The sequence below is a fragment of the Streptococcus sp. HMSC072D03 genome (assembly GCF_001812855.1).
Classification (GTDB): domain Bacteria; phylum Bacillota; class Bacilli; order Lactobacillales; family Streptococcaceae; genus Streptococcus; species Streptococcus salivarius_D.
Genome location: NZ_KV810649.1, coordinates 152,376 through 210,046 on the forward strand (window position 1 = coordinate 152,376; position 57,671 = coordinate 210,046).

Here is a 57,671-nt window from a genome sequence, read left to right on the forward strand (position 1 = left end):
AGGAATTCTATTTCTTTTATCAGCTATAGCTGATAAATAATTTTGAGAAATATTAGTAAAATCCATTTGTTTCGGTAATCCATTTCGTCTTAATAAGCCATTAGAATGTTCATTGAGACCTCGTTGACCAGGACATCCTGGATCCGCAAAGAAACTATCAATGTCATGTGCATTCGAAATAGATTTCCAATTAGAAAATTCTTTCCCACAATCAAAAGTTATCGACTTAAAGAGATGACTGGAAACTTGAGACAATCATTGATTGATGGAGGCCTCAATATCACTTGCTTTCCGTCCATTGGTTTTCAGTGTGATGATGGCTTTTGAGCAGCGTTCTACTAAGGTAATGACTGCACTTTTGTGTTTTTCTCCCACAATTGTATCCCCTTCTAGATGACCGAATTCCGTCTTAAAATTAGGATAACTGTCTGCTCTCTCACGTAAATCTCTGAGCAACACTTGTTTTCCTCGTTTTTCGCTATGACCATTTGGTTTTCTTTTGCCTTTCCAAGGGAGATCCTCTTTCTTTAGAATACCACGGTCTGCTAGTCGATAGAGAGTTCTCATAGAACAAGAAACTCTATCTGGATAAGTTCCTTTAATGACATCAAGGCTCCAATTTTGTACTAAATGAGTTTGGATAAAATCTTTTTCTGTTTGCGTAAGACTGGTTTTATTCCTGCCACAGCGTTTCTTATTGATTTTATATCGGTTATAGTAATCATAAGCAGAGTGCCCCTCTTTCAGATAGTTGATGACATTGTAGATTGTCTGTTTTGATCTGCCAAGTGAAGTCACAATATCTAAAACTTTTATGTTTTCTTGATAATAAGCCTCTATCATTACAAGATCGTTTGTGGTAAGATGAGCATAGGTCATTTATGTTAGTTTCTTTCAGATAAATGTGGTGTTTATCTGAGCCTAACATAGATGGCTTTTTCTGTCTAGCTTAATTTTACAAATTTGGTTATAATAAGATTAATTAAAAAGGGAAAGGAGTCATGCTATCAAAAACGAAGCTAAAATTGAACGTCTTTATGATAAGAGTCGTCGTGGCTTTCTTCGTGGAATCTTTAGTCGTGCTACGATTATCTTCTTAATCATCTTACTGCAGCTTGTTGTTGTGGCCATGTCTTACCTCTGGTTGCATCAATATAGGATACACCTGCAAGTTACAGAAGTAGTCCTTCGTATTCTGGCCATTATTTATCTCTTTCAAAGTGATATGGAGTCGACGGCTGTAAATACATGGCTCCTGATAGTCTTGCCTTTCCCTATTATCGGAACCTTGCTCTTGGCTTATACGAAACTTGATATAGGTTACACAGGGATGAAGCGTGCTATTCAGAGCAATATTGACCGCAGTTCTGGTATTCTGAAACAAGATAATCAGGCCCTCGAAGAGCTTAAACAGCGTCACACCAGCAACTATAACTTGGTCCAATATCTTGAAAATGTGAACGGTTCCTTTCCAGTTTATCGTCACACGAAGACGACCTATTTCCCAAGTGGTGAAGCCAAGTTTGAGGAAATGAAGAAACAGCTCCTTAAAGCAGAGAAGTACATTTTCTTGGAATATTTCATCATTGGTGAAGGTGAAATGTGGGGTGAAATCCTAGCAATCTTGAAACAAAAGGTTCAAGAAGGGGTGGAAGTTCGAGTCCTGTATGACGGTATGAATGAATTTTCAACTTTGAGTTTTGACTATAAGAAACGATTGGAAAAAATTGGCATTCAATCTCGAGTTTTTGCATCGGTAACCCCTTTCCTGTCAACCTATTACAATTACCGTGACCATAGGAAAATCTTGCTGATTGATGGTAAGGTTGCTTTCACAGGCGGGGTTAATTTAGCTGACGAGTATATCAACAAGATTGAGCGTTTCGGTCATTGGAAAGATACTGCCTTGATGCTGGAGGGCCCAGCGGTTGATACTTTTTTAGTTCTCTTTCTTCAGATGTGGACCTATTCTAACGAAACTTTAGATGTTACGCCGTATATGGTTGAACATAAGGCGTTTGATACCCCTGGCTTTGTTGTTCCTTATGGGGATATTCCATTGGACAAGGATAAAGTTGGTGAGAATGTCTATATTGACATCCTTAACCATGCGCGTGATTTTGTTCATATCATGACACCTTATCTTATTTTGGATGGTGAACTACTCCATGCTCTCAAGTTTGCGGCTGAGCGTGGGGTAGACGTTAGTATCATCATGCCTGGTATTCCTGATAAAAAATCAGCTTACTACCTAGCTAAGACCTACTACCCAACACTGCTAGCCTCTGGCGTTAAAATCTATGAGTACACACCTGGATTTATTCATGCCAAGATCTTTGTAAGTGATAATAGTCGGGCTGTTGTAGGAACGATTAATTTAGATTACCGAAGTCTATATCATCATTTTGAGTGTGCGACCTATCTCTATAGGACTTCTTCGGTTCTTGCTATTGAGGAAGATTTCCAAGCGACAAAAGACCAGTGTCACCGAGTCAGCACGACTGACGTTGAAAAACTTCCATTCCATCAAAAGGCCTTAGGCTTATTGACCAAACTAGTGGCGCCATTGATGTAATGTCAATTTTTGTAAGAAGAGGGTTGAGCCCTCTTTTTTTATAGTATAAAATAAAGATAATGAAGTCGAAGGAGAAAATGATGTTAACCATTCGTCCAGCCAACTTGGCTGATGCACAAGCTATTCAGGTCATCTATGCACCCTATGTTGAGAAGACGGCCATTACCTTTGAATATGAAGTTCCCAGTGTTCAAGAATTTGAGAATCGTATCAATAAAACCCTTGAAACTTACCCTTATCTGGTCGCTGAAGAGGATGGACAAGTTCTCGGATATGCCTATGCTTCAACCTACTATGCCCGGACAGCTTATAATTGGACAACTGAATTGTCCATCTATTTGCATGAAGATGCCCGTGGTCGAGGTCTGGGAAGTCAGCTCTATGATGCTCTTGAAGAGGAACTTGAACAACGGGGCTTTTTGCGATTCTTAGCCTGTATTGCTGTTCCGAACGAGGCTAGCATTGCTATGCATGAAAAACGTGGTTATGTCCAAGTTGCTCATTTTCCAAAAGTGGGCTACAAGTTTGAGCAATGGCATGATATTGTCTGGATGCAAAAGACCTTAGATGGTCCTGTCAGGAAAATACGGTAGGAGGCTAGAAATGTCTAGTCAAAGTCGACAAATTGATTGTGTCATTTGCCCACGCCAGAATGATACTAATAATTGAAAAATCGTAGAAAAAGCTCTGAACTGTGAGCTAATTTCTTTGTACTAAAGGAGCCTATATGTCCCAAGAAATAAGTGCCCGGCTATTGCCTCAGAAGCCGTCTAAATGGGCTAAAATTCTACTTAATCGTAAGGTACCTATTTTCCTGTTTTTCTTACTAGAATTGGCCTTTCTTGTCTTTTCATATATTAGCCTACAAGAGCATTTCCCATCCATTATCTTATGGGAACACTTATTGAGTGTTTTTACCTTTTTATATTTGCTCAATCGTTCCATGGACTCCCGTTCCAAACTTTCTTGGTTGATCATCATTGCCCTCTTTCCCATTTTTGGGACCGCCTTGCTCTATTTTTCGCTAGCTGATTTTGGTGTCAGACGTTTGAAAAAGCGTCTTGTGGAAGCTACTCAGCAAACTTCCGACTATTTGGCTACCGAGCCAGAGGTTGAGGACTATCTGCCTCATAGCGATAGGCAACTGCAAAGACTGGCTTATTTTCTGGAGCATAGTCCTGCTCATTTTCCAATTTATAGAGATACTAAAGTGACTTATTTCCAACTTGGAGATGATATGCTTCCGGCCTTGTTGGAGGATCTGAAAAAGGCAGAGCGTTATATCTTTATGGAGTATTTCATCATTGATGAAGGCATCATGTGGGGAGAGATATTAGCCATCTTGGAGGAGAAGGCTAAGGCAGGACTGGACGTTCGTGTTATGTTTGATGGGATGAATGAGATGACCACCTTATCCTACGATTATATCGAGAGGTTACACAAGGTTGGTATTAAAGCTCAGACCTTCTCGCCAATTAAGCCAGTTTTATCGACCTATTACAACTATCGAGACCACCGAAAAATAACAGTGATTGATGGTCAAGTTGCTTATACTGGTGGCGTTAATATCGCTGACGAGTATGTTAATAAACGAGAACGCTTTGGCCATTGGAAGGACACGGCCCTTCGCTTAGATGGTTCAGCAGTTCAAACGCTAAAAGCTCTCTTTTTGACCATGTGGACAGTGACTGGAATAGAAGATAAAACGGATATGGAGCACTATCTACAAGAAAAACCTCAACAAAGAAAGAGTCAGGGCTTTGTACTCCCTTATGGCAATTCACCGCTGACCTACCACAAGGTTGCCGAAAATGTTTATTTACATCTTCTGAATACATCAACTAATTATGTCTATATCATGACGCCTTATCTGATTTTGGATGATGAATTGGTCAGAGCCATGACCTTTGCGGCCAGACGAGGTGTAGATGTTCGTATCATTATGCCAGGGATTCCAGATAAACAGTATGCCTTTGATATTGCGACGACCTATTTTAAAGTCCTCTTGGATGCTGGCGTCCGTATTTTCCGTTATACCCCAGGCTTTGTCCATGCTAAAGTTTATGTTTCTGACGCCAAACAAGCTGTGGTAGGTACCATTAACACTGATTACCGGAGTCTCTATCAAAATTTTGAAGATGGGGTCTATCTCTATAAAAATCTGGAAGTGCTTAACATAGAACAAGATTTTGAGAAAACCCAGGCGCTCTCAGAGGAAGTCACTCTGGAAAGTTTGTCAAAAATGCCTATAGCACATCGTCTAGGTGGCTATCTCTTTTCTCTGATTGGACCATTGATGTAAAAAAGAAGAAATCATATGGATACAAACATTCTTTTGAAATTGTTAGAAGACCAAGCTGATTCAACGAAAGTCCCAGCAATGGAAGCTTATATGAAAAATAAATTCAGCTTTCTTGGCGTTCAAAAACCAATTCTCAAAAAGATTGAAAGAGAGTTTTTTAAGCCTTTCATAAAAAATCCAATTGATTGGACTTTTGTGGAAGAGTGTTGGCAGCAACCTTACCGTGAGTTTCAATATATTGCTATGGATTATCTGGATAAAAAGAAGAAGGAGCTTAGACCTGAAGATTTTTCAAAGCTAAAGGAATTGGCTCAAACCAAATCATGGTGGGACAGTATAGATCAGTTGGACCGTATCATCGGGGAGATTACTTTTCACTACCCAGAAACCAAGAATATCATGCGTCAATGGAGTCTGGATGAGGATTTTTGGTTGAGACGTATTGCCATCGACCACCAGCTTATGCGTAAAGAATTGACTGATACAAACCTCTTAGCTGAGGTTATCTGTAACAACTTTGGACAGACTGAGCTTTTCATTAACAAGGCTATCGGTTGGAGTTTGCGCAATTACTCAAAGGTAAATCCTGATTGGGTTCGAGCTTTTATTGATCAACATGCTAGTCAAATGGCATCTCTTAGCATTCGTGAGGGAAGTAAGTATTTATAGAAATCAAGAGCTTGACTCTTGCGTTCATTATGCTAGAATAGAAACATGCGATGAGTCGATTGGCTCTTTAGAGCCTTTTGCGCTGAGGAGGTCTACATTAAATTGTAACGCAGGAGCGGACCTTGAGTAGTTGTGTGAACCTGCTACTCTCATCGAAAGATGCCTCTTATCCCTTACCATTTGGTAGGGGATTTTCTTTATTCTTGGCGTTTTAACCCTTTTCAACTGGGCTTAAACGTAGTATAATAGATTCACTAAACTAAATTGATAGAAAATTCCGAAAGAGGTTTTACTATGGGATACACAGTTGCTGTTGTCGGTGCTACAGGTGCCGTTGGTGCTCAAATGATCAAAATGTTGGAAGAATCAACACTTCCAATCGATAAAATTCGCTACCTTGCGTCTGCACGTTCTGCAGGGAAAGTTTTGCAATTTAAAGGACAAGATGTGACCATCGAAGAAACGACTGAAGACGCATTTGAAGGTGTAGATATTGCACTTTTCTCAGCTGGTGGATCTACCTCTGCTAAATATGCACCATACGCCGTTAAAGCTGGTGCAGTAGTCGTTGATAATACATCATACTTCCGTCAAAACCCAGATGTACCATTGGTTGTACCTGAGGTCAATGCACATGCGCTTGATGCTCACAACGGTATTATCGCTTGCCCTAACTGTTCAACGATTCAAATGATGGTTGCTCTTGAGCCAGTTCGTCAAAAATGGGGCTTGGACCGTATCATCGTGTCAACTTACCAAGCCGTATCAGGTGCTGGTATGGGAGCAATCCTTGAAACACAACGTGAGTTGAAAGAAGTTTTGAATGACGGTGTTAACCCACGTGATGTTAAAGCTGAAATCTTGCCATGTGGTGGCGATAAGAAACACTTCCCAATCGCCTTCAACGCCTTGGCTCAAATTGACGTCTTCACTGAAAATGACTACACTTACGAAGAAATGAAGATGACAAACGAAACTAAGAAAATCATGGAAGACGATAGCATTGCTGTATCAGCAACATGTGTGCGTATTCCAGTCTTGTCAGCTCACTCAGAGTCAGTCTACATTGAAACAAAAGAAGTGGCACCAATTGACGAAGTGAAAGCTGCTATTGCAGAATTCCCAGGTGCAGTCCTTGAAGACGACGTTGCTAACCAAGTCTACCCACAAGCCGTTAATGCTGTAGGTTCACGTGATACATTTGTCGGACGTATCCGTAAAGACTTGGATGCTGAAAAAGGTATCCACATGTGGGTTGTTTCAGATAACCTCCTTAAAGGTGCCGCTTGGAACTCAGTCCAAATCGCAGAAACACTCCACGAACGTGGTTTGGTTCGCCCAACTTCAGAATTGAAATTTGAATTGAAATAGGGAGCAAAACAGAAATCAGTAACTCGAAGAGTTTGATTTCTCCTTCGCTTTTATAATTTAAGGCTCAGGCTATAAAAGTCCACCGGACTTTTATACTCCCCCCGCACAGTTGATTAGGAAGTACGAATGTTGCAAGCATGAGTAGTTCCAATCAACCACTGCGTTATGATTTAGGAATCAGTAAGGATTTAGTGTTGTATTTGAATACTAAAATCAAGTTGAATCCTATAAAGCAGAGAGACTTCTCTCTGTTTTTTTTGTGTTTTGACTATCATATTGAAACAGTCAGTCCTCCCGTTTTCAGAAAATTGTTAACTTATCTGTCTGTCTGGTCAAAATTATGGTAAAATGGAAAGGATTAGAAAACGGTTGAAGGAGAATATTATGTCAATTGATCAATTAAGAGATGTCAAACTGATCACAGCCCTTATTACACCTTTCCACGAAGATGGCTCTATCAATTACGATGCGCTTCCAGAATTGATTGAGCATCTTTTGGCTCACCATACAGAAGCTCTTCTTTTGGCGGGGACAACAGCTGAAAGTCCAACACTTACTCACGATGAGGAGTTGGAACTCTTTGCGGCTGTTCAGAAAATCGTTAATGGACGTGTGCCATTAATTGCTGGTGTCGGTACCAACGATACACGCGACTCTATCGAGTTTGCCAAAGAAGTTGCCAAATTTGGTGGTTTTGCAGCTGGTCTTGCTATCGTGCCTTACTACAACAAGCCATCACAAGAAGGTATGTACCAACACTTCAAAGCTATTGCGGATGCTTCTGATTTGCCAATTATCATTTACAACATCCCTGGTCGTGTGGTTGTTGAAATGGCTCCTGATACCATGCTTCGTTTGGCTGAACATCCAAATATTATCGGTGTTAAAGAATGTACCAGCCTTGCAAATATGGCCTACCTTATCGAACATAAACCTGAAGATTTCTTGGTTTATACAGGTGAAGATGGGGATGCCTTCCACGCAATGAATCTTGGAGCTAACGGTGTCATCTCAGTAGCCTCTCATACAAACGGTGATGAGATGCATGCCATGCTTGAAGCTATTGAAAATAGTGACCTCAAGACAGCAGCAGCTATCCAACGTAAATTCATTCCTAAAGTTAACGCTCTCTTCTCAGTACCAAGCCCTGCACCTGTTAAGGCTGTTCTTAACCATCTTGGTTTCGAAGTTGGACCACTTCGTTTGCCATTGGTTGCATGTACTTCAGAAGAAGCCAAACGTATCATCAAGGTTGTCCTTGAAGAAGATGTCGAAGCAACACGTGAGACAGTTACAGGTGTCGTTCGTCCAGATTATTAAGAAAATGAAGTTGAGCAGCTTGCTCAGCTTTTTTAGTTGAATAGGTTAAATCTCACAAATTCAGCGGATATAGGTTCTAAAAGCAGTTTTCTATCATGAAAATTGGCTTTTTTTGATATAATTATAGTTAGTGTGCTTAAAAAGAAAGGAAGTTTCATGAATCAACTTGAACAAAAACTTGAGCAGGATTTTGGTATTGTTTTTAGCCAAAAAGACCTCTTAGAAACAGCATTTACCCATACCTCATATGCCAATGAGCACCGCCTCCTAAACATTTCACATAATGAACGTTTGGAATTTTTAGGAGACGCGGCTCTGCAATTAGTCATTTCTGTTTATCTTTACAAACGCTACCCTAACAAGCCAGAGGGAGAAATGTCTAAGATGCGTAGTACTATCGTTCGTGAAGAGAGTTTGGCAGGTTTTACAAAGGCTTGCGGTTTCGAGCAGTATATCCGTCTTGGTAAAGGGGAAGAAAAATCTGGTGGACGTGAACGTGCCACTATCCTTGGTGACCTCTGGGAGGCCTTCCTCGGTGCCCTTTATTTGGATCAAGGGTTGCCTGCAGTTGAGAAATTCTTGAATCAGGTCATGATTCCTCAGGTTGAAAAGGGGAACTTTGACCGCGTAACAGACTATAAAACAGCTTTGCAAGAGCGTCTTCAGGTCAATGGTACGGTTGATATTACTTATACCGTTATCGACGAGTCTGGACCAGCTCATGCCAAAGAATTTACTATGCAGGTAGCTGTTGATGGTAAGGAGCTCAGCACAGGTCTTGGAAAATCTAAGAAATTAGCTGAACAGGCAGCGGCTAAGGCTGCCCTTGAACAACTAGGAAATTAAGCATGTATTTGAAATCAATTGAAATGCAGGGCTTTAAATCCTTTGCGGACAAGACGCAAGTCGTCTTTGACAAGGGAGTAACAGCCGTTGTAGGTCCAAATGGATCGGGAAAATCAAATATTACAGAAAGTCTACGCTGGGCACTGGGTGAATCATCTGCCAAGAGTTTGCGTGGAGGCAAGATGCCTGACGTTATTTTTGCAGGAACAGAGGTTCGTAAGGCTCTCAACTATGCGGAAGTGGCAGTTACTCTTGATAACAGTGATGGCTTTATCGCGGGTGCTGGTGAAACCATTCGTGTGGAGCGTCACATTTATCGAAACGGTGACAATGATTACTTGATTGATGGTCGCAAGGTTCGTCTGCGTGATATTCATGACCTCTTCATGGATACCGGTCTGGGGCGTGATTCTTTTTCCATTATTTCCCAAGGTCGTGTTGAGGCTATTTTTAATGCCAAACCTGAAGAGCGCCGAGCTATTTTCGAAGAAGCCGCAGGGGTTCTCAAATATAAGACACGTAAGAAAGAAACAGAAAGCAAGCTTAATCAAACCCAAGATAATCTTGATCGTTTGGAAGATATCATCTACGAGCTGGACGGTCAGGTTAAACCGCTTGAAAAGCAAGCAGCGACTGCTAAACGTTACTTGGAATTAGATGAAGAGCGTAGACAGACTCAGCTTAATCTTTTGGTCCACGATATTGAAGTTGGTAGGTCTGACTTGAGCCAGACCCAAGAGGATTTGGCAGCGGTCAAGGAAAAATTAACTAGCTATTATGAGGAACGCCATCGTCTAGAGACTGAGAACCAGGAGCTCAAGCAAAAACGCCATCAAATTTCAGAACAAATTTCTTCTGACCAACAAACCTTGGTGGATGTCACACGTCTTATTAGTGACTTTGAGCGTCAAATTGATCTTTATACCATGGAGAGTCAGCAACGTTCAGAGAAAAAAGAAGAAACTGAAGCTCGTCTCAGTGAGTTAGAGCATTTGAAAGCGGAAGCTCAGGCAGCACTCGATAAGATTAATCAAAGCCAAGTTGAATTGAATGCGGAGTTGGATAGCCTTGCCCAAGAGCTGATTGCTATTCAAAAAGAACTGGAGCAATTTTCTGATGATCCAGATACGCTTATCGAACGTTTACGTGAAGACTATGTTGGTCTGATGCAGGAGGAAGCTAAGGTTTCCAACAGTTTGACTCAGGTCACTCACGACATGGACAGTCAGACACAAGCGCTTGAGGCACAAGCTGAAGAATATAAACAAGCTCAAGCTGATTTGCTCTCCGCTCAGGAAGTGGCCAGCGAAACCCAAAAAGCTTATCAAGCAGCCAAAGAGAGTCTTCAAAGCCTCTTAGCTAGCTACAAAGAAAAGGCCCAGGCTTATCAGACTCTTGATAAGGACTATCAAGAGGCTCAAAAGCAGATGTTTGACCTCATGGATCACTTTAAGAGTAAAGATGCCCGTCGTCAAAGTCTTGAATCTATTCAAAAAAATCATAGTAATTTCTATGCAGGGGTTAAGGCTGTCCTTCAAAACGCCCAATCTATTCAAGGAATTATTGGCGCTGTCAGTGAACACTTGACCTTCGATACGCGCTATCAGACGGCTCTTGAAATCGCTATGGGGGCTAGTGGGCAAAATATTATTGTGGAGGACGAAGCGGCTGCTAAGCGTTCGATTGACTACTTGAAGCGCAATCGTCAGGGGCGTGCAACTTTCTTGCCGTTGACAACCATCAAACCACGTCAACTTAACGGACAATTTGCTCAAAGTCTAGCCAATGCACCGGGCTTTATTGGTATGGCTTCCGATTTGGTTACCTATGAGGACCGCTTATCTAATATTTTTCAAAACCTTCTAGGGGTAACGGCAATCTTTGATACCATTGACAATGCTAATAAGGCGGCTCGAGCGGTTCGTTTCCAAGTACGTATGGTTACTCTTGACGGGTCTGAGATCCGTCCCGGTGGTGCCTTTGCTGGTGGTACCAACAAACAAAATAATAATCTCTTTATCAAGCCTGAACTGGATGCATTGACTTCTGAAATTAACCAGATTAAGGCTCAATTAAGTGATAGTGAAGCCAAAGTTGAAGCCCTCAAGATCAAACGTAAGGCTCTACAGAAAGAACTAGAAGACCTTAAGGTAGATGGTGAAAATGCTCGTCTGCAAGAGCAAAAACTAGACCTAGAACACCAACAAGCCTTGTCAGAGGTGGAGAAAAATCAAACCCTAGTGGATAGTTTCAAACAGGATTCTCAGGGAACTGATGGAGCAAATCTTCAAGATAAGGCTGAACAACTTAAAGCAGAGTTAGCACAAATTGCATCCAAGCGTGAGGCCATTAACGACCGTATTGAAGCTATTAAGGAAGACAAAGATGCACTTGGCCAACAAAAACAGGTTCTCTTAGACAAGCAATCTGAACTTCAGTTGAAGGAACGTGATTTGCAAGCAGAATTGCGTTTTGCTAAGACAGAGAGTAATCGTATTCAAGCCGACTTGTCTGAGTTAATGAAGGAATCGGATAGTCTTAAAGCGCTCCTTAATAATCAGGTCAATGATGACCAAACTGACCGTCTTCCGCATTTGCAAGCACAGCATAAAGAAGCTGTTCAACGTAAGGACGATTTGGAACAAGCTCTTGTCCGTGCCAAGATTCAGGTGCAAGATTACGAAGGTCAGTTGGAAGACTTGGAGGAGCGTTTGGCTAAAGCTGGTAATCGTAACGAGGATTTGATTCGTCAGCAGACTCGCCTGGAAGAGCGTGAAAGTCAGATTAGTCAATCGCTTCGTAAGTTTGCGACTCAGTTGGCTGAAGATTACCAGATGACACTTGAAGTTGCCAAAAGTCAGGCTAGCCCTCTTGACAATGTCGAACAAACCCGCCAGAATTTGCAAGGTCTTGAGCGTTCGATTAAGGCATTGGGTCCAGTCAATGTGGATGCTATTGCCCAATTTGAAGAGGTTAAGCAACGTCTTGATTTCTTGAACGGACAAAAGGATGATTTGCTCGAAGCTAAGAGTCTCCTTCTGAATACCATAAATGACATGGATGATGAAGTGAAATCACGCTTTAAAGCAACCTTTGAGGCTATCCGAGAAAGCTTTAAACAGACCTTTACCCAGATGTTTGGTGGAGGTACAGCAGACTTGATTTTGACCTCAGACAATCTCCTAGAGGCTGGGGTAGAAATTTCTGTGCAGCCACCAGGTAAGAAAATTCAATCACTTAACCTTATGTCTGGTGGTGAGAAGGCCTTGTCAGCTCTTGCCCTTCTCTTTGCCATCATTCGTGTTAAAACCATTCCATTTGTTATCCTTGACGAAGTAGAAGCGGCTTTGGATGAAGCCAATGTTAAACGCTTCGGTGACTACCTTAATCGTTTTGACAAGTCCAGTCAATTTATTGTAGTTACCCACCGTAAGGGAACGATGTCTGCGGCAGACTCTATTTATGGGGTAACCATGCAGGAATCAGGTGTCTCGAAAATCGTTTCGGTCAAACTAAAAGACCTTGATTTAGACTAAAAATAGATTATATTTTCATGAAAGATAGTTGATAGCTTTATCACTATCTTTTTTCATAGTCTCAAAAAATTTGTAAGGACTTTCAGAAAAACATTAAGTTTGCGCTTTCAAAATTACGCAATCGATTGCGTAAAATGGCTTAACAAAGGCTATGATTAGGATTTTAGGGTTTATGAGAGAGAGGGTGACTTGTCATTTTGCACTGACATGTTACAATATTTAAGGAAATGTCATATGGGGATATGGTGTTTTTTGAAGTTAGTTATAGTGTATGTGTTAAGATACGATTTTCTGGACACATTTAGGCTTCGCGTATACAAGTCTAAGAAGTCTTCTTTCGAGCAAAAAATCCAGGCTGGGAAACCTGGATTTTTTCTTTGTCTTTTGAGTTTATTGATCATCTTTTTCAGCTTGAGATTTGGCTTGTTTGATACCAGCATTAACTAAGCCCTGCATGATAGCCCCAAAAAAGATAGCTTCAAAGATGCCTGATAGCATATTACGGATTGAGAATAATTCTGTCAAATAGTCTTTATTGTCAACTAAGAAGTGAACTAGGGGCATGCCTAAGAACATGCTAATCCCAAAGCATAAACCTGACTTAAGCCCCACGTGCTTAAGTTGTTTTTTCTCTTTCTCAGTCAGTTCTTCCTCGTCAAAAGCATTAACAGCACTTATCTTTAACTTATAAGTAAGGATGCTGCTAACTAACAGAATGATAATCAAGAGGAGGATAGGATAAATACGAGCTACAAGTTCGGGATACTTAAAGCCTATAAGAAAGGCAATACAATTACCACAAAGTAAGGTAAAGAAAAGAACTACGAAAGCTATGTTACCCATTCGATCAACCTGTTGGCGCTTTTGTTCATCTAAAGGACCTGTGATACCATAAAAACGTTTAATGAGTTTGTCAGTGAAAGTTTCTTTAATCATGATTTACCTCTTTCTATCTTATATCTCTATTCGGAATTTCCATCCCAAAAGAGACTGTTAAGATCCGTATCTAGAGCTTTAGCTAGATTAAGACAGAGCTCTAGTGTTGGGTTATACTTGTTATTTTCGATCATGTTAATGGTCTGTCGGGAAACGCCAATAGACTTTGCAAGTTCTAATTGCGAAAGCCCCATATTCTTTCTAAATTCCCTGACATGATTCATAATGGGCCTCCTTCTGAAAGATAAGCTAACGAGTTACTGTAAGTAGCAATTAAATATGTCAACTTTATCTGACATAATTGTAGCAAGTTTATATAGATGTGTCAATTATCTTAGACATATTTTCCATTTTGGCATTAACTAAAGGTTTCTTTGTCAGCTCTTGAAAGCTTTTTGTTTTTTTGGTAAAATTGATAGTAATTGAATAGAAGTCGTAGAGACTAGTAACCTTATGGAAATTGACAGGGATTGGGGGTCATGGACTGGAAGCCTCCTCAAGGGAAGTTTGGCGAATTCACTCATGAAGACGACTGACGAATCAAGGTCTGGGTAACCAGATAAAAAACGGATGGTACCGCGTGTCAACGCTCCGGGTTGGAGTTTTGGCATGTGGTTTTTTTGTTTGTGATTCGAAATTGTTACATAAGAAAGGAATCTCATGGATTTACAAACACAATTGCAAGAGTTGAAAACATCAACGCAGGCTAAATTGGCTGAAATGCGTGGTGAACACTCTAAAGAATTACAAGAATTGCGTGTTGCAGTTTTGGGTAAAAAAGGCTCTTTGACAGATCTTTTGAAGGGGCTCAAAGACCTTCCTAATGAAGAACGCCCTAAAGTTGGTAAAATGGTCAACGAAGTTCGTGACGTTTTGACTGAAGCTTTTGATGAAGCCGCTAAAATTGTTGAAGCCGCTAAAATTCAAGCACAACTTGACTCTGAAAGTCTTGACGTAACCCTTCCAGGACGCCAAGTCAAACTTGGTAACCGTCATATTCTTAGCCAAACAGCTGAGGAAATCGAAGACATTTTCTTGGGGATGGGCTTCCAAATCGTTGATGGTTTTGAAGTTGAGACTGATTACTATAACTTTGAACGTATGAACTTGCCTAAAGACCACCCAGCCCGTGATATGCAAGATACCTTCTACATTACTGAAGAAATTTTGCTTCGTACTCACACAAGTCCTGTTCAAGCTCGTACACTTGATAAACACGATTTTTCTAAAGGTCCACTTAAGATGATCTCACCAGGACGTGTTTTCCGTCGTGATACAGATGATGCGACTCACAGTCACCAGTTCCACCAAATCGAAGGTTTGGTCGTTGGTAAAAACATTTCAATGGGTGATCTTAAGGGAACGCTTGAAATGATTATCCAAAAAATGTTTGGTGCAGAACGTCAAATCCGTTTGCGTCCTTCTTACTTCCCATTCACTGAGCCTTCAGTTGAAGTTGACGTGTCATGCTTTAAGTGTGGTGGTAAAGGATGTAACGTATGTAAGAAGACAGGTTGGATCGAGATCCTCGGTGCTGGTATGGTTCACCCACAAGTGCTTGAGATGTCAGGAGTTGATTCTGAAGAATACTCAGGTTTCGCCTTCGGTCTTGGTCAAGAACGTATTGCCATGCTTCGTTATGGTATCAACGACATTCGTGGTTTCTACCAAGGGGATGTTCGCTTCTCAGAACAGTTTAAATAAGGTTTAGGAGGTTGTCATGTCAGTCGTTATTCGTAAGGTTCTTCCGGAAGAAGTAGCAGAATTAAAAGTTATCTCCGAAGATACCTTTAGAGAGACTTTTGCTCATGATAATACCGAAGCCCAGTTGCAAGGTTACTTTGACACTGCACTTTCTGAGGAAGTCCTCTTAGATGAAATCACTCAGGAAGAATCGCGTTACTTTTTCATTCTCGTTGATGGTGAAAAGGCAGGTTTTCTAAAGACTAATGTAGGTTCTGCTCAAACAGAGCAGCACTTGGATAATGCCTTTCAAATTCAACGTATTTATATCAGTCAGGCCTTCCAAGGCATGGGCTTGGGTAAGCAACTCTTTGAGTTTGCCTTACAAGAAGCTCGTGATTTAGGTTGTGATTGGGCCTGGTTGGGTGTTTGGGAAAGGAATTTCAAAGCACAGATATTTTACGATAAATATGGCTTCGAAAAATTCGCAGAACACGATTTTCCAGTTGGTGATGGTAAAGTAGACCGCGACTGGTTGCTTAAATTAAAACTATAAACCGATTATTATGTTGATTGAGAGGATTTTATAAGGCGATTAAACGTGTTAGTTCGTCTTCCTCTTATATCAGATATACATATTCCTAAATTACAGAAAGGATTTGAACCCGCCCTAAGCTCTGGGCAAAAAAGATAAAGTCACCTAGGTGCTGATGCACCAACGTTGCCTTTCCTATTTTTGCTGAGAGCTATTAACGGGCTTGGTATCATAATTATGCTAGTTAGTTATAAATGGTTAAAAGAGTTGGTTGATGTGGATGTTACCACTGCTGAACTCGCTGAAAAAATGTCGACGACAGGTATTGAAGTGGAAGGTGTTGAGACACCTGCCGAAGGCTTGTCAAAATTGGTTGTTGGTCATGTCTTGTCATGTGAAGATGTGCCTGACACACACTTGCACTTGTGTCAAGTAGATACAGGAGATGCTGAAGGTCCACGTCAAATTGTTTGTGGTGCTCCAAATGTCACTGCTGGTATCAAGGTAATTGTTGCTATTCCTGGTGCCCGCATTGCGGATAACTACAAGATCAAAAAAGGTAAGATTCGCGGGATGGAATCTCTCGGTATGATCTGTTCTTTGGCAGAGCTTGGACTTCCAGATAGCATTATTCCTAAGGAATTTGCGGATGGTATCCAAATTTTGCCAGAAGATGCCGTACCTGGAGATAGCATCTTCCCATATCTTGACCTTGATGATGAAATCATCGAATTGTCAATCACACCTAACCGTGCGGATGCTCTTTCTATGCGTGGTGTGGCACATGAAGTTGCTGCAATCTATGGAAAATCTGTTCACTTCCCAGAAAAAACGGTTACTGAAGACAGCAAACCAGCTTCTGATAAGATTTCAGTAGCCATCGAAAGTGATAAAGTGGCTACTTATGCTAGTCGTGTGGTTGAGAATGTTACTGTTCAACCAAGTCCACAATGGTTGCAAAACCTTCTTATGAATGCTGGTATCCGTCCAATCAACAACGTGGTTGACGTGACAAACTATGTTCTTCTTTATTTTGGACAACCAATGCATGCCTTCGATTTGGATAAATTTGAAGACTCACGTATCGTTGCTCGTGATGCCCGTGATGGGGAAAAATTAGTCACTCTCGATGGTGAAGAACGTGAATTGACTGCTGAAGATATTGTTATTACAGTTGCTGACAAACCAGTTGCCCTCGCAGGTGTTATGGGTGGCGCTTCAACTGAAATTGACAACAATTCTAAAAATGTCGTTCTCGAAGCTGCTGTTTTTGATGGAAAATCAGTTCGTAAGACAAGTAGCCGTCTCAACCTTCGTTCAGAATCATCATCACGTTTTGAAAAAGGTATCAATAACGACACTGTCCTTGAAGCCCTTGATTTTGCTGCAGCTATGTTGCAAGAATTGGCAAATGGAACGGTTCTTGCAGGCCGTGTTCAAGCGGGATCTGTTGATACAGAGCCAGTTCAAGTTTCTACAAGCCTTGACTACGTAAATGTTCGCCTTGGTACAGAATTGACTTTTGCAGATATTGAAGATGTGTTTGCAAAACTTGGTTTTGGATTGACTGGTGATGCTGATAAATTCACAGTATCTGTACCACGTCGTCGTTGGGATATCAGTATCCAAGCAGACTTAGTTGAAGAAATTGCACGTATTTACGGCTATGAAAAATTGCCTACGACTCTTCCAGAAGCAGCAGGAACAGCTGGTGAGTTGACTGAGACACAAGCGCTTCGTCGCAAGGTTCGTACCATTGCTGAAGGTGCTGGATTGACGGAAATCATCTCATATGCTTTGACAACACCTGAAAAAGCTGTTGAATTTGCTGTGACACCTACTAACTTGACTGAGTTGATGTGGCCAATGACTGTTGACCGTTCAGCCCTCCGTCAGAACATGGTCTCTGGTATGCTTGATACTGTTGCTTACAATGTTAACCGTAAGAATAGTAACGTTGCTATTTACGAAATCGGTAAGGTCTTTGAACAAAACGGTAATCCAAAAGAGGAATTGCCAAATGAAATCAATACCTTTGCCTTCGCTATTTCTGGTCTAGTAGCTGAAAAAGATTTCCAAACTAAAGCAACACCAGTTGATTTCTTCTACGCCAAAGGTATCGTTGAAGCTCTCTTTGATAAACTTGAAGTTTCAGTTGACTATGTACCGACAAAAGATCTAGCAAGTATGCACCCAGGTCGTACAGCTGCTATTGTCCTTGATGGTCAAACGATTGGATTCCTTGGTCAGGTTCACCCACAAACTGCTAAAAACTACGGTATTCCAGAAACTTATGTCGCTGAAATTAACCTTAGTGCTGTAGAAGCAGCCTTGCAACCGGCTCAACCATTTGTTGAAATCACAAAATTCCCTGCAGTATCACGTGATATTGCCCTTCTTCTCAAGGCAGAAATTACTCATCAAGAAGTTCTTGATGCTATCTACTCTGCAGGAGTGAAACGCTTGGTTGCCGTTAAACTCTTCGACGTTTACGCAGGTGAAAAACTTGGTGCTGGAATGAAATCAATGGCTTATAGCCTTACCTTCCAAAATCCAAATGACAACCTCACAGACGAAGAAGTTGCTAAATACATGGAAAAAATCACCAAAGCTCTTACTGAGAAAGTCGAAGCAGAGGTTCGTTAATAGTTAAAAAATCCATCTGAGAAGATGGATTTTTAAGTGACTAGACTATATTACAAAAAGGAGTTAATTTGTTTTTAGAGTTCTTTGACGGTGTATGGGGACACTACACTTTTGAATCTGATAAAGTCAATGTTCTGATTGGTGGTTTACCCAGTCTTGCTTATCCCTTGGGGCAAGTAATATTTGTATTATTAGTCTACAGGTTACTCGTTCATCAATATTTTAAAAAATTTTTAACCATGTCACCTCAGGATATTTGGGCTTGGCATAAAGAAACGTTCCGCAAAAGTAAATTATCTTTCATTGTCATCCCAATAGTTTATCTGTTCGTTTTCGGAATGACCTATGTCTTAGTTGAAGATGTTTTGGCTACCGTCACTATTTACAAAGACTATAGAGGCCCTATAGCTAAAACCATTGATGGTCAAGTGGAAAAAATAGATATTAGTCATGTTGGGACAAAAACGAGTAGTGCTAGGATTAATGCTCACTTTGTAAGCTCTGACGGGCAGACTTATGACATTCACCTGATAAACGGTGACAAGAGAATCGCTAATTATATGCGCCATCATAAGTCAGAGTCCTACACAGCAACCCTTTCCTTTGATAAACATGGCAAACCAGTTTACATTTCTAAATTCTGGGAATAAGCAGTCTGGATAGCTCTTTCAGGGATTTGCACTTGACAAATATGTAAATTCTCTGCATAATAAAAGAAAAAGCCATGAAAAGAGGGTAGCCATGCAAATTATTAAACGTAATGGTCAAGTTGCTGAATTTGATTCTGATAAAATTTACCAAGCCATCTTAAAAGCAGCACAGACTGTGTATGTTCTTGATGATACTTGGCGCCAAAACCTTGCTCAAGTTACGAAAAAAGTAGTGCTTGATCTTCAAGATGCTCAGGTGGAACGCCCAACCATTAACATGATTCAGTCATTGGTTGAAAATCGTCTCATGGAAGCAGGCTTTATCAATATTGCTGAGCATTATATTTCATACCGTTTGCAACGAGATTTGGAGCGTAACGGTTATGGTGACAAGGTCATTGTGCACCTACGCTTTGAGCAGACTAAATAAGAAAAGCCATCAAGCGATGGCTTTTTTTGTGTCTAATTGTCACTTTGTCTTTTTTAAAAGTTTTATAAAGGATTCCAGTTCCTGTCCATGACCTACTTGCAGATAAGTTTCAGAGGTTGGTCTAATAAAGGAGGATTCTAAAAAGCGAATCTGCTTGTGGGCTTTGAATTTTTCGAGTGAAAACTCCTTAGGAAGTTGCCAAGTCACATGCCTAGGGGAAATCTGATAAGGAATGCTAACCTTAGATTTGTCAATGATGGCTTGGCTTTTAGCCATGTTTTGTTGAAAGAGGTCACCAAGTTTTTTAATGTTTTTTTGGAACATGCCATTTTCGAGATAAACGGAAAGTGCTTTTTGTATGATGAGATTGGTATCATAGTCAATAAGTCCCTTGTGGCTCAAAAAGGTAGACTTAAGATTAGGAGGTAAGACAAGGCTACCTAGACGCAAACCTGGAAAAAGAGCCATGGAAAAGGATTTGATGTAGATGGTCTGATTTTGGGTGTCATAGTAGTGAATCGGGAGATTTTTACTATCGCTAAAGTCTCCCATATAGTCATCCTCGACGATATAAACGTTATACTGATTGGCAAGTTGGGCCAGCTTTTCTTTTTCACTGGCAGAATAGCTTAATCCAAGAGGGTTGGAGTAACGACTGATGGTATAGAAGAACTTAATCTGTCCAGATTTAAAGTACTCTTCCAAGCGGTCAAAATCTAAACCAGCAAAACCACGGTTAATCGTCTCATAAGCTAGATTCTGACGGTTGACCAGCTGGTTCATGCGATGATAGGTAGGTTGTTCTAAGAGAATTTTATAGCCACTATTAGCAAAATCCATCTGTGAAAGGATGTAGAGGGCCTGTTGGCTTCCCGAGGTTATGACAATCTGATCCGAATTGACATAAATATCGTCAGCAATTAATCGACTCTTTAAGGCTTCAAGCAAATCTTTGAGTCCGGCTTGTTCATGATAATAGTTGAAGAGGTAGTCCTGGTGACCCGCCAAACTTTCATCCAAACAAAGTTTAAAATCCTCGTAGGCCAATTGATTGTAATCGTTAAGGTTAAGAAGCACCTTATTATCAACTTCATTACGACCTTCAAGGACGTAATAGCCACTTTTGGGTACGGCGTAAATATAGTTTTGATACTTGAGTTCCAAGAGTGCTCTTTGGGCTGTATCCTTACTACAGGCATAAGTCTGGCTTAGTTGACGAATAGAGGGGAGCTTACTCCCTTTTTTCAAAGTACCATTTTGGATATCTTTGATGATGGTCTCGACAATATCGTGATAAATACTCATAACTGACCCCTTACAGATTTTCCCTTATTTTACCCTACTTGCCTTCTAAGGGCAAGAGGCCTAGAGATATTTGACAAGATTATTAGATTTTGACATAATAAAAAGGTTGTAAGGTAAAACTAAATTCCCCTTTCAAACAAGTTTAAGGAGATTATAAGAATGACTTTTAAGAAAATCTTAGGACTTCTGACTCTTGCATGCTTAACTGTTATTGGTTTGTCAGCTTGCACACCAGAGAAAGAGCCTACTTGGACCTACGATAAAAACAAAATGCTATTTACAGGACAAGATGCTAGTGTACAAGTTCTTTCTGCAACTAAAATCGAATCACCAGAAGGTCAAAAAGCTGTACGCGTTCACTATAAACTTAGCAACTCAAGTAAAGAAACTATGAATGCCTATACTCTTTTGATGAAAGTTGTCCTTGATGTGAAACAAGAAAAGGAAGAAGTAAAGGTTGCTACAATGGTCTTTTCTCAGGATGATGACCGAGATAAGATGGCTAATAAGACCAAGATTGCACCTAAGGAAGTCAAAGAAGTCGTTGTTGACTATGCCGTTGAAGATTTTGATCATGATTTAGTTATTGATTTCTCAGACTACGGTACAGAAGCGAATGCGACTGCTAAACTTTCACTCCAAAATCTTGAGAAGGCACCTGTCAAATATTTTGATAAGAAAGCTCAATAAGATTTATCACCACATACTTGTGTGGTGTTTTTTGTTGTCTTAAATCTGTACCCGGTCAGTAGAGAAAATACTATCTTGTTTAATCGTCAGAATTTTCATAAACTTAGACTATATTTATTTATCAAGGAGTTTTAGGTATGTCAGCAAAGCGTTTAACCCTCTCTGCTTTTTTCATGGCACTTGTGATTATTTTGAGTTCTAGTCTCTTATCGATTCCTGTACCGGGAGGTCATTTCTATTTTAATGGGATTGTTATTTTCCTAGTTGGCTTAATTTTCCCACCTACAGAAGCAGTTATTATTGCAGGAGTAGGTTCCTTTATTGGAGATTTTCTCTTTTACCCTCTTCCTATGTGGGTAACTCTAGTGACCCATAGCCTTCAAGTTCTTGCTATTGCACTTTTCGTTGGTGGTCGTTTAGGTAAATTGAGCAAATCTAGGGCTGCTCTTGGACTCTTGCTTGGTGCTATTATTGACCTAGTTGGTTATGGTTTGGGAAGAGCCTTTATCTATGGAACACCAGCAGTTGCTATTATGAAAATTCCTTTTGATGTGATTGCTGCGATAATTGGTTTGGGCTTGGCCTATTATATTTATTTCCATACCGGATTTGTTAAACAGTTTAAAAAAGTTTGGGACGAAAAATAGATGGCTACAGTGATTGTTGCTAATGACCTTGTTGGGTTAGGTAAGGTTGCTTTGACCAGTAGTCTACCTATTATGTCAGCCTGTCAAACTGAAGTCCTTCCTTTACCAACAGTTCTTTTATCTTCGCATACAGGGGAGTTTGAGAATATCTATATGCGGGATCTTACGGATGACCTGAAGGGATTCTATAAGCAGTGGGAGTACTTGGATTTTTCAGTAGATGGCTTAGTAAGTGGTTATTTTAAGTCAAGAGAAGAACTAGAACTTGTAGGTCAACTGGCTCGAGATAGACAGCTACCGTTATTTATTGACCCCATTATGGGAGATAATGGCCATCTTTATCAAGGTTTTGATAGGGAATATGTAGAAGCTATGAAAGATTTTTGTCAGCAGGCAGATGTTATCATTCCCAATCTGACTGAAGCTTCTTTGTTAACGGATTCTTCCTATCTAGAAGCAGGTTCCTATGATGACGCCACTATTAAAAAGCTTCTGAGAGAGTTGAGCAAGCTTGGACCTCGAAAAGTTATTTTGACAGGTATCTCATTTGAGAATGACAAAATTGGGTTGGCTTATTTTGATAAAGAGACTAATCGAACGATTTATCGCATGCAAAAACGTTATGGTAATCATTTTTATGGAAGTGGTGATTTACTAACGGCAATCTTATCAGCTGGTTACTTTTATGACCTTGATTTACTAAAGGTTTGTGATTTGGCCTTGGATGTTATGGATAGGGTTCTTTCGTCAACACTGTCCGATGGTCGTCCTTTAAAGTATGGTCTTTGCTATGAGCCCCATATTGGTTATTTATTCAGTGGTTTTAATGCCCTATTGGAGGAGAAAAATGAAAAGTGATAAAACACGTGAATTAGTTGAATTGAGTTTGTATGCAGCTTTAATTATTGTGAGTGTACAGTTTATTCGTATTCCTTTTGGACCTCAATTTGTCCATCTGGGAAATGCCCTAGTTGTGATTGCTGTTTTGATTTTCGGTGCCAGAAAAGGTGCGCTAGTCGCAACAGTAGGGTTAGGGCTATTTGATATTTTCAATGGCTATGCCGCTGAGGTCTGGATTACTATTTTAGAATCTTTGATTGTTTGTTATGTTCTCTATCTTGTTTTTGAAAAGCTTCTAAAATCAAATGACAAAATGACTAACATCATAATCATTGGAGTCATAGCCGCAGTGACCAAAATTATTTTGAATTTTATTAAGTATACGATTATTAATAGTGTTGTTGCAGCTTTACCACTCAATGCAGCCATGGTATTGGCACTTACTAAAATTGGTGGAACCTTTGGAACATCGGTAGTGACTATTATTGCGGTGCCTCTCCTCTATCCTGTCTTCAAACGTATTTTACAGAGAAACTAAAGATTTAGCAGGTTAGTCCTGCTTTTTCTTTTTAATTTTCCAGAAGCAGAGGTCCAAATTTTCACTAAAAAATGGTAAAATAGTAAAGTTAATGTCAAGAAAGGAAAGGGCTGAAGGCAGGTTCAGCCCAGATATGCTATGTCTATTTTAGAAGTCAAAAATCTTAGTCACGGATTTGGTGACCGTGCTATTTTTGAAAATGTCTCATTCCGTTTGCTCAAAGGTGAGCATATCGGTCTTGTCGGTGCTAACGGTGAAGGAAAGTCAACCTTCATGTCTATCGTTACTGGAAAATTGCAGCCAGATGAAGGTAAGGTAGAGTGGTCTAAGTACGTTACAGCGGGTTACTTGGATCAGCATGCTGTTCTTGAAAAGGGAATGACCGTTCGTGATGTCCTTCGTACGGCTTTTGATGAACTCTTTAAGACTGAAGAACGTATCAATGAGATTTACATGTCTATGGCTGACGAAGGAGCTGACGTTGATGCTCTGATGGAAGAAGTGGGTGAGCTTCAGGATCGCTTGGAAACGCGTGATTTCTATACACTAGATGCTAAGATTGATGAGGTTGCCCGTGCACTAGGTGTCATGGATTTTGGCATGGATACAGATGTAACGGACCTTTCAGGTGGTCAACGTACCAAGATTCTCTTGGCTAAGTTATTGCTTGAAAAACCAGATATCTTACTTCTCGATGAGCCAACCAACTATTTGGATGCTGAACACATTGCTTGGCTTAAACGCTATCTTCAAGAGTATGAAAATGCCTTTGTCCTCATTTCTCACGATATTCCATTCCTAAACGATGTGATTAACATTGTCTATCATGTTGAAAATCAAGACTTGGTTCGCTATGCAGGTGATTATGACAATTTCCAATCTGTCTATGCTATGAAGAAAGCTCAATTAGAAGCTGCCTATGAACGTCAGCAAAAGGAAATTGCAGACCTTCAAGATTTTGTTAACCGTAACAAGGCACGTGTTGCTACTCGAAATATGGCCATGTCTCGTCAGAAGAAATTGGATAAGATGGAAATTATCGAATTGCAGGCTGAGAAGCCAAAACCTGAATTTCATTTCAAGGAAAGTCGTACGCCTGGACGCTTTATTTTCCAAACCAAAGACCTCGTTATTGGTTACGACCGCCCTTTGACCAAGGCTCCTTTGAATCTTACCTTCGAACGTAATCAAAAAGTAGCTATCGTGGGTGCCAATGGTATCGGTAAGACTACTTTGCTTAAGAGCTTGCTTGGTATTATTCAACCACTCGAAGGAGAAGTTGAGACAGGTGATTTTATTGATCTAGGTTACTTCGAGCAAGAAGCAGAAGGGTCACGTCAGACGCCTCTTGAAGCGGTTTGGGATGCCTTCCCAGCCTTAAATCAAGCTGAGGTCCGTGCGGCTCTAGCCAAATGCGGATTAACCTCTAAGCATATTGAAAGCCAAATTCAAGTGCTTTCTGGTGGGGAACAGGCTAAAGTTCGCTTCTGTCTCCTTATGAATCGTGAAAATAATGTTCTTGTTCTGGATGAACCTACCAACCACTTGGATGTTGACGCCAAGGATGAATTGAAGCGTGCCCTTCAGGCCTTCAAGGGCAGTATCCTTATGGTATGTCACGAACCAGAATTTTATGAAGGTTGGACAGACGTTTGGGATTTTAATGAGTTAGTATAGAGATAAAAGAGTGTTGACATTCTCTAAAGAGAAAGTTACTCACTCTTTTTTTATATTTTAAAGCAAAGTAACTTTCTAGGATTTGGTAAGACAGTGATGGTGTTAAGAAAGGTAACCGTCATCATAAAGTGTTTTTCTGCATATTTTGCCGTGACCTATTTGGGTTTTGAGCATAGAAACTTAATTTGTTCAAAAAGTAACAAAGTCTGAGCATAAAAGGTGTAACCGTTTTCCGATTATGGTAGAATGAAATAGTAAACTATTATCAAAAGAAAGTTGGATAAACTTATGTCAAAAATCGTAGTTGTTGGTGCTAACCACGCTGGTACTTTTAGTATTAATACTATTCTCGATAATTACGGAGACCAAAATGAAGTAGTTGTTTTCGACCAAAACTCTAACATTTCATTCTTGGGTTGTGGTATGGCTCTTTGGATCGGTAATCAAATCTCAGGTTCTGATGGTCTTTTCTATGCCAACAAAGAAGGACTTGAAAGCAAGGGTGCTAAAGTTTATATGAACTCACCAGTTGAGTCTATTGACTTTGATGGTAAAACTGTTACAGCCCTTGTAGATGGTAAAGAGCACGTTGAATCATATGACAAATTGATTTTGGCTACTGGGTCTCAACCAATCTTGCCTCCAATCGAAGGTGCTGAAATTAAAGAAGGTAGCCGTACTTTCGAAGCTACACTTGAAAACCTTCAATTCGTTAAACTTTTCCAAAACGCCCAAGAAGTTATCGATAAGTTGAACGACAAATCTCAAGATATCAAACGTGTAGCGGTTGTAGGTGCTGGTTACATTGGTGTTGAATTGGCTGAAGCTTTCCAACGTCATGGTAAAGAAGTTATCCTTATCGACGTTGTTGATACATGTTTGGCTGGTTATTATGACCATGACTTGACTGAACTTATGGCTAAAAATATGGAAAGCCACGGTATTAAATTGGCATTTGGTGAAACTGTTAAGGCAGTTGAAGGTGATACTAAAGTTGAACGTATCGTCACTGATAAAAATGCTTACGATGTCGACATGGTTGTCCTTGCAGTAGGTTTCCGTCCTAACACAGCTCTTGGTGCTGGTAAATTGGAAACATTCCGTAATGGGGCTTACCTTGTTAATAAGAAACAAGAAACATCAATCAAAGATGTTTATGCAGTTGGTGATTGTGCTACCGTTTATGACAATGCCCTTGAAGATGTGAACTACATTGCCTTGGCTTCAAACGCTGTTCGTTCAGGTATTGTCGGTGGTCATAATGCCGGTGGTGGCGATGTTGAATCAAACGGTGTTCAAGGATCAAATGGTATCTCAATCTATGGTTTGAACATGGTATCTACTGGTTTGACAGAAGAAAAAGCAAAACGCTTTGGTTTCAATCCAGCAGTAGTAGAATCAACAGATCTTCAAAAAGCTGCCTTCATGGAAGATGAAAATGAAGACGTTACAATCAAGATCGTTTATGACAAAGATACACGCAAAGTTCTTGGTGCTCAAATGGTATCACGTATGGACATCTCTATGGGAATCCACATGTTCTCATTGGCTATCCAAGAAGGTGTAACGATCGACCGTCTTCAATTGCTTGATTTGTTCTTCTTGCCACACTTTAACCAACCGCTTAGCTATATTGCTAAAGCAGCTATCTCAGCTAAATAATCTGAAACAGCTAATTCAGTTGAATTAGCTGTTTTTTTCTTTTTTGAAATACGAAAAAAGCCTCCTACTGGAGACTTTTATTTAACTAATGTCAAATTAGTTTTTTGAAGCTTCTTGGAACTCAGGGTTTTTCCATGCTTCATCAATGATAGCTTGCAATTCATCAGCAGAAGCTTTCATTTTTTGTTGTTCAGCATCGTTCAATGGGATGTTCACTGGACGTACGATACCGTGTGCACCTACGATAGCAGGTTGACCGATAAAGACGTTGCTTACACCATATTGACCTTCTTGGAATACAGACAATGGAAGTACTGCATTTTCATCGTCAAGAATAGCTTTAGTGATACGAGCAAGAGCTACGGCGATACCATAGTATGTAGCACCTTTTTTGTTGATGATTGTGTAAGCGGCATCACGAACACCTTCGAACAATTCAACCAATTCAGCTTCTTGAACGTTTTGAGTATCTTTAAGGAATTCTTCAAGGTTTACACCGGCGATGTTAGCGTGTGACCAAACGGCAAATTCTGAGTCACCGTGTTCACCCATGATGTAGGCGTGAACTGAACGAGCGTCAACATCAAGTTTTTCAGCAAGTGCTTGACGGAAACGAGCTGAGTCAAGTGAAGTACCTGAACCGATAACGCGTTCTTTAGGGAATCCTGAGAATTTCCATGTTGAGTAAGTCAATACGTCAACTGGGTTAGCTGCTACAAGGAAGATTCCTTTGAAGCCTGATTCAACAACTTGAGTAACGATAGATTTGTTGATAGCAAGGTTTTTACCAACAAGATCAAGACGAGTTTCACCTGGTTTTTGTGGAGCACCAGCAGTGATAACTACAAGGTCAGCATCCGCACAGTCTTCGTATTTAGCTGCGTAGATTTTTTTAGGTGAAGTGAAAGCAAGCGCGTGGCTAAGGTCAAGCGCATCACCAACAGCTTTTTCGAACAATTGTGGAATTTCGATGATACCAAGTTCTTGAGCGATACCTTGGTTTACAAGTGCGAAAGCGTAAGATGAACCTACGGCACCGTCACCAACGAGGATGACTTTTTTGTGTTGTTTAGTTGCAGTCATGGGTCTAAACATCTCCTTTTTTTTAATTGGGTTACCCCATACACTGCTTATTCTACCACTTTAAGTGATGGATGTCACGAAATATTAAGTAAATAATGGATGAAAGCGTTTTACACAACTGAAAAATAAAGCGTTTTATGGTATAATATTATAGAAATCTTCTATACTCTTTTATTAGAGTTTGGAATGATTTGAATGAAAGAAAAGAGGCATTTTTAGAGTGCAAGATAATAATTTAATTGACGTTAATTTGACGTCTGAGATGAAGACGAGCTTTATCGATTATGCCATGAGTGTTATCGTGTCTCGTGCTCTTCCAGATGTTCGTGACGGTTTAAAACCTGTACAACGTCGTATTCTTTATGGAATGAATGAGCTTGGGGTGACACCTGATAAGCCGCATAAAAAATCTGCCCGTATCACCGGGGATGTCATGGGTAAATATCACCCACACGGGGATTCATCTATCTATGAAGCCATGGTCCGTATGGCACAATGGTGGAGCTACCGTTACATGTTGGTTGATGGTCACGGGAACTTTGGTTCTATGGACGGAGATGGGGCTGCCGCTCAGCGTTATACTGAGGCGCGTATGTCTAAAATCGCCTTGGAAATGCTACGTGATCTTAACAAGAATACCGTAGATTTTCAAGATAACTATGATGGATCAGAACGTGAACCAATTGTTCTTCCGTCACGTATTCCCAACCTTCTTGTCAATGGTGCGACAGGGATTGCCGTTGGTATGGCAACTAACATTCCACCACACAATTTGGCTGAAACGATTGATGCTGTCAAATTGATGATGGATAATCCTGAAGTCACAACACGTGAACTGATGGAAGTCCTTCCTGGACCCGACTTCCCAACTGGAGGTTTGGTCATGGGGAAATCTGGTATTCACCGTGCTTATGAGACTGGTAAGGGTTCTATTGTCCTTCGTTCGCGTACCGAAATTGAAACAACTAAATCAGGTCGTGAGCGTATTGTTGTCACTGAGTTTCCTTACATGGTCAATAAGACCAAGGTTCATGAACATATCGTGCGTTTAGCCCAAGAAAAACGTATTGAGGGGATTACAGCAGTCCGTGACGAGTCATCTCGTGAAGGGGTACGCTTTGTCATCGAAGTGCGTCGTGATGCTTCGGCCAATGTTATCTTGAATAATTTGTTCAAATTAACGCAACTTCAGACTAACTTTAGCTTCAACATGTTGGCCATTGAAAAGGGTGTTCCTAAAATCCTTTCCTTGCGTCAAATCTTGGCTGACTATATTGCGCACCAACAAGAAGTTGTGGTTCGTCGTACACAGTTTGACAAGGATAAGGCTGAAGCACGTGCCCACATTTTAGAAGGTTTGCTGATTGCTCTTGATTATTTGGATGAAGTGATTACGATTATCCGTAACAGTCAAACTGATGCAGAGGCTCAAGCTGACTTGATGGCTCGCTTCGAACTTACGGAACGTCAAAGTCAAGCCATTCTTGATATGCGTTTGCGTCGTTTGACAGGTTTGGAACGTGATAAGATTCAAAATGAGTACAATGATCTCCTTGCCTTGATTGCTGATTTAGCTGATATTTTGGAAAAACCAGAACGTGTCATTGCTATCATCAAGGAAGAATTGGACGAAAGCAAGCGTAAATTCGCAGATGCTCGTCGTACAGAGCTTATGGTCGGAGAAGTCGTTTCTCTTGAAGATGAAGATCTCATCGAAGAAGAAGATGTTGTTATCACTCTTTCAAACAAGGGGTATATTAAACGTTTAGCCCAAGACGAGTTCCGTTCACAAAAACGTGGAGGACGTGGTGTTCAAGGTACTGGTGTTAACGATGATGACTTTGTTCGAGATATTGTCTCAACAAGCACTCATGATCACCTTTACTTCATGACCAATAAGGGGCGTGTATACCGTCTCAAGGGGTATGAAATCCCTGAGTATGGCCGTACAGCCAAAGGCTTACCTATTGTCAATCTCTTGAAGTTGGACGAAGGTGAGACCATTCAAACGGTCATTAACGCTAAGAGTGATGAAGCTTCTGAAAATAATCACCTTGTCTTTGTAACTCGCCAAGGTCTGGTTAAACGTACCAAAGAAGCAGAATTTAAGAACATCCGTCAAAATGGCTTGATTGCCTTGAAACTTAGAGAAGGTGACGAGCTAATCAATGTCTTCTTGACTACAGGTAATGAAGAAATTGTCATTGGTACCAAATTTGGTTACAGTGTACGCTTCAAAGAAGACACTATTCGAAGCATGAGCCGTATGGCTGCCGGTGTTAAAGGGGTAACTCTTCGTGATGGTGACCAAGTTGTTGGTGCAGCTGCCATTACAGAAGACCAAGAAGTCTTGATTATCACTGAAAAAGGTTACGGTAAGCGTACCTCAGCTACTGAATACCCAACGAAGGGACGTGGTGGTAAAGGTATCAAGACTGCTAATATCACAGAGAAGAATGGTAACCTAGCAGGTATTGTCACAGTGTCTGGTGATGAGGATATCATGGTCATCACAGATACAGGTGTTATCATCCGTACTGCCGTTGCTAATATCTCTCAAACTGGTCGTGCAACTCAAGGGGTTAAGGTCATGCGTTTGGATGACTCTGCTCGTATTGTAACCTTTGCTTTAGTTGAACCAGAAGAAGTAGAACAAGCTTCCGAAGACCAAGAAAGTGGTGACAACTAATGAGCAAAGATAAGAAAAATAAAGCAACAAAGAAACGCCCTAAGTGGCTGGATATTCTTCGCTGGGTGTTGATTGTTGTTCTCTTGGTTGTTGGTTTAGCCTTGATTTTCAATAAGTCTATTCGAAACACAGTAATTGCTTGGAATACAAATAAGTATCAAGTGAGCAAGGTTTCTAAAAAGACTATTGAGAAAAACAAGGAAGCTAAGACGAGTTTTGACTTTGATACCGTTAAATCAATTAGCACAGAGTCTGTCTTGCAAGCACAGATGGATGCTCAGGAACTTCCTGTCATTGGTGGTATTGCCATTCCAGAGGTAGGTATCAATCTTCCTATTTTCAAAGGACTTGGTAATACTGAGTTGACCTACGGTGCTGGAACTATGAAAGAAGACCAAGTCATGGGTGGTGAAAATAACTATTCACTAGCTAGTCACCACGTCTTTGGTATTGCTGGTGCATCTGACATGCTATTTTCACCGCTAGATAAGGCTAAGGAAGGCATGAAAATCTATCTTACGGATAAAAATAAGGTCTATACTTATGTCATTAGTGAGGTCAAGGTTGTTCAACCAACCGAAGTAGCAGTGGTTGATGATACACCAGGCAAGTCTGAAGTTACTTTGGTAACATGTACGGATGCTGAAGCAACTCAGCGTACAATCGTCAAAGGTGAATTGAAATCGCAGGTAGATTTTGACAAGGCAAGTTCAGACATTATTGAGGCCTTTAATAAGTCATACAATCAATTTCAAAGTTAAGAAAGGGGCCTTCGGGCCTTTTTCTATGGAGGAAAATATGTTTTTAAATACAGTGCACCATGTTGCTATTATTGTTTCTGATTATGAGTTGTCTCGAGATTTTTATGTCGATAAACTTGGTTTTGAGATTATTCGGGAAAATCACCGTCCAGAACGTCACGATTATAAGTTAGACCTACGTTGTGGGGATATAGAACTTGAAATCTTTGGCAATAAGACCAGTGATCCGAACTATGTGGAGCCACCTAAACGTCCGTCTTATCCTGAGGCCTGTGGCTTACGTCATTTAGCTTTCAGAGTGACTAATATTGAAGAGGTTATCAAGAGTTTAGAAGAAAAGGGTATTTCCTGCCAACCTATTCGCAAGGATACTTTTACCGGTGAAAAGATGACTTTCTTTGCTGATCCGGATGGTCTTCCTTTGGAGTTGCACGAGTAGTTTTTTTGACCTTAATTTTTTAAGTCATGGTATAATAAATTCACGATTGGACTTATACCAGTCGTCCTTTAGGAGATTATGGAATAATATTCTATTTTCGAAAGGAAACACACATGAAATTGAAAAAACTTCTTGTTACTGGGATGGCTTTATTGGCTTCAGTAACAGCCTTCACCTCGGCTGCTCAAGCAGCAACATCATCACAAGTCCAAAAGGTTATTGATGAATCTTATGTTCAACCAGACTATGTGATGGGTTATTCATTGTCGGAAGAGCAGCGTAATGAAACCTTGAATTTGTTAGGGTATGACAGTAATAAGGATACTAATGTCAAGACCTTGACGACATCTGCATATGCGAATATTATGAACGTTGCAGATGATTCTAGTCTTCAGCTATATTCTTCGGTTAAGATTGCTAAGCTTGGTGCTAAGGAAACCTTGAGTGTAGAGATTGTGACACCGCAAAATATCACTAAAATCACTCCAGATATGTACCGTAATGCTGCCACGACACTTGGTATCGAACACGCCAAGATTACGGTAGCAGCACCGATTGCAGTTACTGGAGAAAGTGCCTTGGCTGGTATTTACTATTCCCTTGAGCAAAATGGGGCTAAGGTTTCAGATGAAAGCAAAGAGCTTGCGCAGGAGGAACTTAAAACCCTTTCTCAAATTAATGAGGAAAATTCAGGCAAGAGTGACTATGATGCGGACAAGCTTAATGTAGCTATGACTGATATTAAGTCAGCAGTTGCTGATAAAGGGGATAAGTTGACTGAAGACCAAGCTAAAACGATTGTTCAGCAGACTATCAATAATTACAACTTGGATCTTTCTGATACGCAAATTAACCTTCTGGTGAATTTTGCTATGAATTTATCTAAGTCTTCAATCATTGATAGTGCTAGCTTTAAGTCAACCTTGAGTTCACTTAAAGATTCTATCGTTTCGAAAGCTGGTAATACCTTCTCTGGAATCAACCTAAACTTTAATGCCAACAAAGCGGTTGAGAACAGCAAAAATATCTTTGCACAAATTTGGCAAGCTATCGTAGATTTCTTTACAGGACTTTCTAAATAGTAAAAGAGCTATCCGTTTGGATGGCTTTTTTCTATTTTTCAGAAAATATGTGAAATGCTATTGAAATTATTCCAACAATTGTGTACAATGGTAAACATCAATTCAGATTATTCTGAAAATTTGTTTTAGGAGATTCTCTTATGTCACAAACAAGTGTATCTAGTCAGTCTACCTGGCGTAGTAAAATAAAAGCAATGGGACCTGGTATCCTAATGGCTTCAGCGGCCGTAGGTGGTTCCCACATCGTTTCATCAACCCAAGCGGGTGGTTCTTATGGATGGGCCTTGTTAGGCTTGGTTATTCTTGCCAACCTCTTTAAATACCCATTCTTCCGTTTTGGTGCCGAGTATACCGCAGATACGGGTAAAACCCTCGTTGAAGGTTATGCTGAGAAAGGTAATTTCTATCTTTGGGTATTCTTCATTTTGAATGTCTTCTCAGCTTTGGTTAATACTGCGGGAGTTTCTATTCTTTGTTCAGCCATCATTGCTAGTGCCTTTCCAATGCTTGGTTTGAGTATTACCACATGGTCAATCATTTTGGTTGCAATCATTTGGGGTATGTTACTCTTTGGTGGTTACAAACTTCTTGATGGTATGGCTAAATGGATCATGTCAGCTTTGACTATTGCAACAGTAGCAGCAGTTATTATTGCGGCAATCAAACACCCAGAGTACAGTGCTGACTTCGTTGAAAAAACACCATGGCAGCTCGCAGCCCTTCCATTTATCGTTTCACTTCTTGGATGGATGCCAGCACCAATTGAAATTTCAGCCATTAACTCACTTTGGTCAGCTGAGAAAAAGAAAACTGTTGATTTCAACACTGATGATGCCCTCTTTGACTTTAACGTTGGTTACATCGGAACAGCTATTCTTGCGGTATTCTTTGTAGCACTCGGTGCTCTTATCCAGTACCCAACTGGTAAACCAGTAGAAGCAGCATCAGCTAAGTATATTGCACAGTTTGTTGGTATGTACGCATCAGTGCTTGGTGAGTGGTCACGCTATTTGATTACCTTTATCGCTTTCTTGTGTATCTTTGGTACTGTGATTACTGTTATCGATGGTTACTCACGTGTTAACGAAATTTCTCTTCGTCTTTTGTTTAACCAAAAAGAAAAAAATCAAACACCATTGAATGTTTGGATGACCTTGACATCTATTCTTGGTCTCATCATTATTTTCTTCTTCCAAGGTCAAGTAGCAACCATGCTTCGCTTCGCTATGATTGGTTCATTCCTTACAACACCTTTCTTTGCGCTTTTGAATTACGTACTTGTTACAAAAGAGAAGAAAGACCTTCCAACTTGGTTGAAAGGACTTGCCATTGCAGGCTTGATCTTCTTGTTTGGATTTGCTCTCTTCTTTATCTGGGCTTTGGCTATTGGTAAAGCAGGCTAATAGGATTAAACGGTTTCCATATGGAAGCTGTTTTTTTATTTTATAAATATGGGAGTAGGAGAGCTTATACCCAAGAGCATACAAAAAAACCATTCCAATCGGAATGGCTTAACAACAAGATGTTGCTTATTTGAGACCGTATTTTTTGTTGAAACGATCCACGCGTCCGTCTGCTTGAGTGAATTTTTGACGGCCAGTGTAGAATGGGTGTGAATCTGATGAAATTTCTACACGGATAAGTGGGTAAGTTTCACCTTCGAATTCAACTGTTTCGTTTGAGTGTTTAGTTGAACCACTAAGGAATTGGTAACCAGTAGTTGTGTCCATGAATACTACTTGACGGTAATCTGGATGGATATCTTTTTTCATGTTAAAATATTTCCTTTCTGCCATGGTACTTTCCGCACCATAGTTTTTTTAACTATTTTAGTTTATCAAAAGGTGGTCTACTTGACAAGTCTTTTTTACTATTTTTTAGGAAATTCGCATTTTGTAAATGCCACCTGTCTGAAAGCAGTGATTATCTTTATCAACGATGATTGCTTCAAGCTCAGCTTGTGAACTAACTTCCTGGAAAATATGTTCGAGACTAGAGCCAAATAAGCGGGTTGTCCAAATTTCACCATCCACTGAGAGGGATGAAATAATGGTAAGGCTGGCTAGGTCACTGGAGACTGGATAACCAGTCTGGCTATCAAAAATATGGTGGTAGGTTTTGCCATCTATCTCAAAAGTGCGTTCATAGATTCCCGAAGTGACAACAGACTGATCTTTTATAGCAAGCACCATAAGATTTGTATTTCTAGTCTCCTTAGGATTTTGAATACCAATGCGCCATTTTTGGTCAGGATTATGGAGAGCTGGTCCAAAGGTTAGGACATTACCTCCGAGATTGATTAGGGCGCTGGTTACTTTTTTAGCTTTAAGAAAATCTGCAATACGATCTGCAATATATCCCTTTGCCAGAGCACCAAGATCAATTTTCATCCCTTTTTCTTTGAGAAAAACACTTTGATTTTCCTCGGATAGAAGAATGGCGTTGGGATTGATGATATCTAGGAGCGGACGAATTTCTTCAGGAAGAGGCAGCTTAGCATCAGAAAAACCAATGCGCCAAGTCTGAATGAGAGGCCCGATAGCAATATTAAGGTGACTTCCAGGTTGGCAGCTATGCCATTTTCCAAGAGAAATAAGTTCAAAAAGCTCTGGGTGAACTGTCACTGGATGTAAGCCTGCTGCCTTGTTAATTTTCATGAGTTCGGAACTGTCGTCATTGGCTGAGAAGCGCTTATTGTAGGTATGTAGAAGTGCTTCAACTTGGTCGAGCAGGGGTTCTGGTTCTTTATGATAGATAGAGACGTCAATCACAGTTCCCATGAGACGTACACGACGATTAGTGAGTTGCATGGGCAACTGTATCCTTGATTTCTTGATAGATTTGTTCGTTTTCTTCTAAGCTGTAGGAATTGGCCCCACTAGCTAGTGGGTGGCCGCCACCATCATGGCGTTTGGCAATCTCGTTGATGACAATGCTTTTACTACGTAGACGGACACGGTAATGTCCTTCAGGCTGCTCTAAGAAAATAGCCCAAGATTCGACACAATCAATACGGCCTGGAGTTCCAACAATGGCAGAACTTTCAGCATCAGTGACATTGAATTCATCCAAAATCTTTCGTGTCAAGACAACTCGAGCTGCACCATTTTCATCGACTTCTAGATTATCGAAAACATAACCTTGTAGTTTAGCAATTTTGAAAGGAAAACTGTCCATACGACGAGCCATTGCTGCAAAATCAAAGTCGTATTCACGAAGTTTAGCCGCGATTTGAAGTGTTTTAGGAGTAGTAGATGGAAAGAGGAAGCGACCTGTATCGCCAACAATACCATTGTAGAGAACACGAGCAGCAGCATCTGACAAGGAAAGACCAAGGCTGAGGGCCCAGTCTGTCACAATTTCGCTAGCACTTGAAGCAGTCGTATCAACAAGTAGAAGATCACCGTAGGCATCATCGTTAGGATGATGGTCAATTTTGATAAGGAAGTCACCTTTATCATAACGATCGTCATCGATACGAGGGGTATTGGCTGTATCAGTAACAATAACAAGCGCCCCTTCATAATCTTGGTCAGCTACCTCGTCCATCTCAGCAATCCAAGACAAGGTAGGTTCATTAACACCTGTCGCAAGAACCTTTTTATCTGGAAAGTTTGTTTTTAAAATTTCTTTCAGTCCTACCTGACTACCAATGGCATCAGGGTCAGGTCTTTGGTGGCGGTGAATAATAATAGTGTCGTAGGCTTTGATTTTTTCTAAAATAGCTTGAAATACAGTCATGAATGTCTCCTTGTGATTTTGCTTCTATTATATCATGAAACAATAGAAAAACGGTTAGCCTAGGCAAACCGTTATAAAAATTAGATATCTTTATAGTCGACTTCAAGTCCACGTTTAACCGCTGGACGGTCGGCAATTTTTTCAGTCCAAGCTTGAAGGTGCTTGTATTCTTTAACGTCAAGGAAGATACCAGCCTTGTCCCAAATCTTATCTTGAGCAAGGCGGCCATACCAAGACCAGATGGCGATATCAGCGATAGTGTATTCATCACCGGCAATATAAGGTTTGGTTGCTAATTCTTTATCAAGCAAGTCAAGTTGGCGTTTGGCTTCCATGGCAAAACGGTTGATGGCATATTCGATTTTTTCAGGTGCATAGTGGAAGAAGTGCCCAAAGCCACCACCTAGAAAAGGAGCAGCACCTGTTTGCCAAAATAGCCAGTTGAGAACTTCTGTACGTTTTGCGTGATCAGTTGGAATGAGTTTGCCAAATTTTTCAGCCAAGTAAAGGAGGATGTTAGCTGATTCGAAGACACGAACTGGTTGGTCTTCAGAGTAATCCATCATGGCTGGAATCTTTGAGTTTGGATTGATTGAAACAAAGTCTGAGCCGAATTGGTCACCATCACCAATCTTAATACGATAAGCATCATAACCTGCTTGAGTCACACCAAGTTCTTTCAATTCTTCCAGCATGATAGTTGCCTTGATACCATTTGGTGTCGGAAGAGTATAGAGTTGGAAAGGTTGGTCACCTTTAGGTAAAGTTTGTTCAAAACGTGCACCAGCTGTAGGTTGATTGAGGCCACCCCAGGCACCTCCCATAGAGGTTGGGTTTTTCCAAACTTCTGATAAAATATAGTCAGACATAAAGTTTCTCCTTGTATTCTTGATAGTTACATCCTAACAAAATGCTAATGACATTTCAAGAATCTACTACGTCCTATTAGGCGCGACACCTTGACTTTTTCCATAAGAATGATAAGATAGTAAAAATTAATTTTTATCTGATAAAAAAACATATTGTTTAGAGAGGAAGAAAAGAATGACTGTTATTGATTTTCATAAGTTGGCTAAAACAGAACTACACTGCCATTTGGATGGTTCACTATCGTTGAAAACCATTCGTCACCTAGCTGACTTGGCACAGATTGAGTTACCTGAGGACGATGCGGAGCTCAAACACCATGTGACAGCACCGGCTACCTGTGAGAGTCTCCTAGATTATCTTGAGGCTTTTGATTATATTCGTCCTTTGCTTCAAACAAAGGAAGCCTTGACCATTGCGGCTTATGATGTTGCTAAACAGGCTGCTCTTGAAAATGTCATCTATATTGAAGTGCGTTTTGCTCCAGAGTTGTCAATGGATAAGGGATTGACTGTCGCTGAAACCATCGATGCTGTTTGTCAAGGCTTACGTCAAGCTCAAGAAGAATTTGGTATTGTAGCCAAGGCCCTAGTTTGTGGCATGCGCCAATCAGATCAAGAATTAACGGCCCGTATTCTTGATGAAGCAAATGAAGTTGAAAATAGTGACTTTGTTGGTTTTGATTTTGCCGGAGATGAGCATCATTATGGACCTAAAGCGATTAAACCTCTAATTGAACAAGTTCAAAGTTACAACCGTCCGATGACTTTTCATGCTGGTGAGTGTGGTTGCCCTGCCTTTTTGGCTGAGTCGATTGCCATGGGAATTAAGCGTAATGGCCATGCAACGATTTTGGCTCAAGAGCCCGAGCTTTTGGAAGAGTTTGTCAAAAATGGTGTCACAGGAGAATTATGTTTAACAAGTAATCTCCAGACCAAGGCAGCTGTTACAGTTACTGATTTTCCTTATCTAAAAATGAAAGCGGCAGGGGCTAATATTACTATTAATACGGACAATCGGACTGTTTCTGATACAAACCTGACCAAAGAGTACGAACTCTATCACAAGCATTTTGATAGCTCAGTTCAAGACTTCTATGCTCATAATAAGACAGCAATCGAAGCTTCATTTGCTAGTGATGAGGAGAAAGAAGAACTCCTTGAAAAATTGGCTAAAGCCTATTCATAAGAAGTAAATAGACTGGTAAAACTTTATAAAGGTGATAAAATTGAGCCATTTGGAACATCAGTCAAACCTATCATAAAAATAGGGGAGAGAGGCGAACTTTTTTCAAAAATTGTTCAGTCTCCCTCCCTTTTACGCTTGGAATTATGATAAAATAAGTACAATACATATTTTAGAGGAGACTGGTTTGGCACAACTTTATTTTCGCTACGGCACCATGAATTCTGGGAAATCCATTGAGATTCTTAAGGTTGCCTATAATTACGAAGAACAAGGAAAACCAGTAGTATTGTTGACCAGTCGTTTGGATAATCGAGATGGGGTCGGCTATATCTCGAGTCGTATTGGCATGAAGCGGAAGGCCTATCCTATTGGTGATGATACGGATATTTTTGGTTACATTGCTCATATGAATCCACGACCTTACTGTGTTTTAGTTGATGAGGCACAGTTTTTGAGCCGTGCGAATGTCTATGATTTGGCACGAATTGTTGATGAGTTAGATATCCCAGTGATGGCTTTTGGTCTCAAAAATGATTTTCAGAACAATCTATTTGAAGGGTCTAAGTATCTCTTGCTTTTGTCTGATAAGATTGATGAAATCAAGACCATTTGTCATTATTGCTCGAGAAAGGCAACCATGGTTCTTCGTATGGAAGATGGTAAGCCAGTTTATGAGGGAGCACAAGTTCAAATTGGAGGACACGAGAGTTATATCTCCGTTTGCCGAAAGCACTGGTTTAATCCACCTAAAGAAAACATAATCCCTTTGAACAAGGACTAAAAACGACTATTAGTTATATAAGGAGTAAAGATAACAAATGAATATTTATGATCAGTTACAAGCGGTTGAAGACCGTTATGAGGAATTGGGTGAATTGCTTAGTGACCCTGAAGTCGTTTCAGACACTAAACGCTTCATGGAGTTGTCACGTGAAGAGGCAAATACTCGTGAAACTGTGACAGCATACCGTGAGTACAAGCAAGTCATCCAAAGTATCTCAGACGCTGAAGAGATGATTAAGGAAGCAAGTGGTGATCCTGACTTGGAAGAAATGGCTAAGGAAGAACTCAAAGAATCCAAAGCCGCTAAAGAAGAGTACGAAGAACGCTTGAAAATTCTTCTCTTGCCAAAAGACCCTAATGATGACAAGAATATTATCCTCGAAATCCGTGGGGCTGCAGGTGGTGATGAAGCTGCCTTGTTTGCAGGTGACCTTTTAGCTATGTACCAAAAATACGCAGAAACACAAGGTTGGCGCTTTGAGGTCATGGAAGCCTCTTATAATGGTGTCGGTGGTATCAAAGAAGTGGTTGCCATGGTTTCAGGACAATCAGTCTACTCAAAACTCAAATATGAATCAGGAGCACACCGTGTACAACGTGTGCCTGTGACTGAGAGCCAAGGTCGTGTTCATACCTCGACAGCAACTGTTTTGGTTATGCCAGAAGTTGAAGAAGTAGAGTACGAAATTGATCCTAAGGACCTTCGTGTCGATATCTATCACGCATCTGGTGCTGGTGGTCAGAACGTCAATAAGGTTGCGACTGCGGTTCGTATGGTTCACATTCCTACTGGAATCAAAGTAGAGATGCAAGAAGAACGTACACAACAGAAGAACCGTGATAAAGCCATGAAGATTATCCGTGCACGTGTTGCGGACCACTTTGCACAAATCGCTCAAGATGAACAAGATGCTGAGCGTAAATCTACTGTTGGTACAGGGGACCGTTCAGAGCGTATCCGTACTTACAACTTCCCACAAAACCGTGTAACGGATCACCGTATTGGTTTGACCCTTCAAAAACTAGATACAATTTTGGCTGGGAAAATGGATGAAGTCATTGATGCTCTTGTTCTTTACGACCAAACTCAAAAATTGGAAGAGCTTAACAAATGATTCTAGCGGATGTTCTAGCTGACTATGAAAAGCAGCTTGAGGCTGTTGGAGAAGAGCCAGAGGCCCTTTCCTTTGTTTATCGTGGCTTGACGCAGTGGGACTTGACTCATTTTGTTCTTCAATTGCGTCAGGAAGTTTCAGAGGAAGATGCTGAGCTATTAGCTCATACATTTAGCCAACTAAAGAATCACAAGCCTGCTCAGTATATCTTAGGTTATGAAGACTTTCATGGTTTACGTTTTCGGGTTGATGAGCGTGTCTTGATTCCACGTCCTGAAACTGAGGAATTAGTGGACTTGATTTTAGCGGAAAACCCAAGCACAGAGCTTAAGGTTCTTGATATTGGAACTGGGAGTGGTGCTATTTCGGTATCCCTGAAAAAGAGTCGCCTCCTTTGGCAAGTAACAGCTAGTGACTTGTCAGTGGATGCGCTAGAGCTTGCCAAGGAGAATGCTAAGCTAAATCAGGTAGACATTAGCTTTGTTCAATCGGATGTTTTCGAAAATATTTCTGGCAGTTTTGATATCATTGTGTCAAATCCTCCCTATATTTCTGAAAATGATAAGAACGAAGTTGAGGTCAATGTCTTGGCTAGCGAGCCAAAGATGGCCTTGTTTGCTGATGAAGAGGGACTTGCCATTTATAGACAGATTATTGAGGAGGCAGATAGGTATTTGACTCCTAGTGGAAAGCTCTACTTTGAAATTGGCTATAAGCAGGGAATGGATTTGAAAAAGCTCTTGTCTCTACATTTTCCAGATAAGCGAGTGCGTGTCCTTAAGGACCAATTTGGACAAGATAGAATGGTCGTGATTGATGATGAAAAATAAGAAAGTGTTAAGAGAAATCTTGTCTGACGGTGGCGCAGTCGTTCTTCCTACAGAGACTGTCTATGGTCTATTTGCTAAGGCTTTGGATGAGAGTGCTGTGAACCATGTCTATGAGCTGAAAAATCGTCCTAGAGATAAAGCCATGAATTTGAATGTCGCTTCTTATGAAGATATCCTGTCTTATTCGAAAGAGCAGCCCAAATATTTGAAACAATTGTATGATGCTTTTTTGCCTGGACCTTTGACTATCATTTTAAAAGCTAATAATAAAGTCCCTAAGTGGATTAATTCGGGTTTGGCGACGGTTGGCTTCCGTTTACCAGACCATCCTGTTACTAGAGAACTGATTCAAGCGGAAGGTCCTTTAATTGGTCCCTCAGCCAATAAGTCTGGGAAGGCTAGTGGTCGTTATTTTGACCAAATAAGAGACCAATTTGATTTTCAGGTGACTGGCTATCAAGATGATGATGCCTTGTTAGGTGTAGATTCGACGATTTTGGATTTGTCTGTTTCACCGGCTAAAATTCTCAGACAAGGGAAGATTACAAAAGAAGACCTATTGGCGGCTCTACCCGAGTTGACCATAGAATAAATGACTAACAGAGACCTATGGAAGTGTGAGATAATTTCCGACTGTATGTGGGTGAGTTGATTGAACCCCATTAGACCTCAAAGGAGACCTCTATGATTTTTGATAAAGAAGATTACAAAGCATTTGACCCTGAACTTTGGAATGCCATTGATGCTGAGGCTGAACGCCAACAAAACAATATTGAGTTGATTGCCTCTGAGAACGTGGTATCTAAAGCTGTAATGGCTGCTCAAGGAACACTATTGACTAACAAGTACGCAGAAGGCTATCCAGGTAAACGTTACTATGGTGGTACAGACGTGATTGATGTGGTTGAGTCTCTTGCTATTGAGCGTGCCAAAGAACTTTTTGGAGCAAAATTTGCCAACGTGCAACCTCACTCAGGTAGCCAAGCCAATGCAGCAGTTTACATGTCGTTGATTCAACCAGGTGATACGGTTATGGGAATGGATTTGTCAGCGGGTGGTCACTTGACACACGGTGCACCAGTTAGCTTCTCTGGTAAGACCTATAACTTTGTGGCTTACAACGTTGATAAAGAAACTGAACTCCTTGATTACGATGCTATTCTCGCTCAAGCTAAAGAAGTACAACCAAAACTCATCGTTGCTGGGGCTTCAGCTTACTCACGTATCATTGATTTTGCTAAATTCCGTGAAATTGCTGATGCTGTAGGAGCTTACCTTATGGTAGATATGGCGCACATTGCCGGTCTTGTAGCCTCTGGTCATCATCCAAGTCCAGTTCCTCATGCACATGTGACCACTACAACAACTCATAAGACGCTTCGTGGCCCACGTGGTGGTTTGATTTTGACTGATGATGAAGAAATCGCTAAAAAATTGAATTCTGCGGTCTTCCCTGGTTTGCAAGGCGGTCCTTTGGAACATGTTATTGCTGCCAAGGCTGTTGCTCTTAAAGAAGCACTTGACCCTGCCTTTAAGGAATATGGGGAAAATGTTATCAAGAATGCTGCTGCCATGGCTGACGTTTTCAATCAACATCCAGATTTCCGTGTTATCTCAGGTGGCACTAATAATCACCTATTCTTGGTTGATGTGACTAAAGTTGTTGAAAATGGTAAAGTTGCACAAAACGTTCTTGAAGAAGTTAATATTACTTTGAACAAGAATGGTATTCCTTACGAGCAATTGTCTCCATTCAAGACATCAGGTATCCGTGTTGGTAGTCCAGCCATTACAAGTCGTGGTATGGGTGAAGCTGAGAGCCGTAAAATTGCTGAATTAATGGTTGAAGCTTTGGAAAATCACGATAAACCTGAAGTTTTGGAACGCATTCGTGGAGAAGTTAAAGCTCTTACAGATGCCTTCCCACTCTATTAAAAACTATGTTAGATTTATATATTAAACGCATTATCATTCACCAGTTTTCGCCAAATGATACGGAGCTGGTTTTAGCAGAAGGGCCTCTTGAAATAACGCCACGCTTAGATGAGTATTTTCGAAAGAAACTCTCTAAAGTTTTCTCTGATGAGGCTAAACGTGGCTATTTCGATGCAGAGAATGTTTTCATCAGTCATTTAGGAGATGATTTGATGGAAAGCTCAGTCAAGATTGCCCAACTTTGGAAGGAAGAATTTGTCATTTCTGAAGATCAAAAGACCAATGATTTGGTCTTTATTCAGTTTGACAAAGAAGGGCAAGAATATTTTGCTTTCTTGCGTATTGCTCTCAAGGACAGTTTGATTCATTCTTTGGGAGATAGCCAACATCCTATTCAATTGTCACAAAATAATTTGCCTTCTGCAGCCCAGACACCTGATGAAGCTTTGGTAATCAATCGTAGTAGTAAGCAGTATTATTTGATTGAAAAGCGAATCAAGCATAATGGAAGCTTTGCCAATTATTTCTCTGAAAATCTGTTGCAGGTCCAGCCTGAACAATCTGTCAAAAAATCGATTAAGATGGTTGAAGATACTGCCCAGAAGATTGCTGAGAATTTTAATCAGGATGACTTTAACTTCCAAGGAAAAATGAAATCTGCTATTTTCAATAATTTGGAAGAAGACCAAGAGTTATCACCTGAAAAATTGGCAGACCAGCTCTTTGATAATAATTTGACAGCACGTTTGACCTTTGTTGATGAGCTCAAAGAGGCCATACCTGAGCCTATCTCGGTATCGGATATTGACCATTCGCGTCAAATTAAGAAATTGGAGAATCAAAAATTATCGTTATCGAACGGAATTGAGTTAATTGTGCCTAATAATGTGTATCAGGATGCTGATAGTGTTGAGTTTATTCAAAATCCTGATGGCACCTACTCTATTCTCATCAAAAATATCGAGGATATCATCAATAAATAATATGTTTAAATGGATAAGACGTCTGGCGGTTTTTGTCGTAGTCCTCATCATAGGTATCCAATGCTATCGAATCCATGCCAATATTCAACATGTCTTAACCTATGAATCCATGGTTAAGGAGGTTTTGGCAGAGGACGACATTGATAATACAACCAATGTCGATTTGGTTCTGGCTATGATCTACACAGAAACCAAGGGGAAGACAGATGACGTGATGCAGTCCAGTGAAAGTTCTACAGGGGTGACCAACTCCATAACAGATCGAAAAGAAAGTATTCGTCAAGGGGTGACGGTGCTGTCGGAAAATCTGGAAGAAGCTGCCCACCATAAGGTGGATCCTTGGACAGCAGTACAAGCCTATAATTTTGGTAAGGCCTATATCGATTATGTGGCTGATAATGGTGGAGTTAACACCGTCGAACTCGCAAAGGCTTACTCTAAAAATGTCGTTGCTCCGAGTCTAGGAAACACCAGCGGGAAAACATACACCTATTACCAACCAGTTGCCATGTACTATGGTGGCGGAAAACTTTATACAAATGGCGGAAATATTTACTACGCTAAGGAAGTACAGTTTAATCTCTTTTTGATGCGTATGTTCTCACGCCTCTAAAGAGTAAGGACGTTAAACTTAGGAAAGACAAATGAAAGCATTATTAGTGTATTTTAGAGGATACGTCAAAGACAGTATCCTGGGACCCGTTTTTAAATTAATCGAAGCCAGTTTCGAACTCTTGGTCCCTCTAGTAATTGCTGGAATTGTCGACACAACTATTCCAAATAAAGACCAAAATCATCTGTTTATGATGATTTTTCTCTTGTTCGGACTTGCCGTTATTGGGGTTGTTGTTGCTATTTCAGCACAGTATTTTTCATCCAGAGCAGCAGTTGGCTATGCCCGAGGTTTAACCAATGATTTGTATGCGAAAATCATGCGTTTATCAAAGGAAAAGCGGGATGAGATTGGAACGTCAAGTTTGGTGACACGTTTGACTGGTGATACCTTTCAAATCCAAACGGGTATCAATCAATTTTTGAGGCTCTTTTTGAGGGCGCCAATTATCGTGACAGGAGCCATTATTATGGCATTCCGAATCAGTCCACGCTTGACCCTATGGTTTCTTGTCATGGTCTTGGTATTGACCCTTATAATTGTACTAGCTAGTCGCATCGTCAATCCTTTATACGCCAAGATTCGAGTAATTAATGAATCAATTGTTACCAATACGCGTCAACAACTTGAAGGTATGAGGGTTATTCGGGCTTTTGATCAAAGTGAGCGTGAATTAGATAACTTTACTGGTGTCAATAAAGACTTGAAGAAGTGGCAGCTCAAAACAGGAGTGATAGCAAGTCTCATTAGTCCTTTGACTTTCTTGGTTGTTAATATGACCTTGATTGCTATCCTTTGGCAGGGAAATCTGCAAATTCAAGGTGGCCTTTTGTCTCAAGGGATGCTGATTGCTCTAGTCAATTATCTCTTGCAAATTTTGACGGAGCTCCTTAAATTGGCCATGATGTTGACTAATCTGAATCAAAGTTTTATTTCAGCGAAACGGGTACAAGCTATTTTTGAACTCCAAGATGAGGATATTGAGGCACCTTTAGAAGTCCGCACTTCTAGTCAGGCTTCTACAGTGCTAGCTATTGATCAGATGACCTTTACCTATCCTACAGCTAGTTCGCCATCACTCCAAGAGATTCATGTCAGTCTTACTCAAGGTCAGTCACTAGGTATTATTGGTGGTACAGGTTCAGGTAAATCGACATTGGTGAACTTAATCATGAACTTATATCAGCCTCAGATTGGTTCGCTAGCTATTTTCAAAGATCAAAAATCACCAAAAAACCTTAAAGAGTGGCGTTCTTGGGTTGCCTATGTCCCGCAAAAAGCTGAGTTATTTAGAGGAACCATTCGTTCAAACTTGTCCTTAGGACTTGACCACGAACCGAGTGAGCAAGAACTGTGGCATGCGCTTGACATGGCTCAGGCTGCTGATTTTGTAAAAGACAAGGATCTTGGTTTGGATGAGCCAGTTGAGTCATTTGGCCGTAATTTTTCGGGGGGTCAACGTCAACGTTTGACTATTGCGCGTGCGTTGATGAGACCAGCACCATTCTTGATTTTGGATGACTCCACCTCAGCCCTAGATTACTTGACTGAAAGTCGCCTACTAGCAGCTATCAGAGACAATCTTAAATCAACGAGTTTGATTATTATTTCGCAAAGAACAAATAGTCTAAAAGCTGTTGATCAAATTTTGGTGCTTGATAAGGGACATCAAGTTGGCTTGGGTAATCATGAAGAATTGCTTGCCACAAATAAACTCTATCAAGACATTCATTATTCTCAACATCAAAAGGAGGTCGCTGATGAAGGCTAGAAATAATAAATCAACGCTTAAACGTTTAAGTAGAGATATCTTAAGTCAGCGCTACCTCTTTGCCTTAGCAACTGTTGGGACCATTATTCAAGTTGCCTTAACGGTTTACTTACCTATCTTAATTGGTGATGCAGTGGACGCTGTTCTTAAGATGAACGCCGTTTTATTGATGTCACGTTTAATTTGGCAGATGCTTGTAGTTATCTTAGCTAATAGTGCAATCCAGTGGCTTAACCCTTTGATTTATAATCGATTAATTTATTCATATAGCGAAAGTTTACGTGAACGAGTCATGATGAAAATTCATGCTATGCCTCTCAGTTACCTTGATCGTCAAGGAACTGGAGACATGGTTAGCCGTGTGACTACAGATAGTGATCAATTAAACAACGGACTTCTCATGGTCTTTAACCAATTTTTCGTTGGGCTTTTGACTATCTTTGTCATAATCATTACCATGGCTCGCTTAGACTGGTTCATGATGCTATTAGTTCTAGTGATGACGCCTTTGTCAATGCTTGTGGCACGTTTTATCGCAAAGAAGAGCTACCAACTCTATCGCAATCAAACTAAATGGAGAGGCATGCAGACTCAGTTGATTGAAGAAAGTTTGACTCAAGAAGCTTTAGTACAGAGTTTAAATGCTCAAGACCAGATGGTTAGGAGTTTTAAAGACGTTAATGGTAAGTATGCCGATTATTCACAGGGCGCTATCTTTTATTCGTCAGCAGTTAACCCAGCTACACGTTTTGTCAATAGTCTGATCTATGCTCTCATTGCTGGTGTTGGTGCCTATCGGATCATGTCGGGTGGCGCTTTTACAGTGGGACAATTGACTACCTTCCTAAACTATGTGACTCAGTATACGAAACCTTTTAATGATATCTCATCTGTTCTATCTGAACTTCAAAGTGCTTTGGCCTGTGCTGATCGCCTTTATATGATATTGGATGAAGAGGAAATAACAGAAACAGGTAAGGTGGTCTTGGAAGAAGCAGATGTGCAGGGACGTTTTCAATTTGACCATGTCCAATTTGGCTATTTGCCTAATAAACCTCTTATCAAGGATTTGAGCATTGATATCCCTGCCGCAAGTACTGTTGCCATTGTTGGTCCAACAGGAGCGGGGAAATCTACCTTGATTAACCTACTTATGCGTTTCTATGATTTGGATAAGGGGAACATTCTACTGGACGGTAGACCTATTACAGATTATACTCGTGAGAGTCTTCGGAAACAGATTGGGATGGTTTTGCAGGAAACTTGGCTTGAGGTCGGCACTATTCATGATAATATTGCCTATGGAAATCCAGAAGCCAGTCGTGAAGAAGTCATAGCAGCGGCCAAGGCTGCCAATGCTGATTTCTTTATTCAGCAGTTGCCTCAAGGCTACGACACCTACTTGAATGATGCGGGGCAATCCCTTTCTCAGGGACAACGTCAGCTTTTGACCATTGCTCGCATATTTGTCAATGTGCCTAAAATCTTAATTTTGGATGAAGCCACTTCTAGTATCGATACTCGTACAGAGCTTCTCATTCAAGAGGCCTTCGCTAAATTAATGAAATGTCGAACAAGTTTCATCATTGCCCATCGATTATCTACCATAGAGAATGCGGACCTTATTTTGGTCATGAATAATGGAGATATCGTTGAACACGGAACCCATGAACAACTGATGCAAGCTAAGGGAATGTACTATCGTATGCAGACGGCCCAAAAGACACAAAATAGTTAAATCCGACAGAGCTTTTAAGCTCTGTTTTTTATGATTTTAGCCAATCATTTATCACGGAAGCTTATTAATGAAAAAGAAATGAAATTTAGTTATTTTTTCTTTTTTATTGGAAAAAATACTGATAAGATGGTAAACTAAAGAGGATATTATATAAAAAAAGGTATCGAAAATTAGAATGTTAAAACATAAAAACGTCCTAGTGTTTTTAGGACAAACCTTGCTTTATTTCGCCATTTTTATGGCCCTAATTTATCTCTACAATTACCTAGGACAAGGTCAAGGTAATTTTATCTATAACGAATTTTAGGAAGAATAATGACGAATACAAAAATTAAAGATATGATCGAAACGATTGAGCAGTTTGCTCAATCACAACCTGACTTTCCTGTTTACAATATTTTAGGGGAAGTTCACACTTACGGTGACTTAAAAGCTGACTCGGATAGCCTAGCTGCCAAGATTGATAGTCTTGATATTCCAGAAAAATCACCTGTTGTGGTTTATGGCGGTCAAGAGTATGAAATGTTGGCAACTTTTGTCGCTTTGACTAAATCTGGTCACGCTTATATTCCAATTGATAGTCACTCAGCTCTTGAGCGCGTGACGGCTATCGTTGAAGTAGCAGAGCCTAGTCTGATTATTGCTATCAATGACTTCCCACTTGAGGAAGTCCAAGCTCCAATTCTAACATTGGATCAAGTGACAACAGCTTTTGAAAGCAAGACTAGCTACGAAGTGACTCATCCTGTTAAGGGGGATGATACTTATTACATCATCTTCACATCAGGAACTACAGGTAAGCCTAAAGGGGTTCAAATTTCACACAATAATCTCCTTAGTTTCACCAACTGGATGATTACGGATAAGGAATTTGCGACTCCAAAACGTCCACAAATGCTGGCTCAACCGCCTTATTCATTTGACCTATCGGTAATGTACTGGGCACCTACATTGGCACTTGGAGGAACACTTTATGCTCTTCCTTCAGCTATTACACAGGACTTCAAGAAGCTCTTTGAAACGATCTTCTCACTTCCAATTGCCATTTGGACATCAACACCATCTTTTGCAGATATGGCAATGTTGTCTGAAGACTTCAATTCAGAGAAGATGCCAGAAATTACGCATTTCTATTTTGACGGAGAAGAGTTGACTGTCAAGACTGCTCAAAAGCTTCGCCAACGTTTCCCAGAAGCACGTATTATCAATGCTTACGGACCAACTGAAGCAACTGTCGCCTTATCAGCAGTAGCAGTAACTGATGAGATGCTGGCTAACCTTAAGCGTTTGCCGATTGGTTATACCAAGGAAGATTCACCGACTTATATTATCGATGAGGATGGCAATATCCTTCCAAATGGTCAACAGGGTGAAATCATCGTATCAGGACCAGCAGTTTCAAAAGGATATATGAACAATCCTGAAAAGACTGCGGAAGCCTTCTTCGAGTTTAATGGCCTTCCTGCTTACCATACTGGTGATGTAGGAACGATGACTGATGAAGGTCTCCTTCTTTACGGTGGTCGTATGGACTTCCAGATTAAATTTAATGGTTTCCGTATTGAGCTAGAGGATGTTTCACAAAACCTTAATAAGTCTAAGTATATTGATTCAGCAGTAGCTGTGCCACGTTACAATAAAGACCATAAGGTTCAGAACCTCTTGGCTTATGTGATTCTTAAGGATGGTGTTCGTGAGCAGTTTGAACGTGAAATTGATATCACCAAGGCGATTAAGGCAGACTTAGAAGATATCATGATGTCTTACATGATGCCTACTAAGTTCCTCTATCGTGAGAGCTTGCCTTTAACACCAAATGGGAAAATCGATATCAAGGGTCTTATCAGTGAGGTTAACAACCGATGATTGACTTCTTGAAACAGCTCCCCCATTTAGAAGCCTACGGTAATCCCTTCTATTTTATCTATCTTGGATTAGCTCTATTGCCAATCTTTGTGGGTCTCTTCTTTAAAAAGCGTTTTGCAATTTATGAGTGTTTGGTCAGTCTAGCCTTTATTGTTCTTGCTCTGACAGGAACACATGCTAGCCAATTACTAGCCTTACTCTTCTATATCGTTTGGCAAATCATCTGGGTTTATTCCTACAAACATTACCGCAGTAAAAAGGACAATAAATGGGTTTTCTATTTACACTCATTTCTTGTAGTCCTTCCCTTGATTTTTGTTAAGGTAGAGCCTGCGATAAATGGTACTCAGTCCCTTTTAAACTTTCTTGGTATTTCTTACTTGACCTTCCGATCAGTTGGTATGATTATCGAGATGCGGGATGGTGTCCTTAAAGAGTTTACACTTGGAGAATTCCTCCGATTCATGCTCTTTATGCCAACCTTTACGAGTGGTCCTATTGATCGCTTCAAACGCTTTAACGAAGATTACCAAGCGATTCCTGAGAGAGATGAGTTGATGAATATGTTGGAGCAAGCTGTCAAGTATATTATGCTCGGTTTTCTCTATAAATTTGTCTTGGCTCAAATTTTTGGAAGTATGCTTTTACCTTCACTGAAAACACAAGCTTTAGCTCAAGGTGGTATCTTTAATTTACCAACACTTGGTGTTATGTATGTTTTCGGTTTTGATCTTTTCTTTGACTTTGCAGGCTACTCGATGTTTGCCCTAGCAGCATCTAACCTTATGGGGATTAAGAGCCCAATCAACTTTGACAAACCTTTCATCTCACGAGACTTGAAAGAATTTTGGAATCGTTGGCATATGAGCTTGTCTTTCTGGTTCCGTGACTTTGTCTTTATGCGTTTGGTTATGGTTTTGATGCGTAACAAGGTTTTCAAAAACCGTAACACGACATCAAATGTTGCCTATGTCATTAATATGATGGTTATGGGATTCTGGCATGGAGTTACCTGGTACTACATTGCTTATGGTATTTTCCATGGTATTGGTCTAGGAATTAATGATGCCTGGTTACGTAAGAAGAAGACCATTAATAAAGAACGTAAGAAAGCTGGTCTTGAGCCACTTCCTGAAAATAAATGGACGAAGGCTTTGGGAATCTTTATTACATTTAACACTGTTATGTTGTCATTCTTGATTTTCTCTGGATTCTTGAATGACCTTTGGTTCACTAAAAAATAAGTAAAGGAATTATAAAAATGGATGTAAAATCAGAAGTTATTGAAATTATTGATGAACTCTTCATGGAAGATGTTTCAGACATGATGGATGAAGACCTTTTCGATGCTGGTGTTCTCGACTCTATGGGAACAGTTGAGCTTATCGTTGAATTGGAATCACGTTTCGATATTCGTGTGCCAGTTTCAGAATTTGGTCGTGATGACTGGAACACAGCTAATAAGATTGTTGAAGGGGTAACGGAGCTTCGCAATGCTTAAGCGTTTATGGCAAATTTTTGGCCCTATAATCTGTGCCTTAGTCTTGGTAGTAGTAGTTATTTTTTCCTACCCTCAAGGCAGAAAACATAATTATGAGGTTGAAAAACGTAACGCAGTAACCTTGACAACTGAGAACTTTAAGAGCCGTATTAATAAGACGACAGCTCTTTCTGATAAGAATCATCGATTTGTCCCTTTCTTTGGGTCTAGTGAGTGGTTGCGTTTTGATGCCCTTCATCCAGCTGTTTTAGCTGAAAAATACGACCGTAACTATCGCCCATATTTTATTGGACAACGTGGGGCTGCCTCTCTAAACCAATATTTGGGAATGCAACAAATGCTTCCCGAATTGAAAAATGGGACAGCAGTCTATGTCTTGTCACCACAGTGGTTTACTAAAAAAGGTTACAATTCTGCGGCTTTCCAGCAGTTCTACAATAACGACCAACTTAGTAGTTTCTTAAGTCAAAATCAGACGGATGCAAATTCTCAGTATGCAGCTCAGCGCATCTTAGAGATGAAACCTGAGATTACTATGAAATCTCAACTTTCTAAAGTGGCTAATGGGCAAGATTTAAATTCTCTTGATAAGACTTATATTCAATTTATGGCAGAGCTTAATAAGCGAGAAGATGCCTTGTTCAGTCCTTTTGCAGCATCAAATAATGCAAATTACGACAAGAAGGTTCTTCCTTATCTTAAAGAGTTGCCAGACAAGTTCTCTTACGAGGCACTTGACCGGGTTGCCGTAAGAGATGCAGAAGCCCATACCAAGTCAAACGACTTTGGTATCGATGACCGTTTCTATAAGAAACGTTTGGCTAAAAAGATTGGTAAACTTAAAGGTTTCCAAAAGAATCTTTCGTATGAAGTTTCACAAGAATACGGTGACCTACAGTTGGTGTTAAATCAATTTGCTAAGTCAAATACTAACGTCATCTTTGTCATCCCACCTGTTAATAGCAAGTGGATGGCTTATACGGGACTAAGTCAAGAAATGTATGATGCTACGGTTTCTAAAATCTGTTATCAATTAGAAAGTCAAGGCTTTACCAATATTGCTGACTTCTCAAAAGATGGAGATCAACCTTACTTCATGCAAGATACCATTCATATGGGATGGAAAGGATGGGTAGCCTTTGACAAGGCTGTTGATCCATTTGTAAGTAATCCAACACCTGCACCTAGCTATAACTTGAACGACCGCTTTTATAGTAAGGATTGGGCAGGTTATACAGGGGCTCCTAGTCAGTTTAAGTAGTATTACTTAATAAATCAAAAAGGCTTGTTAAAGCCTTTTTATGTTATGATCTTTCCACGGTATCACCTTCATAAATTATAAAAAGGATTGGGAATTACGCCAATCCTTTTTATCCTTTTAAGTTTTATAATACGTTAAACAGATCGTTATTTGTTTTTAGTTAGAGCTTTTCGAATTAAATCTGCAGGGATAATCAAAACCGCGATAAGAAGTGCAACGATATAGTGTTGAACGTCCATTGGAACGGTACTAAATACTTTACCACCGAATTGAATAATCAAGGTTTGAACGACAGCAATAGAAATCATTACAATTGAGAATTTCTTGTTTTCGCCGATATGTTCAAAAACATTGAATCCATTACTACGTGTATTAAGTGAGTTGAAAATGACAGCATAGATAAATACTGTAAAGGTGAATGTTGTTACCATTTCAAAGTTGCCAGTTCCATTTGTGATAAAGTCTTCGATACCACCAACATTTTTAAGAATAGCTAAACATACAAGAGTAATGAAGACGCTAGCTACACCAATAGCAGATTTCATATAGCCAGTAAGAATATTTGCCTTCTTAGCAACTGGCTTTTCATTCATGTAACGATCTAGGGTAGGCTCTTCACCAAAGGCAAGGGCAGCAAGTGTGTCCATGATAAGGTTAATCCAGAGAATTTGGATAATTGTAAATGGTTCTTTGAGGCCCAAAAGTGGTGAGAGAAGTGACATAGCAATTGTAGTCACGTTAACGGTTAATTGGAAGATAATGAATTTACTTACTGACTTACTCATAGTACGTCCATAGAGGACGGCTTTTTCAATCGAAGTCAATGAGTTATTCAAGATAACGATATCTGAGGCTTCACGTGCGACTTCAGTACCATCACCCATTGAGAATCCGACATCAGCCGATTTAAGGGCAGGTGAGTCATTGACTCCATCACCTGTCATACCAGCAACCATATCGAGGTCTTGAGCTGCCTCAATAAGACGTTTTTTATCCATTGGAAGGGCACGACTGACCACTTTTAAGTGAGGCAATTGTTGTTTAAGTTCTTGATCTGAGAGGGCAGAGAGTTCATCGTGAGTAAGGACAAGGTCATTTTCTCCAGTGACGATACCGGCTTCTTTAGCGATAGCAACAGCGGTTTCTTTACGATCACCAGTTACCATAACTACTTGAACACCCGCACGGTTCATTGTTTCAACAGTTTGTTTAATTGATGAGCGAACGTTATCACGGATACATACGATACCAATTAAAACTTTATCATTACCATCTGTATTTAGGATAGCAAGCAAACGCATTGAACGGTTAGCTTGTTCCAATGATAATTCTTGGAAACGAGCTTTAATATCATCTGTAAAGTTTTGTTTATTACCATCTCTATCAAGATAGTAGTAGCAGTCATCTAGGATGAATTCTGGAGCACCTTTGATGTAAGTTTTTCCGTCCTTAGTCGTTACACTTGCGAATTTTGTTGCTGAGTTGAATTGTTGCTTCTCAGTAATTGTATTCGTATCGAAATCAAGTTGAGAACGTCCGATAAGGAAATCAAGAAGTGCACGATCAGTGGCGTTACTACCAACAGCACTGCCATCAGCTACCATGGCATCGTTATTAAGACCGATACCATTAATCATTTCAGCTTTTAGGCTATCTGACATTGTGTCAAAATCAGGAGCATCAGTTTCACCAGTAGCCGCATAAAGTGTTCCATCAGCAAGGAAGAAGTCAACTACAGATAGTTTACCTTCAGTGATAGTACCAGTCTTATCACTGAAGAGGATATTCATGTATCCGGCTGTTTCAATGGTATCAGGATGGCGAACCAAGATATTTTGAGCTAAAAGTCGTCCTGAGTTCATTGAAGAAACGAGTGCCAACATCATTGGAAGACCTTCTGGAACGGCCATGATGATGATTGTAACCGCAAAGAGAATTGTTTCAATGATAAGAAGGAAGATTGAACCACCATTGAGGTTATTAGCCTTATTAAGGGCAATAAAGCCTAAAACAAGGTTGATTACTGAATATGCAGCACCTGCACTATAACCGAGGACACCGATGTTTCCAGCAAGCTTGTTGAGTTTTTCTTTGGATGGTGAATCTTTACTATCTTCTTGAAGAGAAGTATTGATGCTTCCTAGAACGGTATTATCACCAATTTGTGTAGCTTCCATAACGGCTTCGCCTGAAGTAACAACTGTACCACGGAAGGCTTTGAGCTCTGTAAAGAGGTCGGAAGAGTCTGGCTCTGCTTGATCACCAAGAGGAAGTTTTTTAGCATCTTCACTTTCACCATTAAGGACAGCTTGGTTTACTTTTAACTCACCTTCCAAGATGATACCATCAACTGGGATCTTGTCCCCTGATTGAAGGAGAATCTGATCACCTTTTACAATATCATCAACGAGAACCTCTTTAAGTTTACCATCACGATAAACCTTAGCATTAGTTTTTGAAGCCTCTTCCTGAAGAGTGTTGAACTTTTGCTCATTTCGGTATTGTGAGACTGCTGAAAATCCTGTAGACATCAAAATGGCGAAAATTAGTGAGATAGCCTCATACCAATTAGCTTCACCAATAGCAGGGAAAATCATTCCAACAAAGTTAAAGATGATTTTTAATCCTAAGGCAGCCAAGAGGATAAGAATCCATTGATCTTGGAAGGCTTCGATAAAGATTGAGAGGAGCGAGTTAGCCTCTTTACTAGATAGCCTATTATCGCCATGAGCGTTCTTACTTGCTTGAACTTCAGCAGAAGTCAAGCCTTTAAATTTTTTCATTTAAGGTTTTGTATCCTTTCTAAATTATTACTGAGTTTTAAGGCTAGTAAATTATAAGCCAAAAAGTTTATCATTACAGTCACGATAACTGAATAACCATCAGTAAGTATTATACTTTATTTTACTATTAAGTTGTTGATTTTTCACCAATAGAATATTGAAGTTTCTTTTCTCTTTAGCAAGTGTAGGAGTGTACAAAGAACCCGCATTTTTTATTTAGAGATAATTCTGTTTTTTCACCTTCAATTCATACAACCCTCTCACCGCATTGCATCCATAGATGGCCTGAGCCTGTTCCATATCTTTTAAGGTCAAGACTTTTTCTTTAAGCTTATTATCAGCAATAAGTCTTTGTCTGTAGATGCCATTTAAGAGGCCGAGGTGAACGGGTGGTGTGTAGAGTTGGTCTTTGATTTTAAGAACGATGTTACCGATAGAGGTTTCTAGGAGTTGCCCCTCATGATTATAATAAATTTGTTCGTGAGGTTCGATACTAAGGTGAGGACGGTAACTTGTTTTGAAGAAGGTATAGGGGCTATCCAACGGATGCCTTTGCTCAACTAACCTTGCTTGGCAGAAGTCATTAGATAAGTTTGTTAATTGGGTATGTTCAAACTTCAGTTCACCATCTTTTGCAAGTGACATTTTAAGACGGTAGTCTTTGTCAAGGTTTAGTGATTTGCACAGAGCTTCGACTTGATAGTGTGCTTTTTCTGCATTGAAAGGATAGTCAAAGTAGCGACTGCTCTCTTGCAAGCGTTTCATATGCTCCTCAAGAAATAGCAGTTTTCCTTGATGGACACGACCAGTTGAAATGAGATTGAATTTGGGGTTCTGACGGTATAGAACAGCAGCTTTTTGCTTGGTTTCTTCATATTCAGCTTCCCAGTTGCTATCCCAGGTAATACCTCCTCCGACACCATAGATAGCTTTGGTTCCTTCCATTTGTAGTGTTCGAATGGCCACGTTGAAAATACTAGGTCCCTGTGGCATCAAGATACCAATAGCTCCACAATAGACACCTCGAGGCTGTTTTTCAACCTTCTTAATAATCTCCATGGTTGCTATTTTTGGGGCACCTGTAATCGAGCCGCATGGAAAAAGGGCTTGGAAGACATCGCTTAAACTACTATTTGGTAGGAGTTGCGTCTCAATAGTCGAAGTCATTTGCCAAACCGTAGAGTATTGTTCAACTTGGCAAAGGCTCTTGACATCCTCACTTCCTATTTTTGAAATACGATTCATGTCATTTCTAAGAAGATCGACAATCATCATATTTTCAGAGCGATTTTTCTGATCCTGAGCTAGCCACTGGGCTTGTTTGAGGTCAGATTCACTTGTCAAACCACGATTAGTAGTACCTTTCATAGGACGAGTGGTCAATCTATCACCATCTTTTTTAAAAAAGAGTTCTGGGCTTATGGAAATGATAGAGACATCATCGTGCTGAATAAAGGCATTGTAATGTGCATTTTGCTCAACAACCAATCGGTTATAGATGGCAAAGGGATCAGCTGTCAGGTTCTGTTGAAGTTGAACAGTATAATTGACTTGATAAGTATCACCTTGTCGAATATGGTGGTGTATTTGCTCAATAGCAGCCTTGTATTCCTCTGCAGAAGTTAGCTCTTGCCAAGATTTTGGTAAGGCAATTGGCTCATAAGCAAGTGGAATAGGCTCTATTTGAACAGTTTCATGAATAGTGAAGTAGAGGAGATACTCTGACATTAATGGACCAGCAATAACCTGAAATTTTGTCTCGAAGGCAGGAGCTGCTTCATAGG

49 protein-coding genes and 1 pseudogene (1 of these 50 only partly in view) are annotated in these 57,671 nt (G+C 40.2%); 39 read left to right on the forward strand and 11 right to left on the reverse strand.

Annotated features, from left to right (window positions below):
- Positions 1-879 (reverse strand): annotated as a pseudogene (locus HMPREF2877_RS04685) (IS30 family transposase); the annotation flags it as partial.
- A 145-nt stretch (positions 880-1,024) separates the two neighbouring features.
- On the opposite strand from HMPREF2877_RS04685, the gene cls (HMPREF2877_RS04690) reads away from it, so the two are divergent.
- From cls (HMPREF2877_RS04690) to smc, 8 genes are all read left to right on the forward strand, one after another.
- A complete protein-coding gene (gene cls / locus HMPREF2877_RS04690; protein ID WP_171963489.1) occupies positions 1,025-2,575 on the forward strand; it encodes a cardiolipin synthase in 1,551 nt (516 codons plus the stop codon).
- Positions 2,576-2,655: 80 nt separating this feature from the next.
- Positions 2,656-3,168, forward strand: a complete 513-nt coding sequence (locus HMPREF2877_RS04695) for a GNAT family N-acetyltransferase (protein WP_037611427.1) — start codon at positions 2,656-2,658, stop codon at positions 3,166-3,168.
- Positions 3,169-3,302: 134 nt separating this feature from the next.
- Entirely contained in the window at positions 3,303-4,877 is a 1,575-nt protein-coding gene (cls, locus tag HMPREF2877_RS04700; protein WP_045768600.1) for a cardiolipin synthase, read from the forward strand.
- A 15-nt stretch (positions 4,878-4,892) separates the two neighbouring features.
- Positions 4,893-5,546, forward strand: coding sequence for a DNA alkylation repair protein (locus tag HMPREF2877_RS04705; protein WP_045768601.1), 654 nt, complete (start codon positions 4,893-4,895; stop codon positions 5,544-5,546).
- 294 nt (positions 5,547-5,840) lie between these two features.
- A complete protein-coding gene (locus tag HMPREF2877_RS04710; protein ID WP_003096845.1) occupies positions 5,841-6,917 on the forward strand; it encodes an aspartate-semialdehyde dehydrogenase in 1,077 nt (358 codons plus the stop codon).
- Between the two features lie 384 nt (positions 6,918-7,301).
- Positions 7,302-8,237, forward strand: a complete 936-nt coding sequence (gene dapA / locus HMPREF2877_RS04715) for a 4-hydroxy-tetrahydrodipicolinate synthase (RefSeq protein WP_013990425.1) — start codon at positions 7,302-7,304, stop codon at positions 8,235-8,237.
- A gap of 156 nt (positions 8,238-8,393) precedes the next feature.
- A complete protein-coding gene (rnc, locus tag HMPREF2877_RS04720) occupies positions 8,394-9,083 on the forward strand; it encodes a ribonuclease III (protein WP_002885331.1) in 690 nt (229 codons plus the stop codon).
- 2 nt (positions 9,084-9,085) lie between these two features.
- Positions 9,086-12,619 carry a chromosome segregation protein SMC gene (smc, locus tag HMPREF2877_RS04725; RefSeq protein ID WP_045768602.1) on the forward strand — a complete coding sequence of 1,178 codons (3,534 nt, stop codon included), beginning with the start codon at positions 9,086-9,088 and terminating at the stop codon, positions 12,617-12,619.
- Positions 12,620-13,009: 390 nt separating this feature from the next.
- Here smc and HMPREF2877_RS04730 read toward each other — a convergent pair whose 3' ends face one another.
- Both HMPREF2877_RS04730 and HMPREF2877_RS04735 read right to left on the reverse strand, forming a co-directional pair.
- Positions 13,010-13,555 (reverse strand): DUF3278 domain-containing protein, encoded by a 546-nt coding sequence (locus HMPREF2877_RS04730; protein WP_014633008.1) that lies wholly within the window; start codon positions 13,553-13,555, stop codon positions 13,010-13,012.
- Positions 13,556-13,581: 26 nt separating this feature from the next.
- Complete coding sequence (locus HMPREF2877_RS04735) at positions 13,582-13,779, reverse strand: helix-turn-helix transcriptional regulator (protein WP_004182348.1); 198 nt, start codon at positions 13,777-13,779, stop codon at positions 13,582-13,584.
- 436 nt (positions 13,780-14,215) lie between these two features.
- Between HMPREF2877_RS04735 and pheS the strand changes: the two genes are divergently transcribed.
- The 5 genes from pheS (at position 14,216) to HMPREF2877_RS04760 (ending at position 19,499) form a co-directional block, all read left to right on the forward strand.
- A complete protein-coding gene (gene pheS / locus HMPREF2877_RS04740; RefSeq protein ID WP_014633009.1) occupies positions 14,216-15,259 on the forward strand; it encodes a phenylalanine--tRNA ligase subunit alpha in 1,044 nt (347 codons plus the stop codon).
- 16 nt (positions 15,260-15,275) lie between these two features.
- Positions 15,276-15,794, forward strand: coding sequence for a GNAT family N-acetyltransferase (locus tag HMPREF2877_RS04745; protein WP_045768603.1), 519 nt, complete (start codon positions 15,276-15,278; stop codon positions 15,792-15,794).
- 216 nt (positions 15,795-16,010) lie between these two features.
- Positions 16,011-18,419: a phenylalanine--tRNA ligase subunit beta gene (gene pheT / locus HMPREF2877_RS04750; protein WP_014633011.1), complete on the forward strand. Its 2,409-nt coding sequence runs from the start codon at positions 16,011-16,013 to the stop codon at positions 18,417-18,419.
- Between the two features lie 68 nt (positions 18,420-18,487).
- On the forward strand, positions 18,488-19,069 hold the full coding sequence (locus tag HMPREF2877_RS04755) for a hypothetical protein (RefSeq protein WP_070578905.1): 582 nt from the start codon (positions 18,488-18,490) through the stop codon (positions 19,067-19,069).
- Between the two features lie 91 nt (positions 19,070-19,160).
- Entirely contained in the window at positions 19,161-19,499 is a 339-nt protein-coding gene (locus HMPREF2877_RS04760; protein WP_070578908.1) for an ATP cone domain-containing protein, read from the forward strand.
- A gap of 39 nt (positions 19,500-19,538) precedes the next feature.
- Here the strand turns inward: HMPREF2877_RS04760 and HMPREF2877_RS04765 are convergent, their stop codons facing one another.
- Complete coding sequence (locus HMPREF2877_RS04765; protein WP_049554078.1) at positions 19,539-20,804, reverse strand: aminotransferase-like domain-containing protein; 1,266 nt, start codon at positions 20,802-20,804, stop codon at positions 19,539-19,541.
- Between the two features lie 159 nt (positions 20,805-20,963).
- Here HMPREF2877_RS04765 and HMPREF2877_RS04770 point away from each other — a divergent pair, with 159 nt between their 5' ends.
- The 6 genes from HMPREF2877_RS04770 (at position 20,964) to nox (ending at position 26,858) form a co-directional block, all read left to right on the forward strand.
- Positions 20,964-21,494, forward strand: coding sequence for a DUF5067 domain-containing protein (locus HMPREF2877_RS04770; RefSeq protein ID WP_049554079.1), 531 nt, complete (start codon positions 20,964-20,966; stop codon positions 21,492-21,494).
- 137 nt (positions 21,495-21,631) lie between these two features.
- Positions 21,632-22,141, forward strand: a complete 510-nt coding sequence (locus HMPREF2877_RS04775) for an ECF transporter S component (protein WP_049554080.1) — start codon at positions 21,632-21,634, stop codon at positions 22,139-22,141.
- A complete protein-coding gene (locus tag HMPREF2877_RS04780) occupies positions 22,142-22,999 on the forward strand; it encodes a pyridoxamine kinase (protein ID WP_049554081.1) in 858 nt (285 codons plus the stop codon).
- Positions 22,989-23,519, forward strand: a complete 531-nt coding sequence (locus tag HMPREF2877_RS04785; protein WP_013990436.1) for an ECF transporter S component — start codon at positions 22,989-22,991, stop codon at positions 23,517-23,519. The genes HMPREF2877_RS04780 and HMPREF2877_RS04785 overlap by 11 nt, the downstream gene beginning before the upstream one ends.
- A gap of 138 nt (positions 23,520-23,657) precedes the next feature.
- Complete coding sequence (locus tag HMPREF2877_RS04790; protein WP_002891178.1) at positions 23,658-25,196, forward strand: ABC-F family ATP-binding cassette domain-containing protein; 1,539 nt, start codon at positions 23,658-23,660, stop codon at positions 25,194-25,196.
- A gap of 288 nt (positions 25,197-25,484) precedes the next feature.
- Positions 25,485-26,858: a H2O-forming NADH oxidase gene (nox, locus tag HMPREF2877_RS04795; RefSeq protein WP_004182358.1), complete on the forward strand. Its 1,374-nt coding sequence runs from the start codon at positions 25,485-25,487 to the stop codon at positions 26,856-26,858.
- Between the two features lie 96 nt (positions 26,859-26,954).
- On the opposite strand, the gene HMPREF2877_RS04800 is transcribed toward nox, so the two are convergent.
- Positions 26,955-27,941: an L-lactate dehydrogenase gene (locus tag HMPREF2877_RS04800; RefSeq protein ID WP_004182359.1), complete on the reverse strand. Its 987-nt coding sequence runs from the start codon at positions 27,939-27,941 to the stop codon at positions 26,955-26,957.
- Between the two features lie 220 nt (positions 27,942-28,161).
- Here HMPREF2877_RS04800 and gyrA point away from each other — a divergent pair, with 220 nt between their 5' ends.
- The 5 genes from gyrA (at position 28,162) to HMPREF2877_RS04825 (ending at position 34,315) form a co-directional block, all read left to right on the forward strand.
- Positions 28,162-30,630, forward strand: a complete 2,469-nt coding sequence (gene gyrA, locus HMPREF2877_RS04805; protein WP_004182125.1) for a DNA gyrase subunit A — start codon at positions 28,162-28,164, stop codon at positions 30,628-30,630.
- On the forward strand, positions 30,630-31,391 hold the full coding sequence (locus HMPREF2877_RS04810) for a class A sortase (RefSeq protein WP_070578912.1): 762 nt from the start codon (positions 30,630-30,632) through the stop codon (positions 31,389-31,391). Before gyrA ends, HMPREF2877_RS04810 begins: the two co-directional genes overlap by 1 nt.
- A 37-nt stretch (positions 31,392-31,428) precedes the next feature.
- Positions 31,429-31,830 (forward strand): SMU1112c/YaeR family gloxylase I-like metalloprotein, encoded by a 402-nt coding sequence (locus HMPREF2877_RS04815; RefSeq protein ID WP_070578915.1) that lies wholly within the window; start codon positions 31,429-31,431, stop codon positions 31,828-31,830.
- Between the two features lie 113 nt (positions 31,831-31,943).
- On the forward strand, positions 31,944-32,912 hold the full coding sequence (locus HMPREF2877_RS04820) for a DUF1002 domain-containing protein (protein ID WP_070578918.1): 969 nt from the start codon (positions 31,944-31,946) through the stop codon (positions 32,910-32,912).
- A gap of 140 nt (positions 32,913-33,052) precedes the next feature.
- Complete coding sequence (locus tag HMPREF2877_RS04825; protein ID WP_070578921.1) at positions 33,053-34,315, forward strand: NRAMP family divalent metal transporter; 1,263 nt, start codon at positions 33,053-33,055, stop codon at positions 34,313-34,315.
- Positions 34,316-34,441: 126 nt separating this feature from the next.
- Here HMPREF2877_RS04825 and HMPREF2877_RS04830 read toward each other — a convergent pair whose 3' ends face one another.
- The 4 genes from HMPREF2877_RS04830 to yghU all read right to left on the reverse strand — a co-directional run bounded on the left by HMPREF2877_RS04830 (position 34,442) and on the right by yghU (position 37,522).
- Complete coding sequence (locus HMPREF2877_RS04830) at positions 34,442-34,684, reverse strand: type B 50S ribosomal protein L31 (protein ID WP_003093591.1); 243 nt, start codon at positions 34,682-34,684, stop codon at positions 34,442-34,444.
- Positions 34,685-34,789: 105 nt separating this feature from the next.
- Positions 34,790-35,722, reverse strand: coding sequence for an FAD:protein FMN transferase (locus HMPREF2877_RS04835; RefSeq protein WP_070578924.1), 933 nt, complete (start codon positions 35,720-35,722; stop codon positions 34,790-34,792).
- Complete coding sequence (locus HMPREF2877_RS04840; RefSeq protein ID WP_070578927.1) at positions 35,709-36,653, reverse strand: DHH family phosphoesterase; 945 nt, start codon at positions 36,651-36,653, stop codon at positions 35,709-35,711. Before HMPREF2877_RS04840 ends, HMPREF2877_RS04835 begins: the two co-directional genes overlap by 14 nt.
- A gap of 80 nt (positions 36,654-36,733) precedes the next feature.
- On the reverse strand, positions 36,734-37,522 hold the full coding sequence (gene yghU, locus HMPREF2877_RS04845; protein WP_045772370.1) for a glutathione-dependent disulfide-bond oxidoreductase: 789 nt from the start codon (positions 37,520-37,522) through the stop codon (positions 36,734-36,736).
- 175 nt (positions 37,523-37,697) lie between these two features.
- Between yghU and add the strand changes: the two genes are divergently transcribed.
- From add to dltD, 15 genes are all read left to right on the forward strand, one after another.
- Positions 37,698-38,708: an adenosine deaminase gene (gene add / locus HMPREF2877_RS04850; protein ID WP_070578930.1), complete on the forward strand. Its 1,011-nt coding sequence runs from the start codon at positions 37,698-37,700 to the stop codon at positions 38,706-38,708.
- A gap of 184 nt (positions 38,709-38,892) precedes the next feature.
- Positions 38,893-39,489 carry a thymidine kinase gene (locus HMPREF2877_RS04855; protein WP_070578933.1) on the forward strand — a complete coding sequence of 199 codons (597 nt, stop codon included), beginning with the start codon at positions 38,893-38,895 and terminating at the stop codon, positions 39,487-39,489.
- A gap of 37 nt (positions 39,490-39,526) precedes the next feature.
- Positions 39,527-40,606 carry a peptide chain release factor 1 gene (gene prfA, locus HMPREF2877_RS04860; RefSeq protein ID WP_004182370.1) on the forward strand — a complete coding sequence of 360 codons (1,080 nt, stop codon included), beginning with the start codon at positions 39,527-39,529 and terminating at the stop codon, positions 40,604-40,606.
- Positions 40,603-41,436 (forward strand): peptide chain release factor N(5)-glutamine methyltransferase, encoded by an 834-nt coding sequence (prmC, locus tag HMPREF2877_RS04865; protein WP_070578936.1) that lies wholly within the window; start codon positions 40,603-40,605, stop codon positions 41,434-41,436. The genes prfA and prmC overlap by 4 nt, the downstream gene beginning before the upstream one ends.
- Positions 41,423-42,028, forward strand: coding sequence for an L-threonylcarbamoyladenylate synthase (locus HMPREF2877_RS04870; protein WP_004182372.1), 606 nt, complete (start codon positions 41,423-41,425; stop codon positions 42,026-42,028). The genes prmC and HMPREF2877_RS04870 overlap by 14 nt, the downstream gene beginning before the upstream one ends.
- Before the next feature lie 92 nt (positions 42,029-42,120).
- Positions 42,121-43,371, forward strand: coding sequence for a serine hydroxymethyltransferase (gene glyA, locus HMPREF2877_RS04875; RefSeq protein ID WP_021144018.1), 1,251 nt, complete (start codon positions 42,121-42,123; stop codon positions 43,369-43,371).
- Positions 43,372-43,376: 5 nt separating this feature from the next.
- Positions 43,377-44,354, forward strand: a complete 978-nt coding sequence (locus HMPREF2877_RS04880; RefSeq protein ID WP_004182031.1) for a nucleoid-associated protein — start codon at positions 43,377-43,379, stop codon at positions 44,352-44,354.
- Between the two features lies 1 nt (position 44,355).
- Positions 44,356-44,967 (forward strand): lysozyme family protein, encoded by a 612-nt coding sequence (locus tag HMPREF2877_RS04885; protein ID WP_037611402.1) that lies wholly within the window; start codon positions 44,356-44,358, stop codon positions 44,965-44,967.
- Between the two features lie 31 nt (positions 44,968-44,998).
- On the forward strand, positions 44,999-46,738 hold the full coding sequence (locus tag HMPREF2877_RS04890) for an ABC transporter ATP-binding protein (RefSeq protein ID WP_045772375.1): 1,740 nt from the start codon (positions 44,999-45,001) through the stop codon (positions 46,736-46,738).
- Positions 46,728-48,476: an ABC transporter ATP-binding protein gene (locus HMPREF2877_RS04895; protein WP_070578939.1), complete on the forward strand. Its 1,749-nt coding sequence runs from the start codon at positions 46,728-46,730 to the stop codon at positions 48,474-48,476. Before HMPREF2877_RS04890 ends, HMPREF2877_RS04895 begins: the two co-directional genes overlap by 11 nt.
- Before the next feature lie 175 nt (positions 48,477-48,651).
- Positions 48,652-48,783: a teichoic acid D-Ala incorporation-associated protein DltX gene (locus HMPREF2877_RS04900; protein WP_002885174.1), complete on the forward strand. Its 132-nt coding sequence runs from the start codon at positions 48,652-48,654 to the stop codon at positions 48,781-48,783.
- 8 nt (positions 48,784-48,791) lie between these two features.
- Positions 48,792-50,342 (forward strand): D-alanine--poly(phosphoribitol) ligase subunit DltA, encoded by a 1,551-nt coding sequence (gene dltA / locus HMPREF2877_RS04905; RefSeq protein ID WP_014634613.1) that lies wholly within the window; start codon positions 48,792-48,794, stop codon positions 50,340-50,342.
- A complete protein-coding gene (dltB, locus tag HMPREF2877_RS04910) occupies positions 50,339-51,586 on the forward strand; it encodes a D-alanyl-lipoteichoic acid biosynthesis protein DltB (protein WP_002891150.1) in 1,248 nt (415 codons plus the stop codon). Before dltA ends, dltB begins: the two co-directional genes overlap by 4 nt.
- A gap of 17 nt (positions 51,587-51,603) precedes the next feature.
- Entirely contained in the window at positions 51,604-51,843 is a 240-nt protein-coding gene (dltC, locus tag HMPREF2877_RS04915; protein ID WP_002891149.1) for a D-alanine--poly(phosphoribitol) ligase subunit DltC, read from the forward strand.
- On the forward strand, positions 51,836-53,104 hold the full coding sequence (gene dltD / locus HMPREF2877_RS04920) for a D-alanyl-lipoteichoic acid biosynthesis protein DltD (protein WP_070578942.1): 1,269 nt from the start codon (positions 51,836-51,838) through the stop codon (positions 53,102-53,104). The genes dltC and dltD overlap by 8 nt, the downstream gene beginning before the upstream one ends.
- A 146-nt stretch (positions 53,105-53,250) precedes the next feature.
- On the opposite strand, the gene HMPREF2877_RS04925 is transcribed toward dltD, so the two are convergent.
- Both HMPREF2877_RS04925 and pabB read right to left on the reverse strand, forming a co-directional pair.
- Positions 53,251-55,887 (reverse strand): calcium-translocating P-type ATPase, PMCA-type, encoded by a 2,637-nt coding sequence (locus HMPREF2877_RS04925; RefSeq protein ID WP_014633028.1) that lies wholly within the window; start codon positions 55,885-55,887, stop codon positions 53,251-53,253.
- Between the two features lie 216 nt (positions 55,888-56,103).
- Positions 56,104-57,671 carry the 3' portion of an aminodeoxychorismate synthase component I gene (pabB, locus tag HMPREF2877_RS04930; protein WP_070578945.1) on the reverse strand. It continues 163 nt past the right edge of the window, so the window shows 1,568 of its 1,731 coding nt (coding positions 164-1,731); its start codon lies off the right edge, out of view; its stop codon occupies positions 56,104-56,106.

What these genes read in the sequence shown, in the direction of transcription:
- HMPREF2877_RS04820 (WP_070578918.1), top strand. Translation starts at nt 31,944, where the DNA reads ATGAAATTGAAAAAACTTCTTGTTACTGGGATGGCTTTATTGGCTTCA.
- HMPREF2877_RS04710 (WP_003096845.1), top strand. Translation starts at nt 5,841, where the DNA reads ATGGGATACACAGTTGCTGTTGTCGGTGCTACAGGTGCCGTTGGTGCT.
- dltD (WP_070578942.1), top strand. Translation starts at nt 51,836, where the DNA reads ATGCTTAAGCGTTTATGGCAAATTTTTGGCCCTATAATCTGTGCCTTA.
- add (WP_070578930.1), top strand. Translation starts at nt 37,698, where the DNA reads ATGACTGTTATTGATTTTCATAAGTTGGCTAAAACAGAACTACACTGC.
- HMPREF2877_RS04895 (WP_070578939.1), top strand. Translation starts at nt 46,728, where the DNA reads ATGAAGGCTAGAAATAATAAATCAACGCTTAAACGTTTAAGTAGAGAT.
- HMPREF2877_RS04705 (WP_045768601.1), top strand. Translation starts at nt 4,893, where the DNA reads ATGGATACAAACATTCTTTTGAAATTGTTAGAAGACCAAGCTGATTCA.
- HMPREF2877_RS04790 (WP_002891178.1), top strand. Translation starts at nt 23,658, where the DNA reads ATGTCTATTTTAGAAGTCAAAAATCTTAGTCACGGATTTGGTGACCGT.
- rnc (WP_002885331.1), top strand. Translation starts at nt 8,394, where the DNA reads ATGAATCAACTTGAACAAAAACTTGAGCAGGATTTTGGTATTGTTTTT.
- HMPREF2877_RS04745 (WP_045768603.1), top strand. Translation starts at nt 15,276, where the DNA reads ATGTCAGTCGTTATTCGTAAGGTTCTTCCGGAAGAAGTAGCAGAATTA.
- HMPREF2877_RS04840 (WP_070578927.1), bottom strand. Translation starts at nt 36,653, where the DNA reads ATGACTGTATTTCAAGCTATTTTAGAAAAAATCAAAGCCTACGACACT.
- pheS (WP_014633009.1), top strand. Translation starts at nt 14,216, where the DNA reads ATGGATTTACAAACACAATTGCAAGAGTTGAAAACATCAACGCAGGCT.
- yghU (WP_045772370.1), bottom strand. Translation starts at nt 37,522, where the DNA reads ATGTCTGACTATATTTTATCAGAAGTTTGGAAAAACCCAACCTCTATG.
- HMPREF2877_RS04735 (WP_004182348.1), bottom strand. Translation starts at nt 13,779, where the DNA reads ATGAATCATGTCAGGGAATTTAGAAAGAATATGGGGCTTTCGCAATTA.
- cls (WP_045768600.1), top strand. Translation starts at nt 3,303, where the DNA reads ATGTCCCAAGAAATAAGTGCCCGGCTATTGCCTCAGAAGCCGTCTAAA.
- HMPREF2877_RS04890 (WP_045772375.1), top strand. Translation starts at nt 44,999, where the DNA reads ATGAAAGCATTATTAGTGTATTTTAGAGGATACGTCAAAGACAGTATC.
- dltC (WP_002891149.1), top strand. Translation starts at nt 51,604, where the DNA reads ATGGATGTAAAATCAGAAGTTATTGAAATTATTGATGAACTCTTCATG.
- HMPREF2877_RS04785 (WP_013990436.1), top strand. Translation starts at nt 22,989, where the DNA reads ATGAAAAGTGATAAAACACGTGAATTAGTTGAATTGAGTTTGTATGCA.
- smc (WP_045768602.1), top strand. Translation starts at nt 9,086, where the DNA reads ATGTATTTGAAATCAATTGAAATGCAGGGCTTTAAATCCTTTGCGGAC.
- HMPREF2877_RS04775 (WP_049554080.1), top strand. Translation starts at nt 21,632, where the DNA reads ATGTCAGCAAAGCGTTTAACCCTCTCTGCTTTTTTCATGGCACTTGTG.
- HMPREF2877_RS04870 (WP_004182372.1), top strand. Translation starts at nt 41,423, where the DNA reads ATGATGAAAAATAAGAAAGTGTTAAGAGAAATCTTGTCTGACGGTGGC.
- HMPREF2877_RS04880 (WP_004182031.1), top strand. Translation starts at nt 43,377, where the DNA reads ATGTTAGATTTATATATTAAACGCATTATCATTCACCAGTTTTCGCCA.
- HMPREF2877_RS04815 (WP_070578915.1), top strand. Translation starts at nt 31,429, where the DNA reads ATGTTTTTAAATACAGTGCACCATGTTGCTATTATTGTTTCTGATTAT.
- HMPREF2877_RS04730 (WP_014633008.1), bottom strand. Translation starts at nt 13,555, where the DNA reads ATGATTAAAGAAACTTTCACTGACAAACTCATTAAACGTTTTTATGGT.
- HMPREF2877_RS04835 (WP_070578924.1), bottom strand. Translation starts at nt 35,722, where the DNA reads ATGCAACTCACTAATCGTCGTGTACGTCTCATGGGAACTGTGATTGAC.
- nox (WP_004182358.1), top strand. Translation starts at nt 25,485, where the DNA reads ATGTCAAAAATCGTAGTTGTTGGTGCTAACCACGCTGGTACTTTTAGT.
- prfA (WP_004182370.1), top strand. Translation starts at nt 39,527, where the DNA reads ATGAATATTTATGATCAGTTACAAGCGGTTGAAGACCGTTATGAGGAA.
- prmC (WP_070578936.1), top strand. Translation starts at nt 40,603, where the DNA reads ATGATTCTAGCGGATGTTCTAGCTGACTATGAAAAGCAGCTTGAGGCT.
- HMPREF2877_RS04765 (WP_049554078.1), bottom strand. Translation starts at nt 20,804, where the DNA reads ATGAGTATTTATCACGATATTGTCGAGACCATCATCAAAGATATCCAA.
- HMPREF2877_RS04810 (WP_070578912.1), top strand. Translation starts at nt 30,630, where the DNA reads ATGAGCAAAGATAAGAAAAATAAAGCAACAAAGAAACGCCCTAAGTGG.
- HMPREF2877_RS04800 (WP_004182359.1), bottom strand. Translation starts at nt 27,941, where the DNA reads ATGACTGCAACTAAACAACACAAAAAAGTCATCCTCGTTGGTGACGGT.
- HMPREF2877_RS04885 (WP_037611402.1), top strand. Translation starts at nt 44,356, where the DNA reads ATGTTTAAATGGATAAGACGTCTGGCGGTTTTTGTCGTAGTCCTCATC.
- dapA (WP_013990425.1), top strand. Translation starts at nt 7,302, where the DNA reads ATGTCAATTGATCAATTAAGAGATGTCAAACTGATCACAGCCCTTATT.
- HMPREF2877_RS04770 (WP_049554079.1), top strand. Translation starts at nt 20,964, where the DNA reads ATGACTTTTAAGAAAATCTTAGGACTTCTGACTCTTGCATGCTTAACT.
- dltB (WP_002891150.1), top strand. Translation starts at nt 50,339, where the DNA reads ATGATTGACTTCTTGAAACAGCTCCCCCATTTAGAAGCCTACGGTAAT.
- pheT (WP_014633011.1), top strand. Translation starts at nt 16,011, where the DNA reads ATGCTAGTTAGTTATAAATGGTTAAAAGAGTTGGTTGATGTGGATGTT.
- HMPREF2877_RS04830 (WP_003093591.1), bottom strand. Translation starts at nt 34,684, where the DNA reads ATGAAAAAAGATATCCATCCAGATTACCGTCAAGTAGTATTCATGGAC.
- HMPREF2877_RS04760 (WP_070578908.1), top strand. Translation starts at nt 19,161, where the DNA reads ATGCAAATTATTAAACGTAATGGTCAAGTTGCTGAATTTGATTCTGAT.
- HMPREF2877_RS04695 (WP_037611427.1), top strand. Translation starts at nt 2,656, where the DNA reads ATGTTAACCATTCGTCCAGCCAACTTGGCTGATGCACAAGCTATTCAG.
- HMPREF2877_RS04925 (WP_014633028.1), bottom strand. Translation starts at nt 55,887, where the DNA reads ATGAAAAAATTTAAAGGCTTGACTTCTGCTGAAGTTCAAGCAAGTAAG.
- HMPREF2877_RS04780 (WP_049554081.1), top strand. Translation starts at nt 22,142, where the DNA reads ATGGCTACAGTGATTGTTGCTAATGACCTTGTTGGGTTAGGTAAGGTT.
- HMPREF2877_RS04900 (WP_002885174.1), top strand. Translation starts at nt 48,652, where the DNA reads ATGTTAAAACATAAAAACGTCCTAGTGTTTTTAGGACAAACCTTGCTT.
- glyA (WP_021144018.1), top strand. Translation starts at nt 42,121, where the DNA reads ATGATTTTTGATAAAGAAGATTACAAAGCATTTGACCCTGAACTTTGG.
- HMPREF2877_RS04825 (WP_070578921.1), top strand. Translation starts at nt 33,053, where the DNA reads ATGTCACAAACAAGTGTATCTAGTCAGTCTACCTGGCGTAGTAAAATA.
- dltA (WP_014634613.1), top strand. Translation starts at nt 48,792, where the DNA reads ATGACGAATACAAAAATTAAAGATATGATCGAAACGATTGAGCAGTTT.